General features: G+C 72.6%; 42 protein-coding genes and 2 tRNA genes (1 of these 44 running past the window's edge). 26 read left to right on the plus strand and 18 right to left on the minus strand.

Annotated features, from left to right (window positions below):
- Positions 1 to 165 precede the first annotated feature (165 nt).
- From NX801_RS20845 to pepN, 4 genes are all read right to left on the minus strand, one after another.
- A complete protein-coding gene (locus NX801_RS20845; RefSeq protein WP_258789329.1) occupies positions 166 to 1,194 on the minus strand; it encodes an aspartate-semialdehyde dehydrogenase in 1,029 nt (342 codons plus the stop codon).
- A 338-nt stretch (positions 1,195 to 1,532) separates the two neighbouring features.
- Positions 1,533 to 4,856, minus strand: a complete 3,324-nt coding sequence (locus tag NX801_RS20850) for a S8 family serine peptidase (protein ID WP_258789330.1) — start codon at positions 4,854 to 4,856, stop codon at positions 1,533 to 1,535.
- A gap of 655 nt (positions 4,857 to 5,511) precedes the next feature.
- Positions 5,512 to 6,540: a hypothetical protein gene (locus tag NX801_RS20855; protein WP_258789331.1), complete on the minus strand. Its 1,029-nt coding sequence runs from the start codon at positions 6,538 to 6,540 to the stop codon at positions 5,512 to 5,514.
- A 380-nt stretch (positions 6,541 to 6,920) separates the two neighbouring features.
- Entirely contained in the window at positions 6,921 to 9,467 is a 2,547-nt protein-coding gene (gene pepN, locus NX801_RS20860) for an aminopeptidase N (RefSeq protein WP_258789333.1), read from the minus strand.
- Positions 9,468 to 9,645: 178 nt separating this feature from the next.
- Between pepN and NX801_RS20865 the strand changes: the two genes are divergently transcribed.
- Complete coding sequence (locus NX801_RS20865; RefSeq protein WP_258789335.1) at positions 9,646 to 10,281, plus strand: DsbA family protein; 636 nt, start codon at positions 9,646 to 9,648, stop codon at positions 10,279 to 10,281.
- A gap of 357 nt (positions 10,282 to 10,638) precedes the next feature.
- On the opposite strand, the gene NX801_RS20870 is transcribed toward NX801_RS20865, so the two are convergent.
- The 3 genes from NX801_RS20870 to NX801_RS20880 all read right to left on the minus strand — a co-directional run bounded on the left by NX801_RS20870 (position 10,639) and on the right by NX801_RS20880 (position 14,750).
- On the minus strand, positions 10,639 to 11,283 hold the full coding sequence (locus NX801_RS20870) for a superoxide dismutase (protein ID WP_258789336.1): 645 nt from the start codon (positions 11,281 to 11,283) through the stop codon (positions 10,639 to 10,641).
- A 382-nt stretch (positions 11,284 to 11,665) separates the two neighbouring features.
- Positions 11,666 to 13,078 carry an amino acid permease gene (locus NX801_RS20875; RefSeq protein WP_258789337.1) on the minus strand — a complete coding sequence of 471 codons (1,413 nt, stop codon included), beginning with the start codon at positions 13,076 to 13,078 and terminating at the stop codon, positions 11,666 to 11,668.
- Positions 13,079 to 13,343: 265 nt separating this feature from the next.
- A complete protein-coding gene (locus tag NX801_RS20880; RefSeq protein ID WP_258789338.1) occupies positions 13,344 to 14,750 on the minus strand; it encodes an amino acid permease in 1,407 nt (468 codons plus the stop codon).
- A gap of 378 nt (positions 14,751 to 15,128) precedes the next feature.
- Between NX801_RS20880 and NX801_RS20885 the strand changes: the two genes are divergently transcribed.
- Positions 15,129 to 15,713: a biotin transporter BioY gene (locus NX801_RS20885; RefSeq protein ID WP_258789339.1), complete on the plus strand. Its 585-nt coding sequence runs from the start codon at positions 15,129 to 15,131 to the stop codon at positions 15,711 to 15,713.
- 277 nt (positions 15,714 to 15,990) lie between these two features.
- Here NX801_RS20885 and NX801_RS20890 read toward each other — a convergent pair whose 3' ends face one another.
- Positions 15,991 to 17,472, minus strand: coding sequence for an amino acid permease (locus NX801_RS20890; RefSeq protein WP_258789340.1), 1,482 nt, complete (start codon positions 17,470 to 17,472; stop codon positions 15,991 to 15,993).
- A gap of 324 nt (positions 17,473 to 17,796) precedes the next feature.
- Here NX801_RS20890 and NX801_RS20900 point away from each other — a divergent pair, with 324 nt between their 5' ends.
- The gene (locus NX801_RS20900) at positions 17,797 to 18,291 is read left to right on the plus strand and encodes a ribose-5-phosphate isomerase (RefSeq protein WP_258789341.1); all 495 of its coding nucleotides are present in this window, start codon (positions 17,797 to 17,799) and stop codon (positions 18,289 to 18,291) included.
- Entirely contained in the window at positions 18,291 to 19,139 is an 849-nt protein-coding gene (locus NX801_RS20905; protein WP_258789342.1) for an Fpg/Nei family DNA glycosylase, read from the plus strand. Before NX801_RS20900 ends, NX801_RS20905 begins: the two co-directional genes overlap by 1 nt.
- A gap of 350 nt (positions 19,140 to 19,489) precedes the next feature.
- Here NX801_RS20905 and NX801_RS20910 read toward each other — a convergent pair whose 3' ends face one another.
- Complete coding sequence (locus tag NX801_RS20910; protein ID WP_258789343.1) at positions 19,490 to 20,719, minus strand: GNAT family N-acetyltransferase; 1,230 nt, start codon at positions 20,717 to 20,719, stop codon at positions 19,490 to 19,492.
- A 105-nt stretch (positions 20,720 to 20,824) separates the two neighbouring features.
- Here NX801_RS20910 and NX801_RS20915 point away from each other — a divergent pair, with 105 nt between their 5' ends.
- Positions 20,825 to 21,970 carry a PP2C family protein-serine/threonine phosphatase gene (locus NX801_RS20915; RefSeq protein WP_258789344.1) on the plus strand — a complete coding sequence of 382 codons (1,146 nt, stop codon included), beginning with the start codon at positions 20,825 to 20,827 and terminating at the stop codon, positions 21,968 to 21,970.
- Between the two features lie 30 nt (positions 21,971 to 22,000).
- Here the strand turns inward: NX801_RS20915 and NX801_RS20920 are convergent, their stop codons facing one another.
- Positions 22,001 to 22,759, minus strand: coding sequence for a DUF2637 domain-containing protein (locus NX801_RS20920; protein WP_258789345.1), 759 nt, complete (start codon positions 22,757 to 22,759; stop codon positions 22,001 to 22,003).
- Positions 22,760 to 23,417: 658 nt separating this feature from the next.
- Here NX801_RS20920 and NX801_RS20930 point away from each other — a divergent pair.
- The 3 genes from NX801_RS20930 to NX801_RS20940 all read left to right on the plus strand — a co-directional run bounded on the left by NX801_RS20930 (position 23,418) and on the right by NX801_RS20940 (position 26,080).
- Complete coding sequence (locus NX801_RS20930; RefSeq protein WP_258789346.1) at positions 23,418 to 24,641, plus strand: acyltransferase family protein; 1,224 nt, start codon at positions 23,418 to 23,420, stop codon at positions 24,639 to 24,641.
- A gap of 64 nt (positions 24,642 to 24,705) precedes the next feature.
- Positions 24,706 to 25,671 (plus strand): terpene synthase family protein, encoded by a 966-nt coding sequence (locus NX801_RS20935; RefSeq protein ID WP_258789430.1) that lies wholly within the window; start codon positions 24,706 to 24,708, stop codon positions 25,669 to 25,671.
- Positions 25,672 to 25,753: 82 nt separating this feature from the next.
- A complete protein-coding gene (locus NX801_RS20940; protein WP_258789347.1) occupies positions 25,754 to 26,080 on the plus strand; it encodes a hypothetical protein in 327 nt (108 codons plus the stop codon).
- Positions 26,081 to 26,300: 220 nt separating this feature from the next.
- On the opposite strand, the gene NX801_RS20945 is transcribed toward NX801_RS20940, so the two are convergent.
- Both NX801_RS20945 and NX801_RS20950 read right to left on the minus strand, forming a co-directional pair.
- Positions 26,301 to 27,491 carry a cation:proton antiporter gene (locus NX801_RS20945; RefSeq protein WP_258789348.1) on the minus strand — a complete coding sequence of 397 codons (1,191 nt, stop codon included), beginning with the start codon at positions 27,489 to 27,491 and terminating at the stop codon, positions 26,301 to 26,303.
- Between the two features lie 152 nt (positions 27,492 to 27,643).
- The gene (locus NX801_RS20950) at positions 27,644 to 28,729 is read right to left on the minus strand and encodes an acyltransferase family protein (RefSeq protein WP_258789349.1); all 1,086 of its coding nucleotides are present in this window, start codon (positions 28,727 to 28,729) and stop codon (positions 27,644 to 27,646) included.
- Positions 28,730 to 29,114: 385 nt separating this feature from the next.
- On the opposite strand from NX801_RS20950, the gene NX801_RS20955 reads away from it, so the two are divergent.
- Complete coding sequence (locus NX801_RS20955; protein ID WP_258789350.1) at positions 29,115 to 29,309, plus strand: hypothetical protein; 195 nt, start codon at positions 29,115 to 29,117, stop codon at positions 29,307 to 29,309.
- Positions 29,310 to 29,441: 132 nt separating this feature from the next.
- Here NX801_RS20955 and NX801_RS20960 read toward each other — a convergent pair.
- Positions 29,442 to 29,512: transfer RNA gene (locus NX801_RS20960), tRNA-Gly, on the minus strand.
- A 178-nt stretch (positions 29,513 to 29,690) separates the two neighbouring features.
- Between NX801_RS20960 and NX801_RS20965 the strand changes: the two genes are divergently transcribed.
- From NX801_RS20965 to clpX, 5 genes are all read left to right on the plus strand, one after another.
- Positions 29,691 to 29,764: transfer RNA gene (locus NX801_RS20965), tRNA-Pro, on the plus strand.
- 422 nt (positions 29,765 to 30,186) lie between these two features.
- Positions 30,187 to 31,608 carry a trigger factor gene (gene tig, locus NX801_RS20970; protein WP_258789351.1) on the plus strand — a complete coding sequence of 474 codons (1,422 nt, stop codon included), beginning with the start codon at positions 30,187 to 30,189 and terminating at the stop codon, positions 31,606 to 31,608.
- A 478-nt stretch (positions 31,609 to 32,086) separates the two neighbouring features.
- Positions 32,087 to 32,704 carry an ATP-dependent Clp protease proteolytic subunit gene (locus NX801_RS20975; RefSeq protein WP_258789352.1) on the plus strand — a complete coding sequence of 206 codons (618 nt, stop codon included), beginning with the start codon at positions 32,087 to 32,089 and terminating at the stop codon, positions 32,702 to 32,704.
- 49 nt (positions 32,705 to 32,753) lie between these two features.
- The gene (locus NX801_RS20980; RefSeq protein ID WP_309505868.1) at positions 32,754 to 33,428 is read left to right on the plus strand and encodes an ATP-dependent Clp protease proteolytic subunit; all 675 of its coding nucleotides are present in this window, start codon (positions 32,754 to 32,756) and stop codon (positions 33,426 to 33,428) included.
- 167 nt (positions 33,429 to 33,595) lie between these two features.
- A complete protein-coding gene (gene clpX, locus NX801_RS20985) occupies positions 33,596 to 34,882 on the plus strand; it encodes an ATP-dependent Clp protease ATP-binding subunit ClpX (protein WP_258789353.1) in 1,287 nt (428 codons plus the stop codon).
- A gap of 116 nt (positions 34,883 to 34,998) precedes the next feature.
- Here the strand turns inward: clpX and NX801_RS20990 are convergent, their stop codons facing one another.
- On the minus strand, positions 34,999 to 36,114 hold the full coding sequence (locus NX801_RS20990) for a hypothetical protein (protein WP_258789354.1): 1,116 nt from the start codon (positions 36,112 to 36,114) through the stop codon (positions 34,999 to 35,001).
- Positions 36,115 to 36,284: 170 nt separating this feature from the next.
- Between NX801_RS20990 and NX801_RS20995 the strand changes: the two genes are divergently transcribed.
- Positions 36,285 to 38,906 (plus strand): valine--tRNA ligase, encoded by a 2,622-nt coding sequence (locus NX801_RS20995; RefSeq protein WP_258789355.1) that lies wholly within the window; start codon positions 36,285 to 36,287, stop codon positions 38,904 to 38,906.
- Positions 38,907 to 39,077: 171 nt separating this feature from the next.
- Here the strand turns inward: NX801_RS20995 and NX801_RS21000 are convergent, their stop codons facing one another.
- From NX801_RS21000 to NX801_RS21015, 4 genes are all read right to left on the minus strand, one after another.
- A complete protein-coding gene (locus NX801_RS21000) occupies positions 39,078 to 40,547 on the minus strand; it encodes an EF-hand domain-containing protein (protein ID WP_258789356.1) in 1,470 nt (489 codons plus the stop codon).
- 236 nt (positions 40,548 to 40,783) lie between these two features.
- On the minus strand, positions 40,784 to 41,191 hold the full coding sequence (locus tag NX801_RS21005) for a VOC family protein (protein WP_258789357.1): 408 nt from the start codon (positions 41,189 to 41,191) through the stop codon (positions 40,784 to 40,786).
- 172 nt (positions 41,192 to 41,363) lie between these two features.
- Positions 41,364 to 41,972 carry a TetR family transcriptional regulator gene (locus NX801_RS21010; RefSeq protein WP_258789358.1) on the minus strand — a complete coding sequence of 203 codons (609 nt, stop codon included), beginning with the start codon at positions 41,970 to 41,972 and terminating at the stop codon, positions 41,364 to 41,366.
- Positions 41,969 to 43,198, minus strand: a complete 1,230-nt coding sequence (locus NX801_RS21015; protein WP_258789359.1) for a saccharopine dehydrogenase — start codon at positions 43,196 to 43,198, stop codon at positions 41,969 to 41,971. Before NX801_RS21015 ends, NX801_RS21010 begins: the two co-directional genes overlap by 4 nt.
- Positions 43,199 to 43,724: 526 nt before the next feature.
- Between NX801_RS21015 and NX801_RS21020 the strand changes: the two genes are divergently transcribed.
- The 11 genes from NX801_RS21020 to NX801_RS21070 all read left to right on the plus strand — a co-directional run.
- Positions 43,725 to 44,315: a CAP domain-containing protein gene (locus tag NX801_RS21020; RefSeq protein ID WP_258789360.1), complete on the plus strand. Its 591-nt coding sequence runs from the start codon at positions 43,725 to 43,727 to the stop codon at positions 44,313 to 44,315.
- 433 nt (positions 44,316 to 44,748) lie between these two features.
- Positions 44,749 to 46,272 carry a bifunctional tetrahydrofolate synthase/dihydrofolate synthase gene (gene folC / locus NX801_RS21025; protein WP_258789361.1) on the plus strand — a complete coding sequence of 508 codons (1,524 nt, stop codon included), beginning with the start codon at positions 44,749 to 44,751 and terminating at the stop codon, positions 46,270 to 46,272.
- A 6-nt stretch (positions 46,273 to 46,278) separates the two neighbouring features.
- Positions 46,279 to 46,641, plus strand: a complete 363-nt coding sequence (locus tag NX801_RS21030) for a DUF4233 domain-containing protein (protein WP_258789362.1) — start codon at positions 46,279 to 46,281, stop codon at positions 46,639 to 46,641.
- Positions 46,642 to 47,391: 750 nt separating this feature from the next.
- Positions 47,392 to 47,805, plus strand: coding sequence for a nucleoside-diphosphate kinase (ndk, locus tag NX801_RS21035; protein WP_258789364.1), 414 nt, complete (start codon positions 47,392 to 47,394; stop codon positions 47,803 to 47,805).
- A gap of 279 nt (positions 47,806 to 48,084) precedes the next feature.
- Positions 48,085 to 49,104: a rod shape-determining protein gene (locus NX801_RS21040; protein ID WP_105869811.1), complete on the plus strand. Its 1,020-nt coding sequence runs from the start codon at positions 48,085 to 48,087 to the stop codon at positions 49,102 to 49,104.
- 273 nt (positions 49,105 to 49,377) lie between these two features.
- Positions 49,378 to 50,493 (plus strand): rod shape-determining protein MreC, encoded by a 1,116-nt coding sequence (gene mreC / locus NX801_RS21045; RefSeq protein ID WP_258789365.1) that lies wholly within the window; start codon positions 49,378 to 49,380, stop codon positions 50,491 to 50,493.
- 10 nt (positions 50,494 to 50,503) lie between these two features.
- Complete coding sequence (gene mreD, locus NX801_RS21050) at positions 50,504 to 51,169, plus strand: rod shape-determining protein MreD (protein ID WP_258789366.1); 666 nt, start codon at positions 50,504 to 50,506, stop codon at positions 51,167 to 51,169.
- 106 nt (positions 51,170 to 51,275) lie between these two features.
- The gene (gene mrdA / locus NX801_RS21055) at positions 51,276 to 53,462 is read left to right on the plus strand and encodes a penicillin-binding protein 2 (protein ID WP_258789367.1); all 2,187 of its coding nucleotides are present in this window, start codon (positions 51,276 to 51,278) and stop codon (positions 53,460 to 53,462) included.
- Positions 53,463 to 53,468: 6 nt separating this feature from the next.
- Complete coding sequence (gene rodA, locus NX801_RS21060; protein ID WP_258789368.1) at positions 53,469 to 54,665, plus strand: rod shape-determining protein RodA; 1,197 nt, start codon at positions 53,469 to 53,471, stop codon at positions 54,663 to 54,665.
- A gap of 99 nt (positions 54,666 to 54,764) precedes the next feature.
- Positions 54,765 to 56,459: a CYTH and CHAD domain-containing protein gene (locus NX801_RS21065; protein ID WP_258789369.1), complete on the plus strand. Its 1,695-nt coding sequence runs from the start codon at positions 54,765 to 54,767 to the stop codon at positions 56,457 to 56,459.
- 192 nt (positions 56,460 to 56,651) lie between these two features.
- On the plus strand, positions 56,652 to 57,671 hold the 5' portion of the coding sequence (locus tag NX801_RS21070) for a TIGR03960 family B12-binding radical SAM protein (protein WP_258789370.1). It continues 906 nt past the right edge of the window; only the first 1,020 of its 1,926 coding nucleotides appear in the window; it begins with the start codon at positions 56,652 to 56,654; its stop codon lies off the right edge, out of view.

Raw genomic sequence — 57,671 nt, forward strand, 5'->3', positions numbered from 1 at the left:
GGCGGGGGGGGCCGGGGGGCGCGCACGCCCCCGGGGGGGGGGGGGGGGGGCCCCCCGGGCGGGGGGGGGGGGGGGCCCCCCCCCCGGGGGCGGGGGGGGGGGGGGGCCCCCCCCCCCCCCCCCGCCCCTCCCCCCTGCCGCTCCCGCGTCCGTACGAGCGGGGGGTCAGCCCTTCAGCTCGGCCGCCACCAGCTCCGCGATCTGCACCGCGTTCAGCGCCGCGCCCTTGCGGAGGTTGTCGTTGGACAGGAACAGCGCGAGGCCGTTCTCGACCGTCTCGTCCACCCGGATCCGGCCCACGTAGGAGGCGTCCCGGCCGGCCGCCTGGAGCGGGGTCGGGATCTCGGACAGCTCGACGCCCTCGGCGTCCCGCAGCAGCTCGTGGGCGCGCTCCACCCCGATCGGGCGGTCGAAGCGGGCGTTGACCTGGAGGGAGTGGCCGGAGAACACCGGCACCCGGACACAGGTGCCGGAGACCTTCAGCTCCGGGATCTCCAGGATCTTGCGGGACTCGTGGCGGAGCTTCTGCTCCTCGTCCGTCTCGTGCGAGCCGTCGTCCACGATCGAACCGGCCAGCGGAAGCACGTTGAAGGCGATCGGGCGGCGGTAGACGCCGGGCTCCGGGAACGGCACCGCGGCGCCGTCGTGGGTCAGCTCGGCGGCGCGCTCGGCCACGGCGGTGACCTGGTCGCTCAGCTCGGCCACCCCGGCGACGCCGGAGCCGGAGACCGCCTGGTAGGTGGTGGCGACCAGCGCGGTCAGCCCCGCCTCCTCGTGGAGCGGCTTCAGCACCGGCATGGCGGCCATGGTGGTGCAGTTCGGGTTGGCGATGATCCCCTTGGGGCGGTTCCGGATCGCGTGCGGGTTCACCTCGGAGACCACCAGCGGCACCTCGGGGTCGCGCCGCCAGGCGGAGGAGTTGTCGATCACCACGGCGCCCTGCCCGGCGACCTTCCCGGCCAGCGCCCGGGAGGTGGCGCCGCCCGCCGAGAACAGCACGATGTCCAGGCCCGTGTAGTCGGCGGTGGCCGCGTCCTCCACGGTGACCTTGCCGCCGTCCCACTCCAGGGTGGTGCCCGCGGACCGGGCGGAGGCGAAGAGGCGCAGCTCGTCCACCGGGAACTTCCGCTCGGCCAGGATGGTGCGCATGACCGTGCCGACCTGACCGGTCGCTCCGACGATTCCGACCTTCACGGGACTCCTCCGTACGTGCTGTGGGCGGTGCCGCCCGGTGGGCCTGGTGGCCGCTGAGTGGGCCTGTGCCGCCCATGATGGGTCTCTCCACGGCCGGCTTGTCCAATCCATTGTCCGCGAGGTGAGAAAGACGTCACAGAACGGGGGAGCGGGGAACTCCCCTGGTCAGAGGACGATCATGGCCTGGCCCGCCGCCGGAGTACCGCCGGGCCCCGACCGGCGCCCCGGAAGCACGCCGGTACGCGAAAGGGCGGGCGCCCCGCCGGACGCCCGCCCTCACCGCCTGTGCGGAGGTGTGTGCCGTACGCGTACGCGCGGCCGCACCGTCCGCCGCACCGCTACGGAATCACCTTGCCGATCACCACGCTGCCGGAGCCCGCGGCGGTGCCGCGCGCGTTGACCAGCGCGACCTCGCCGAAGAACTGCCGGCCCTCCGGAGCCGCGCCGGCCACCAGGACCTCGGCGGACACCGGGGCGGTCGCGCCGCTCGCCAGCTTCACCGGCTTGGCCTCGTCCACCTTCACGGTGCCGAGCCCGGCGGAGTAGTACACGTCCTTGTAGTCGAACGTGGTGCTGCCGCTCGGGATCGAGTAGCCGTCCACCACGACGGTGTACGTGCCGGCGGCGGGCTTGGCCAGCGACACCGACTCCTCCGAGTCGCCGTCGGCCGAGGAACCGACCGTCTTGCCGTCCTTGAGGACGGTCAGGTCCAGGTCGGCGCCCTTGTCGGAGGTGTTGCCGATGGCGACGTCCAGCCGCTCCACGCCCTCACCGAGGGTGACCGTACGGGTCAGCTGGCCGTGGTGCGCGAGGGTGGGGTTCTCCACCTTGGCGGAGCCCAGCGAGCCGCCCCTCAGCCGCCCGTCCAGCGCGGCGAAGTCGTTCCGGACCTGCCAGGTGACCTTGGCCGGGGTGCCGACCTTGGCCTCCGGGACGGTCTGCACGGCCGGCTCGAAGGTGGTGCCGAGCACCGTCACGTCCAGCTTGTAGGGGTTGTCCAGCAGCGGCGAGGTGCGCCGCGACTCGACCTCGAACTCCCAGACGCCCGGCTGCGGGTTGGCGTACGACCGCAGGTCGGGGCGGCAGGTGGCGGCCGAGCTGTAGTTGGCGTAGCACTGGAGCGAGGAGGTGTCCTCCTGCGCCAGCCCGTACGGGTGGATGGAGATGAACCGGGTCTGGCTCTTGTCCTTCAGCCCGCCGAGCGCGACCTCCAGCGACTTGGCGCCCTGCGGCACGGTCACGAAGTACGACGTCGTCGAGTTGCGCTGCACCGAGCCCTGCGCGGAGAGCGCGTACGCCGGCTTGGCCAGCTCCTGCGCGGCGACCACGGTGGTCATGATCTGCTTGTCCACGCCCGGGGTGCGGACGTCGTCCACCTCCAGGATGGCGCTGTGCGTCCCGGCGGTGAGCGGCCGGGCGGTGACCTTGACGGTGACCGGCTTGTTCAGCGGCAGCACCACCGCGCCGGAGCCGGGCAGGTCGAAGGTGCCGTCGTCGTACTTCCAGTCCAGCTCGTGCCGGATCGGCACGTCCGGGCCGGAGGTGCGGGTGATGACGACGTCGTACGTCTTCTTCTGCCTGACCTTCAGCCCGCCCTCGCGGTCGTAGAGGCCGGTGCCGAAGCCGGGCGTCTTGAGCGCGTAGTCGATCGCGGTGTCGACCGGGGCCTTGACCGCGTACTCGTGCGCGGTGGCGCCCTCGCGGATCTGCTGCCAGGCACCCACGATGTTCATCAGACCGGCGCCCTGCTCGTGCGCGGCGACACCGGAGATCTTCTTGGCGCTGGAGATCAGCGCGGTCCGCAGGTCGGCCGGGGGCAGCGGGATCTGCTTCTGCTTGGCGGCCGAGATCAGCAGCGCGCTCGCGCCGGCGGCCTGCGGCGAGGACATCGAGGTGCCCTGGAGCATGCCGTAGCCGGCCGGGAGCCGGTAGCCCGCCTCGGCCACCGGGGCGCCGGGCAGCCAGGTCTGGATGGTGTTGATCGCGGAGCCGGGGGCGCTGATCACCGGGGCGAAGCCGCCGTCCTCACGCGGGCCGCGCGAGGAGAAGTTGAACATGGCGTACTTCTTCTCGACCTCGGAGCCGTAGTTGGCGGCCCAGGTCTCCTTGGAGATCGCCGCGCCGACCGAGATCACCTTGTCGGCCAGACCGGGGTCCCCGATGGTGTTGACGCCGGGGCCCTCGTTGCCCGCCGAGATGACCAGCTGGACGCCGTAGTCGTCGATGAGCCGGGTGTAGAGCTCGGAGCGGGCGTTGTTGCCGTCGTTGAGCGCCGGCAGACCGCCGATGGACATGTTGACGATGTCCACGCCCCGGTTGATCACCAGGTCGGCCATGCCCTCGGTGAGCGCCACGTTGGTGCAGCCGCCGCTCCAGGAGCAGGCGCGCGAGGAGACCAGCTTCGCGCCGGGCGCCGCGCCGTTCATCGTGCCGCCGAACAGGCCGTTGGCGGCGGTGATGCCGGCCACGTGGGTGCCGTGCTCGGACTCGATGATTCCGATGTTGACGAAGTCGGCCTTCTTGCCGGCCCAGCTGCCGCCCAGCGGGTCCATCGGGACGTCCTTGCGGATCTCCACGACGAACGGGATGCGCTCGGCGACCTCGGTGGCCGGGTCGTCGGTGCCGAAGTAGCCGACCTGGTAGCCGTCCTTGTACGGCTTCATCGGCGTGTCGTCGGTGAAGTCGTTGTTGCCGTTGAGGTCGACCCGGACGGTGCCGGCGGCGGCGTCGTAGAGCACGCCCCAGATGTCGCTGGTGTCACCGTCCCGGTTGAGGTCGCCCTTCATGTCGCCGTTGGCGGTGACGGACTCCGCGAACCGGCTGAAGTGGTAACTGCCCGCCGGGGCCTTCCAGGTGGCGCCGTTGGCGGTGAAGGTCGGGCCGCTGACCGGGGTGATCTGGGGGCGCCAGGTGCCGTCGTTGTCGGTGATCGGGTCGGTGGCCGTCACCCAGTCGACGATCTTGCGCTCACCGGTGGTGGTCTTCTGGAGCGCCGGGTGGCCCAGGTCCACACCGGAGTCCATGATGCCGATGGTCACACCCCGGCCGTCGAACTTCGGGTGGCTCTTGACGAAGTCCACCGCGCCGGTCTCGAAGGAGGGGTTGTACGGGTTCTTCGCCGGCGTCTTCGCGTCCGGACCCGGGTACGCCCCGGCGGTGCGCCGGGTCTCCGCGCCCTTGGCCCGGTCGGCCGAGGGGGTCGGGTCGTCCAGCGCGATCTCCTGCTTGAGGTCGATCCCGTGGACGCTGGAGAGCTTGGTGGCCGCGTCGATGGCGGCCTCGGCGCGGGCGGTCGGCAGGGTGGCGCGGACATAGCCGAGCTTGTCGAACGTCTTGCCCACCGAGGCGCCCGGCACGGCGTCGAGCTGCGCGGCGACCTGCTCGGTGGCGCCCGGTGCGGTGGCGACCATCACGGTCACCGTCTTCTCGCCGTTGGCCTGCGCCTCCGCGAGCCGGTCGGCGTCGGCCGCGCCCAGCTTGTCGGCGGCGGCGGTCTTGACGGGGGCCGGGTCGGTGGCCGGGGCCTCGACGGCGAGCACCGGGGCGGCGCCGGCGGCGACGAGCGCGGCCACCAGACCGGCCGCGGCGGCGACCCGGGCGGCACGTCTGCGCCCGGACGTCGGGTCCCCGGATATGGGGCCCTGGAACTGGGGGGTGGTCATCAGCATCCCTGTGGGTGGAAGAGCTGGTACGTGAGAGAGCCCGTCCGGCGGTGGAGCCGTGCGGCCGGGCGGCCGTGAGTACGGAACGGCCGGGCGGCCGCGGGTACGGAACGGCCGGGCGGCCGTATGCGTAAACATGCGGAAGGACGGTCCGGTATGTGGTGCCGGATGACCGCTCACCCTGTCGCAAAGGACAGGGTTTTGTGGAGGGTTGTTGAAGGCGGGATGCGGCCATGGCGTACTTCCGCCACTGTCCCGGCCGCGCCATCCTGCCGATAGCGGCACATATCCCCTCCGGACGGCGGTGTTCCGCCACCCCGGAGGTCCACCCGCCGCCAACCACCCCGCACCGGTGCCCGGTTCACCGCCCCCGGCCGCTCCTTCGCTCCTCCGGCCCTCGCCGGGCGGCCGGCCCGCCGAGCGGCCGGATCCCGCTCCATGGCCCGGACGCCCGCGACCGCCCGGGCGCCCGGATCCGGCGCCGGCCGGCGGTGGTTCCGGCCCCCGGGCCGTCCCGCCCCCGGCCGTCCCTCCGGTACCGCCCGCACCGGCGCCCCGTTCACCACCCGGCCCCGGCCCCCGCACCGGCCCCTCCGGCTTCCCGCCCCGCACCGGCGCCCCGTTCACCGCCCGGCCCCGGCCCCCGGTCTCCGGCTCAGCGCGGCAGCACGATGACATAGGCGGCCGACTCCCCGTCCCCGGCCGCCGTCAGGGCGGTGCGCACCACCACGGCCTGCTGCTCCGGCGCCTCCCGCAGCGCCCGGGGGGTGAGGTGCACCAGGGTGATGCCCAGTCGCTCCAAGTGCTCCCGCTTGCGGGTGTGTTCGGGCGCGGTCGGCTCCTCGTCCCGGCGGGGCGCCCGGGTGTCCAGCTCCACGGCGACCGCGTGGTCCGGCCAGTAGGCGTCCACGCCTCCCAGGTGCGGGCCGCCCGGCAGCCGGAGGTCCACGTTCCACAGCGGCTCGGGCAGCGCGTACCTCCCGACCATGGCGTAGAGCCGCTCCTCGGCCACCGACCGGCCCTCCGCCAGCAGCCCGTCCACCGCGTCCGCCACATGGGCGCGGCCCAGCAGCCGGGCGCGGGTCAGCTCCCGTACCAGCGCCGCGGTGTCGCAGTGGCCGTCCCGTACCGCCTCCGCCAGCAGCAGCCGCACCGTGGTGGGGTCGTCGGTCCCGGCCACCACGTCGGCCAGCGCCCGGGCGACCGGCGCGACCGGCACCCCGGTGACCTCCACCGGCTCGGGCAGCTCCGCCGTCCGCACGAACCGTACGCACCCGGCCGGGCGCAGCCGCCGCTTCCGCTCCACCAGCACCTCGATCCGCTCCAGCGAGGGCAGCGGGGCGGCCGAGGCGAACCCGTGCAGGGTCAGCGCCGCCGCCCCGGTGATCATCGCCCGGCCCGGCTCCGCCGCCGCCCCGCCCATCGGGCGCCGCCCGGCGTACAGCAGCACCGCGCGCAGCCGCTCCTCGCTGGTCGGCGGGCCGGGGTGAAGCAGGAAGACACCCGGCAGGAACTGCTGCCAGGGGCCGCCGGGCCGGGCGCGGGCGGCCGACTCGGCGGCGGGCACGCCCAGGGCGCGCAGCTGGGCGGCGGAGAGCACCCGTCGCCCGGTGCCCGTGAGCGGGGCGGGCAGCAGGGCGCCGGAGGGGAGCGGAGTGCCGGGGGAGAGCGGGGTGTTGGTCATGCCCGGGGCGTTCCCGGCCGTACCGGTGGCGCTAACCGCTGTTACACGCCCGTCGACAATCCGGGACGTTACCGTCCTAAAGTACGGACGTTCGAACGCCGAAAGGGGGCCCCGGCCGCACCGGAACCCCCTGGTCGGAGCGGTGCGGCCCCGATGGCCGGGGCCGCACCGACACACTCTGCCCGACTCCGGCCGATCCTGACCGGCTTCGGATCGGTCCTGATCAGCCCGCTCGACCCAGGCCGCCCCCGCCGCAGGAACCGGCCGGCGTCGGCCGGCTCCACCAGCCCGGCCCGGTCGCGACCGCCCCCGTCCGGCTCCACCCGCCCCCGCCCGGCGCAGGACCGGGGGAGACGGGCCGGGACCGGCGCCGGCCGCCGTCAGCCCGCCGCCGCGTCGCACTCCTGGGCGGCCAGCGCCCGGGCGAGGTCGTCCCGCTCCTCCAGCACCAGCCGGCGCAGCGCCGGGGCGGCCGACTCGTGCGCGGCCAGCCAGGCGTCGGTCGCCTCCAGCGTCCCCGGGTCGTCCCGCAGCGCCGGGAACAGCCCGCGCACCACGTCCATGCCGATCTGGATCGACCGCTCCCGCCACACCCGCTCGATCACCTCGAAGTACTTCGGCGCGTACGGGGCGACCAGCTCCCGCTGGGAGGGCTGGGCGAAGCCCGCGATGGTCGCCCCCACCAGCGCGTTGGAGAGCGCGTCCGACTCCACCACCTGCGCCCACGCCTGCGCCTTGACCGCCTCCGACGGCCGGGCGGCCAGGCAGCGCACCTGGTGGCGCTCGCCGCTCGCGGTGTCGTCCCGGGCCAGCTCGGCGGCGAGCGCGGCTTCGTCGGCCCGCCCGTGCGCGGCCAGCGTCTCCAGCAGCGCCCAGCGCAGCTCCTGGTCCACCTCCAGGCCCTCGATCTCCGCCGAGCCGGCCAGCAGCTCCGCCAGCAGCGCGAAGTCCTCCTCGGTGGTGGCCGTCGCCGCGAAGAACCGGGCCCAGGTCAGCTGGTGTTCGCTGCCCGGCGCGGCGAGCCGCAGCTCCTTGAGCGCCCCGGCCGCCAGCAGCCGGCCGCCCGCCTCGCGCCACTCCGGGGCCGCGTAGTGGACCAGCGCCGAGCGCGCCCAGGCGTGCAGCATCTGGAGCACGCCGATCTCCGACTCGACACCGGCGAACTCCAGCACCAGCGCGGCGAACTCCCGGGCCGGCAGCAGCCCGTCCCGGGTGAGGTTCCACAGTGCGGACCAGCACAGCGCCCGGGCCAGCGGATCGGTGATCCCGCCCAGGTTGCCGCGGAGCGTCTCCAGCGAACCGTCGTCGAAGCGGACCTTGCAGTACGTCAGGTCGTCGTCGTTGACCAGCACCAGGTCGGGCCGGTCCAGCCCGACCAGCTCCGGCACCTCGGTCCGCTCCCCGGTGACGTCCACCTCGGCCCGGGCGTACCGGGTGAGGTCGCCCTCGTGCAGCCGGTAGAGGCCGACCGCCACCCGGTGCGGCCGGAGCGTCCCGCCGTCCTGCGCCACCGCCAGCTCGGTGATCCGGCCCGCCGCGTCGTAGGTGAGCAGCGGCGTCAGCACGTTGACCCCGGAGGTCTGCAGCCAGGCCCGCGACCAGTCGGTCATGTCCCGGCCGGAGGTCTCCTCCAGCACCGCCAGCAGGTCCCCGAGCCGGGTGTTCCCGTACGCGTGCCGCTTGAAGTACCGCCGGGCGCCCTCCAGGAAGGCGTCCCGCCCGGCGTACGCCACCAGCTGCTTCAGCACGGCCGCGCCCTTGGCGTAGGTGATGCCGTCGAAGTTGAGCTTGGCCGCCTCCAGGTCCGGGATGTCGGCGGTGACCGGGTGGGTGGAGGGCAGCTGGTCGGCCCGGTACGCCCACGCCTTGCGGCCGTTGGCGAAGCTCACCCAGCTGTTGGTGAACCGGGTCGCCTCCGCGAGCACGAAGGAGCCCATGAAGTCCGCGAACGACTCCTTGAGCCAGAGGTCGTCCCACCAGACCATGGTGACCAGGTCACCGAACCACATGTGGGCCATCTCGTGCAGGATGACGTTGGCCCGCCGCTCGTACGACGCCTGGGTGACCTTGCCCCGGAAGATGAACTCCTCCCGGAAGGTGACCATCCCCGGGTTCTCCATGGCGCCGAGGTTGTACTCGGGCACGAACGCCTGGTCGTACTTTCCGAAGGGGTACGGGAAGTCGAAGTTGTCGTGGAAGAAGTCGAAGCCCTGCTTGGTGACGAGGAAGACGTCCTCCGCGTCGAAGTGCTTGGCCAGCCCCTTGCGGCACATCGCGCCCAGCGGGATCTCCAGCTCTCCGCGCCGGTAGGTGTCGGTGACGTAGTGGTAGGGGCCCGCCACCACACAGGTGATGTACGTCGAGATCGGCGCGGTCTCCGCGAACCGCCACACCCCGCCCTCGCGCGACTCCTCGGCGCCGTTGCTCCACACCGTCCAGCCCTCGGGCGCGGTCACCGAGAAGCGGTACGGCGCCTTGAGGTCGGGCTGCTCGAAATTGGCGAACACCCGCCGGGCGTCGGCAGGTTCGTACTGGGTGTAGAGGTAGACCTCGCCGTCCTCCGGGTCGACGAACCGGTGCATGCCCTCGCCGGTCCGGCTGTACGCGCACTGGGCGTCCACCATCAGGACGTTCTCCGCCGCCAGCCCGTCCAGCGACACCCGGCTCCCGTCGAACACCGCCGCCGGGTCCAGCTCCCGCCCGTTGAGCGTGACCGCGTTCACCGAGGGGGCGACCAGATCCACGAAGGTCGCCGCGCCCGGGGTGGCGGCGCGGAACCGGATGGTGGTGACCGACCGGAAGGTGCGGGTCTCGGACGGACTCTCCCCGACGGCCGACCGGAGGTCGAGATCGACCTCGTAACCGTCGACGGTCAGCAGCTCGGCCCGTACGCGGGCCTCGTCGCGGGACAGATTCTCACCGGGCACGGGCTACTCCTTCGTGGCTCGTTCGTTCAAAGCGCGATCCTTTCACGCCCCCCGGACGGCTCAGGCAGGGGAATGCCGGTGGTGGCCGGTGATGTTTGCCGTTGCGGCACGTCCGTGCGCGTTTCCCTGTACGCCCTACGCCTGAGGCCCGGTGCCTCACGCCTTCTGAGGAGTTCGCATGTCCGAGAAGAGGACCCCCGCCGACTTCTGGTTCGACCCGCTCTGCCCCTGGGCGTGGATGACCTCCCGGTGGATGCTGGAGGTGCAGAAGGTCCGCCCGGTGGACATCCGCTGGCACGTGATGAGCCTCGCCGTGCTCAACGAGCCGAAGATCGACGAGCTGCCGGAGCAGTACCGGGAGCTGCTCGGCCCCAAGGGCTGGCGCCCGGTCCGGGTGGTCACCGCCGCCCGGGAGCTGCACGGCGACGAGGTCGTGGGCCCGCTCTACACCGCGCTGGGCACCCGCTTCCACAACAACGGCGAGGGCCCGACCCTGGAGGCCATCACGGGCGCGCTGGCCGACGCCGGGCTGCCCGCCGAGCTGATCGAGTACGCCGACAAGGACACCTACGACGAGCAGGTGCGCGCCTCGCACCAGGAGGGCATCGACAAGGTCGGCCAGGACGTCGGCACCCCGGTCATCGCGGTGCCGGGCGCGGACGGCGAGCAGATCGCCTTCTTCGGCCCGGTCGTCACCCCCGCGCCCAAGGGCGAGGAGGCGGCCAAGCTCTGGGACGGCACCCTGCTGGTGGCCTCGGTCCCCGGCTTCTACGAGCTGAAGCGCTCCCGCACCCAGGGTCCGATCTTCGACTGAGGGCCCGCACGGGCGGCCGGAGCGATCCCGCGCCGGCCGCCCGGCACACCGCTGCCCCGGCGCGTCGGCGCAGCGATGCCCCGGTGCACCGGCCCCGGCACACAGAACGGCCCCCGCGAGTCCTGTCCTCGCGGGGGCCGTCCCTTCATCCGCCTGCCCGGTGAAGGTTGAGAAGACGATCACGAGCAGGGCGTCTGCTCCGCGCCCCGGTACGGCCGGTACGGGCGGCCGTACCGGGGCGGCGGAAAGTCGGGGTGTCCGTGGTGTCCGTGGTGTCCGGCGTGTCCGGGACGGCCGGGGCGCTCCGGGCGCTCGGCACGGCCACGGCGCTCAGGGCGCGCACGGCGCTCCGGGCACTCAGGGGGTGATGAGCGGGGTGCGGTCCTTGGCCTCGGCGAAGCGCTTGGCCACGTCCTGCCAGTTCACGACCTGCCACATGGCGTCGATGAAGTCGACCTTCTGGTTCTTGTACTGGAGGTAGAAGGCGTGCTCCCAGGCGTCGAAGACCAGGACCGGCACCGAGCCCTGGCCGACGTTGCCCTGGTGGTCGTAGACCTGCTCGACGATGAGACGGCCGCTGACCGGCTCGTACGCGAGGACGCCCCAGCCGGAGCCCTGGGTGGTGGCGGCGGCCTTGGAGAGCTGGGCCTTGAACTTGGCGAAGGAGCCGAAGGACGCGGTGATGGCGTCCGCGAGCTCACCGACACCGTCGGCCGCGAGCGGCTCGCCGCCGCCGCCGTTCTTGGTGCCGGTCATGTTGTGCCAGTAGATCGAGTGGAGGATGTGGCCGGAGAGGTGGAAGGCCAGGTTCTTCTCCAGGCCGTTGATCGAGCCCCACTGCTCCTTGTCGCGCGCCTCCTCCAGCTGCTCCAGGGTGTCGTTGGCGCCCTTGACGTAGGCGGCGTGGTGCTTGTCGTGGTGCAGCTCGATGATCTGGGGGTTGATGACCGGGTCGAGCTCCGCGTAGTCGTACGGGAGTTCAGGAAGTGTGTAGATCGCCATGTCGAGCCCTCCGAGCTTTTGCTGCCGCAGCTTCTACTGCTACTGCTTATGGCTTCTTATTGCCACTCGTATGCAGGTGCAGGCTAACAGCAGCTAAGTGGCGTACGTGATCAGCCCTTCGTCCTAGGTCCGCGCGCCGGCACGGACACCGGAAGGCGTACGACCCCGACCGGCGCCCGCCCGGCGGGCGGCGCACTCCGGCACGGCGGACGGGGAGGCGCGGCGCACGGCGCACGGCGCACGGCGGACGGGAGGCGCGGCGCACGGCGCACGGCGGACGGGGAGGCCCGGCGCACGGCGCACGGGAGGGGCCCGGCGCGTCCTCCGCGCCGGGCCCCTCCGATGTTCTTGTCTGCTTTACCGCTTCACCGTCAGGCGGGTGTCACGCCGCCGTCCGCCGCCGCTGGCGTACATAGCCGAGCGCCGCCAGCGCCAGCGTCAGTCCGCCCGTGGAGTAGAGCTGGATCCGGGTGCCCTCCTCCCGGGCCATCAGCACGAAGACCGCCGCCATGCCGGCCAGCGCCGCGTAGGTGAGGTACGGGTACGCCCACATCCGCACCACCAGCGTCCCGGGCGCCTCCCGCTCCAGCCGGCGGCGGAGCAGCAGCTGGGAGACGGCGATGAAGAACCAGACGACCAGGATGATCGCGCCGATCATGTTGAGCAGCCACATGAAGACGTCGTCCGGCCGCCAGTAGCTGAGCAGCACACAGCCGAAGCCGAAGACCGAGGAGACCAGTACCGCCACCCGGGGGACCCCGCTCGAGATCCGGCCCAGCGCCTTGGGGCCCTGGCCGCGCGCCACCAGCGAGGCGGCCATCCGGGAGGAGCCGTAGATATTGGCGTTCATCGCGGAGAGCAGGGCCACCAGCACGACCACGTTCATGATCTGACCGGCCGCCGGGATGCCGAGGGCGTCCAGGGTGGCGACGTACGGTCCCTTCTCCGCGACCGACTTGTCGGTCCAGGGCAGCAGGGTGACGACCACCGCCATCGAGCCGACGTAGAAGATCGCGATCCGCCACATGGCGGTGCGCACGGCCTTGGCGACGCCCTGCACCGGGTGCTCCGACTCGGCGGCGGCGATGGTGACCGTCTCCAGGCCGCCGTAGGCGAAGACCGAGGCGAGCAGGCCGACGATCAGGCCCTCGGAGCCGTTCGGCAGAAAGCCGCCCCGGCCGGTGAGGTTGCTGGTGCCGGGGGCGTCGGTGCCGGGCAGCACGCCCGCGATGGCCAGGACGCCGATGCCGAGGAAGAGCACGATGGCGCCGACCTTGAGCGCGGCGAACCAGAACTCGAACTCTCCGAAGTTCTTCACCGCCGCCAGGTTGGTGCCGCAGAAGACGACCATGAAGAGGGCCACCCAGGCCCACTCCGGGGTGCCGGGCAGCCAGCCGGTCATGATCTTCGCGGCGCCGATGCCCTCCAGGCCCACCGCGACGCAGAGCAGGAACCAGAACGACCAGCCGGCCGTGAAGCCCGCCCAGGGGCCGATGGCCCGCTCGGCGTGGACCGAGAAGGAGCCGGAGGCCGGATTGGCCGCGGCCATCTCGCCCAGCATCCGCATGACCAGCATCACCAGGGCGCCGGAGACGGCGTACGCGAGCACGATCGAGGGCCCGGCCGCCGCGATGGCGGTGCCGGAACCGACGAAGAGACCGGCACCGATGACGCCACCCAGGGCGATCATCGAGAGATGGCGTTGCTTGAGGCCGTGCGAGAGCGGCGCTTCGGCCGGCGTGGTGCCGGAGGTGCCGGTGGTGGCCGGCTCGGGCGCGGAGGTCGTCCGGGACATGGGCGGACCCTGTTTCGGTAGCCGGGAAGGAATCGGGGCCACAGTCTGGGCGGGCGCACCGGTCAGGGGGAATGACCGCCCGCTATACGGACACCGTGCTCACACCTTGTGCAGTTCTGTTCACGAGACTGTCACATCAGTGACATAAGTGAGCCGAGCGCCATCCGCTTGCCCCGGGCGCGCCAACGGCACGAAGCCACCGACTTGAACCCCGCAGCTGTACGACTCCGCCGTCCGCCGCGCGGGCCGCCGCCCCGCTCCCGGCTCAGCTCCCCGTCCGGCGCGTCCGCCACTCGCGCACCCCGGCCACCAGCAGCACCGCCCCGGTCGCCGCGCCCGACCAGAGGACCTGCGGCCGGCTGCCCGGGTCGGCCAGCATCAGCACCAGGACCGCCGCCATCGCCACCAGCGCGGCCCAGGTCAGCCAGGGGAAGCCCCACATCCGCAGGGTCAGCCGCTCGGGCGCCTCCCGCTCGATCCGGCGCCGCAGCCGCAGCTGGGAGACGGCGATCAGGCCCCAGACGAAGAGCAGCACCGCGCCGACCGCGTTCAGCATGTAGAGGAAGACCGAGTCCGGCCACTTCAGATTGAGCAGCACCGAGACGAAGCCGAAGGCCACCGACGCCAGCACCGCCCGGCGCGGCACCCCGCCGGATGAGATCCGCAGCAGCCCCTTCGGCGCCTCGCCGCGCTCGGCCAGCGAGAAGACCATCCGGGAGGAGCCGTACAGATTGGCGTTGAGCGCCGAGAGCAGCGCCACGAAGACCACGATGTTCATGATCTGCCCGGCCCCGGGCACCCCGATGGAGTCCAGCACCGCCACATACGGGCTCTGCCCCGGCACCATCGAGGTCCAGGGGAGCAGGGTCACGATGACCAGCATCGAGCCGACATAGAAGAGAAGGATGCGCCAGACCGCGCTGCGCACCGCCCGGGCCACGTTCCGCGCCGGGTCCTCCGACTCGGCGGCGGCGATGGTGACGACCTCCAGACCGCCGAAGGCGAAGACCACCGCCAGCACCCCGGAGACCACCCCGTCCCAGCCGTTCGGCAGGAAGCCGCCCCGCCCGGTCAGATTGGCCAGGCCGACCGGGTCGGTGTCCGGCAGCCAGCCCACGATCGCCAGTACGCCCAGCGCCAGGAAGAGCACGATGGCGCCGACCTTGAGCGCGGCGAACCAGAACTCGAACTCTCCGAAGTTCTTCACCGCCGCCAGATTGCTGACCGTGAAGACCACCATGAAGATCAGCACCCAGGCCCACTGCGGCACCCCGGGCACCCAGCCGTTGGCGATCCGCGCCGCGCCGGTCGCCTCCACCGCCAGCACCACCACCAGCAGGAACCAGTAGAGCCAGCCGACCGAGAAGCCGGCCCAGCGGCCGAGCGCCCGTTCCGCGTGCACCGAGAAGGCACCGGAGGCGGGCATGGCGGCGGACATCTCCCCGAGCATCCGCATGACCAGCATCGCCAGCGCGCCCGCGATCAGATACGAGAGCACGATCCCCGGCCCCGCGACCGCGATCCCCGCGCCCGAGCCGACGAACAGCCCGGCGCCGATCACCCCGCCGAGCCCGAGCATCGTCAGATGGCGCTGCTTCAGCCCGTGCGAGAGCGGCTCGGAAGCGCTCAGGCCGTCCGGGTCGTCCGGGCCCTTCGGTCCGTTCGGGTCCATCGGCGGGTGAGCCGTCGGCTCGGGCGGGACGGTCGGCATGGCGCACGTACTCTCGGGGGCCGGCCGGGCGAGGAGCACCCGGGAGGATCCGGGTGCCGGGCACCCGGGTTTATGAGGACTCCACAGTCTCCCCGAGAAGCGCGACCCGCCGCAAAAAGGGATCTTCCCGCGAGTCCCGCTCGTGATGAGCGTCACGCCAGGGGCGGGGCGGGAGAGGCATGAGCGCGGCCCCTTGTGCGAACCCCACCAAGGCGCCGGTCGCGCCTTTGTCGTCGGCTGACGGTGATCGGCCGTTCACCCCTGGGCTACGGTCACGGTGTTCCACCGCAACACCCCGCGTCACCCGCCCTCACCCGCCCTCACCCTTCCGGAGTACCGATGAGCACTGCCGCCGTCCCCACCCGTACCGGAGTGGTCCTCGCCGACCTCCTCCCGGCCAGCCGCACCCGGGACCTGGTCCTGGTGACCGGGGGTGCCGTGCTCACCGGGCTCGCCGCCCAGCTCTCCGTGCCGGTCCCGGGCTCGCCGGTGCCGGTCTCCGGCCAGACCTTCGCCGCGCTGCTCGTCGGCACCGCGCTGGGCGCCCGCCGGGGCTTCCTGTCGCTGGCCCTCTACACCCTGGTGGGCATGGCGGGGATGCCGTGGTTCGCCCAGGCCACGTCCGGCTGGGCGATGCCGTCCTTCGGCTATGTGCTGGGCATGCTGCTCGCCGCCACCGCCGTGGGCGCGCTGGCCCGCCGGGGCGGCGACCGCTCGGTGCCGCGGATGGCCGGCACCATGGTGGTCGGCTCGCTGATCACGTACGCCGTGGGGGTGCCGTACCTGGCCCTGGCCACCGGCATGACGCTGGGCCAGGCGGTCGCCGCCGGGCTCGTCCCCTTCCTGATCGGTGACGCCCTCAAGGCGGCGCTGGCGATGGGCGCGCTGCCCACCGCCTGGAAGCTCGCCGGCCGCAAGAGCTGACCCGGCCGGGGTTTCCCCCGGAGCCGGTGCGCGGGCGCCGGCGGCGGCCCCCGCACAGAAGACCCGTACGCCCGTACAGAAGATCCCGTACGGAAGAAAGGCCCTCCGCGCACGCCGGTGTGCGCGGAGGGCCTTTCGCTTGCGCCCGACAGGGTCGGTCATCCGTCGGGCAGGTCGGGCAGGTCGGGCAGGTCAGGCGGATTCAGGGGTGCCCCGGAGCACTCCTCAGGAGGAGAGGACCGCCCGGGGGCACCCGGGCCGCCCGGGGCCCGGGGGCTCAGCCCTCCACCGCCTCCGTGGCCACGCCCGCGCTCGCGGCCGGGACCGCGTCCGCCGCCTTGGACTTGCGCACCCGGTCGAGCACCACACCGACGGCGACCACGACCGCCGCGACCAGGATCGACAGCAGCGCGATCTCGCGGTTGCCCTCGTCGTAGACCATGTAGCCGATCACGAAGACGATGAACGCGGCGGTGAGCCAGGTCAGGTACGGGAAGAGCCACATCCGCACGGTCAGCTTCTCCGGCGCCTCGCGGAGCAGGATGCCGCGCATCCGGAGCTGAGTGAAGCAGATGACCAGCCAGACGAAGAGCGCCACCGCGCCGGACGAGTTGAGCAGGAAGTCGAAGACCGTGTCCGGCGAGGTGTAGTTGAAGAACACCGCGACGAAGCCGAAGACCACCGAGGAGAGGATCGCGACGGCCGGCACGCCCTTGCCGCTGACCTTGGCGAACACCTTGGGCGCGTCACCGCGCTCACCCAGCGAGAACGCCATCCGGGAGGCGGTGTACAGGCCGGAGTTGAGGCAGGAGAGCACGGCCGTCAGCACGATCACGTTCATGATCTGGCCGGCCGCCGGGATGCCGATGGAGTCCAGGGCGGCGACGTAGGAGCCCTTCTCCGTAATCGACTTGTCGTTCCACGGCAGCAGGGTGAGCACCACGAAGATCGAGCCCAAGTAGAAGACCGCGATCCGCCAGATCACACTGTTGGTGGCCTTGGTGACCGCGCGGCGCGGGTCCTCGGACTCACCGGCGGCCAGGGTGACGATCTCGCTGCCCATGAAGGAGAAGACGACCATCAGCACACCGGTGAGGATGGCGCCCGCCCCATGGGGCAGGAAGCCGCCCGCGTCGGTGAGGTGCGCGAAACCGGCTCCGGGGTTGTCCGAGCCCGGCAGCACCCCGAAGACGGCCAGCAGGCCGATGATCACAAAGATGCCGATGGCGACGACCTTGATCCCCGCGAACCAGAACTCGAACTCGCCGTAGGACGCCACCGACACCAGGTTGGTCGCGGTGAGCACCACCATCACGATGAGCGCCCAGCCCCACTGCGGAATGGCCGGAACCCAGCCCTCCAGGATCTTCGCGCCGGCCGTCGCCTCGACGGCGAGCACCACGACCCAGAAGAACCAGTAGAGCCAGCCGATGGAGAAGCCGGCCCAGCGGCCCAGCGCGCGGTCCGCGTAGGCGGAGAACGAGCCCGAGTTGGGGCTCGCGGCGGCCATCTCGCCGAGCATCCGCATCACGAAGACGACCAGCACGCCGACGAGCAGGTACGACAGGAGGATGGCGGGACCGGCCTTGGCGATGCCGCCGGACGAGCCGACGAACAGGCCGGCGCCGATGACGCCACCAATGGCGATCATGGAGAGGTGGCGGTTCTTGAGGCCGGCCTTGAGACCGTCGGAGGACTGCGGAATTCCGGGTTCTCCGGTGCTTCCGCCTTCCTTCGGCAGGGTCGACTGCGTGGTCATGGACGATTCCTTACGTCTGTGCGGCGCTCGGATGACGAGCCCGTGCATGCAAACACGAGACCCCGAGTGGCCGAAAGACCCCGATTCCGTATCGTGATGCGGGCCGCTCGCCGGGGTGCGCCGGCGCCGGTCCGGCCGGGTGGCGGCTGTCAGGTGGCGCACCGGCCACCCGGGGCTTACACCCCCTCTGCCCCGCCCCGCCCGCCCGGAACTCGCCCCCGCCCGTCCCCGACCCGGCGGCATCCGCCCCCCCCCCTCCCGCCGCGTGCCCCCCGCCCCGCCCCGGCGGCGCCCGGCCGGCCGCGCGCGTGCCACACTTCGACCATGCGCGTGTACCTCGGCTCGGACCATGCCGGCTACGAACTCAAGTCCCACCTCGTCGAGTGGCTGAAGGCCCATGGCCACGAGCCCGTCGACTGCGGCCCCCACGTCTACGACGCCCAGGACGACTACCCGCCGTTCTGCCTGCGGGCGGCCGAGCGGACGGCGGCCGACCCGGAGGCCCTCGGCATCGTGATCGGCGGCTCCGGCAACGGCGAGCAGATCGCCGCCAACAAGGTCAAGGGGGTCCGCGCGGCGCTCGCCTGGAGCGAGCAGACCGCCGCCCTCGGCCGGGAGCACAACAACGCCAACGTGGTCGCGATCGGCGGCCGGATGCACTCCCAGGAGGAGGCCACCACATTCGTGGAGATCTTCCTCGCCACCCCGTACTCGGGTGAGGAGCGTCACACCCGCCGGATCGAGATGCTGAGCGCCTACGAGACCACCGGCGAGCTGCCCCCGATCCCCGCCCACCACCCGCAGGAGCCGACCGCCTGATGCCCGAGGGGCACACGATCCACCGGCTGGCCGCCGACTACCGGGAACGGTTCGGCGGCCGGGCCGTGCGGGTGACCAGCCCGCAGGGCAAGTTCACCGACGCCGCCGCCCTGCTCGACGGCACGGTGCTGGAGCGCACCGAGGCGCACGGCAAGCACCTGTTCCTCGGATTCGGTGGGCTCGGCGGCTCTGGCGGCTCCGACGCCTTCGACGGCCCGGCCGAGTGGGTCCACATCCACCTCGGCCTCTTCGGCAAGGTGCGGTTCGGCCACCGGCCCGCCCCGCCGCCCACCGACACCGTGCGGCTGCGGCTGGCGAACCCGGAGGCGTACGTCGATCTGCGCGGGCCCACCACCTGCGCGCTGATCACCGACCCCGAGAAGGCGGCGATACACGACCGGCTCGGCCCCGACCCGCTGCGTCCGGACGACGACCCGGAGAAGGCGTGGCGCCGGATCTCCCGGAGCCGTACCACCGTCGCGGCGCTGCTCATGGACCAGAAGGTGGTCGCGGGCGTCGGCAATGTGTACCGGGCCGAGGTGCTCTTCCGGCACGGCATCGACCCGTACCGCGCGGGCAAGGACCTCAGCCGCGCCGAGTGGACGGCGATCTGGGACGACCTGGTGGTCCTGATGCGGGAGGGCGTACGGCTCAACCGCATCGACACGGTACGGCCCGAGCACACGCCGGAGGCGATGGGCCGCCCGCCGCGCGTGGACGACCACGGCGGCGAGGTGTACGTCTACCGCCGCGCCAACCTGCCCTGCCACATCTGCGGCAACGAGATCCGCACCGCCGACCTGGCCGCCCGCAACCTCTTCTGGTGCCCGGCCTGCCAGACCCGCTGACCCCGCCGGAGGCCGGGCGCGCCGGGGGCCGGCCCCGCCGGGCGTCCGCTCCGGGCGGCCCCGCACCCCCGCCCGGCCCCCTGCCGCCCGACGCCCGCGCCCCCGGCCCCGTACGGCCCGGTCCCGTTCAGCCCGGTCCCGTACCGCTCAGCCACTTACGGGGTCCGGCGCCCGCGCCCCGGCCCCGTACCGCCCGGCCCTCGTGCCCCCGGCCCGTACGGCGCGAAGCCCGTACGGCCCGGAGTCCGTACGGCCCGGAGTCCGCACCGCTCGGGCCGTACCGTTCAGGCCCCATCCGAGGCCCCGCCCCGTACCGTTCGGCCCCCGTCCGAGGCCCCGCCCCGCACCCCTCAGAACCCGTGCGGCAGCCAGGGTGCGACCGGCCAGCCGAAGGCGGCCGACGCCTCCGCCAGGGCGCCCGGCCGCAGCTCCCGCACCCGGCCGGCCGCCGCGAGCCCGGCCAGCGGCACCCCGCCCAGATAGGCGGCGCCCAGCTCCCGTACCGAGAGCGCCAGTCCGGCCGGGTCCTCGGTGCGGACGCACACCGCGCCCCCGGCGTCCCCGGTGAGCCGCCAGCGCCCGGCGTTCCAGGGGCAGAACGCGTCCGCCACCTCCAGCACCACGTCCACCGGCGCCTGGTACGCCCGGGCCGCCAGCGCCGCGCCCACGTCCACCAGCCGTACGTGCAGGGCGTCCCGCAGGGTCGGCAGACAGCGCCGGGCGTCGGAGACCAGGTACTGCCAGGGGTCGTCCAGCGGACGGCGGTGCAGCGCCAGGGAGGAGATCAGGTCCAGCTCCCAGAGGTACCGGAAGAGCGCCCCGTACGCCGCCGGGTCCCGATACCCCAGGTCGTACAGGATCGCCTGCCCGTCGGCGCCGGCCTGGCCCCACTCGGGCTTCACCGCGTAGAGCGCGAAGCCCACCGGCCGCCCGGCCCGCTCGGCCAGCACGCACATCAGCGGCGACGCGCCCTCCCGCTCGCCCGGCGGGTCCAGCAGCGGCAGCCGCTCCCAGCCCGGCCGCCGGGCGAGCATCCCGGGCCGGCCCGCCACCATCGCGGCGTACACCTCCTCCACGGCGGCGCCCGCCTTGGCCGGCTCCACCAGCCGCAGGGACACCTCGTCCGCGCCGTCCGGCACGGTCAGCCGCACCCGGTGCACCGGGATCCGGGCGCTCAGCTCCTGGCTGGCGATCCCGTAGCCGAAGCGGCCGTAGATGGCCTGCTCGGAGGCGGTCAGCGCGGCCACCGGCTCACCGGCGGCCCGGGCGTCCGCCAGCAGCCGGCGCATCATGGAGGTGAGGATGCCGCGCCGGCGGTGGGTCGGCGCGACACCCACCATGGTCACGCCCGCCGTGGGCACCAGATCCCCGCCGGGCACCGAGAGCCGGAGGGTGAAGGCCCCCGACGTACCGACGCAGGTATCCCCGTCCCACACCCCGATCGAGCGCTCCGGCTCGGTCAGGTGCTTCCACAGCTCCCGTTCCTCCGGCGATTCCGCCACCCCGCCGAACGCCAGTTCCAGTGTCGGATACCAGGAGTCCCATTCCTCGGGACGGAGTACACGCATTTCGGTCGTCATACCGCATGGGTATCAAGCCGCCCCCGCCCCGGCGACCCCTTTTCGAACGCATGGTCATGGGGTCGCCCTGCGAGAAACCCGGCCGGATGGATAGGGTCCAGCCCAATGGACCGAAGCGCAGGTGTGAACAGCTTTCCGGCCCGGCTGCGCAAGTCGCTGCACCGGGCCCGGGTGGCGCTGCGCAAGTCCGGGGTGGACTACTTCCGGGGCGATGCCTCCGACTGGCTCGCCCTCGCCGGGCTGCTGCTCACCGTCCCGCTTCTCACCCTGGCCACCATCGCCGCCCCGGTGTGGTGCGCTCCCGCCGCGCTGGTGCTGCCGATCGTGGCGGGCGGGCTGCTGCTCCGCCCGGCCAGCCTGCTGGGGCTGTACGCGGCCTCGGCGGCGGCGCTCATCGTGGAGTCGGCCGCGCTCGGCCCGTACACCGGCGGCGGCGCCCGGGTCACCCCCGGCACCGTCCTGGTGGTCGCCGCCTGCGGGTTCTTCGGGCTGCTGATAGCGCAGTTCCGGGCCCGGGTCGGGGTGCCCTGGCGGCGCGGCGGCACCATGCTCTTCGACCTCCGCGAACGCATCCGGGTGCAGAGCGCGCTGCCCCGGCTGCCGGCCGGCTGGCACCAGGAGATGGCCCTCCGCCCGGCCGGCGGCCAGTCGTTCTCCGGCGACTTCGTGGTGGCCGCCCGCACCCATGGCGGCCGCACCCTGGAGGTCGTCCTCACCGATGTCTCCGGCAAGGGCATGGACGCCGGCTCCCGTGCCCTGCTGCTCTCCGGCGCCTTCGGCGGGCTGCTCGGCTCGCTGCCGCCGCACGGCTTCCTCCCGGCGGCCAACGGCTATCTGCTCCGCCAGAACTGGGAGGAGGGCTTCGCCACCTCCATCCACCTCGTGCTCGACCTGGAGTCCGGCGATTACGAGCTGCTCTCGGCCGGCCACCTCCCGGCGCTCCAGCTCCACGCGGGCTCCGGCCGCTGGGAGGAGCAGGCCGCCGAGGGGCCGCTGCTCGGGGTGTACGACGGCGCCGAATTCGGCCCGGTCAAGGGCACCCTGCGCCCGGGCGACGTCCTGATGCTCTTCACCGACGGCCTGGTCGAGGCGGCCGACCGGGACATCTCCGACGGCATCGACCGGCTGACCGGCGAGGCCGACCGCTATGTCGCCACCGGCTTCGAGGGCGCCGCCTGGCACCTGATCGAAGCCTGCGCCAAGGACGTCAACGACGACCGGGCCCTGCTGCTCATCACCCGCGACGCCTGACCCCGCCGGCCCCGGGCCCCTGGGTACGTCCTACCGGCCGGACGGCCGCTGGGGGCGGTAGGGGGCGCGGTGGCCCCGGGCGTGCCGGCGGGCGCCGTTCCGCTCGACCGGCCCGGAGAGGTCGAACTGCCGCACCAGCTGCTGGAAGCAGAGCAGTACGGCGATCGGGGGCAGCGCCGCGACGGTGATCCCGGCCGGGGTGGCGGGCGCGTTCAGCACGCACAGCAGCACCGCGACGCCCGCGAAGACCACCGCGACGAACCAGGCGTACCGGGTGCGCCGGAAGAACAGCCGGGCCCGGACGATCGACAGGCTGGCCGCGATCCAGGGGCCGTACACCAGCAGCGGCCACAGGGTGGCGATGCGCGGGGTGGCCGCCTCCGCCGCGAGGGCGCGCAGCGAGGGGTACGAGGCCATCACCCCGAGGATCTCGACCGCGATGACGATCAGCGTGGTCAGGAAGACCGGCACCGCGGCCGCCAGCCAGCGCAGCGAGCGGCGCGCCGGCCGGGCGGACACCGGCTCCGGCCGGGACTCCGGCTCGGGGTCCGGCTCCACCGCGTCCTCCGGCTCCAGCGTCCACTCGGGCCCGGTCCCGGGCGGCCACTCGACGCCGCCGTCGCCAGGACCGAACGTTTCGGCATGACGCGGCGCCCGGACGGTCTCCTCGTCGGGCACCAGCCGGACGCCGGAGCCGTACTCCTCCCAGGGGTCCTCGGGCTCCTGCGGCACCAGCCGGTGACGTCCGGTCGCGGACTGCTGCGGGGGGAACTGCACAACGGTGTTCACGAACAGGTTCCTTCGGGGCGGTCGCCGGCGGCACGGCGGCGGACGGTCGTGGCACGGCGACAGAGGGAGCGGGCGAAGCGAGCGGAGGAAGCGCGGGGCACGAGGCGGCCGTGGAGATCGGGGCGTCCGGTACGGGCGCGGCGGGCATGCCCGGCCCGGGTGCGGCCGGGGTGTCCGGCTCGGGGACGGCCGGGGTGTCCGGCTCGGGGACGGCCGGGGCATCGGGCGCGGGTGCGGCGGGGACGCCCGGTCCGGGCGTGGCCGGGGTGTGCGACGCGGACCCGGCCGGGGTGCCGGCGTCGGGTACGGCCGGGGTGCCCGGGGTGCCCGGGGTGCCGGCGTCGGGTACGGCCGGGGTGCCCGGGGTGGCGGAAGGCGGCGGTGTCACCGGCCGTGCCCCCGCCGCCCGGCCACCGGGGACCCCGGTCGGTGCGGTGATCGGCGGCGTATGGGTTTCGGACACGCCGGGTCAACGATCCCCTCGTACGTCGCGCAATGCGGCATTCGGGTTAACCCGCTGGCCGAAAACCTCGCACCACCACACGCCACCCCCGCTCACCCCGCAACGCCACCCCGCCCGCCCCGAACGCCGGTCCGTACCACCCACCCCACGGGGTCGCGGAACCCCGAAGGACACCCTTCATCGGATAATCCTCCGGTGCAGCACCGAGCCCCCGCCCGCCCTTCTCTCCCCGCCTCCTCCGGGGCCCGCTCCGGCCGGGACCGGCTGCCCTCCCTCACCGGGCTCCGCTTCTGGGCAGCCCTGGCCGTCGTGGCCTACCACCTGTCCCGGCAACTGGGTCCGCTCCCCGTGATCAGCGACCTCGCCTGGTACGGCCGCAGCGGGGTGACGTTCTTCTTCGTCCTCTCCGGCTTCGTGCTCGCCTGGACCTACGACGGTGCCCGGGTGCCCGCGAAGGCCTTCCTCTGGCGCCGTTTCGCCCGGATCTGGCCGCTCCTCGCGCTGACCACCGCCGCCTCGGTGGCCGTCTGGGCGGCGCTGGGCCGGGCGGTGCCGGCCAAGGCGGTCGCCGCCTCGCTCCTCCTGGTCCACGCCTGGGTGCCCGACCCGGTCGTCCTCAAGGGCGGCAACCCGGCCGCCTGGTCGCTGAGCGACGAGGCGTGGTTCTACCTGCTCTTCCCGGCGCTCATGGCCCTGCCGCTGCTCCGCACCTCCCGGGCCCGCCGCCGTACCGCCGTCCTCGCCGCCGCGGGCGCCGTCCTGGTCTGGCTCTCCGGCGCGCTGCTCACCGACCCGGCCGTCCGGGGCTGGGCGCTCGACTACTTCCCCCTCACCCGTACCCTCCACTTCCTGCTGGGCGTCGCCACCGGGCTGGCCGTCAGGCACGGTTGGCGCCCGCGCCTCGGTGTCGGCCCCGCCGTCGCCCTGGTCGCCTGCTGGCACCTGCTGCTGATCCCCTGGCACCACGCCGTCCCCGACGGCCTCTGGTACGGGCCGTACGCCGCCTCCCAGTTGCTCGCCGCCCCGCTCTTCGCCCTGCTGGTCTCCGCCGCCGCGCACGCCGACCTCACCGGCCGCCGCACCGGCCTGGCCGGCCGCCTCTCGCTGCGCCTCGGCCACTGGTCGTTCGCCTGGTACCTGATCCACGAGATCGTCATCCGGCTCTGCCTGGCCCACTACGGCGAACCCGCCGGCCTGCCCGCCACCGCCGCCCTCTGGACCCTGGCCCTCACCGTGAGCCTCGCCCTCGCCGCCCTCGCGTACCACTGCGCCGAACACCCCCTCGAACGCCGCCTCCGCACCCTGGGCCCCCGGCCCCCCACCCGCCGCCCCCGGCCGAGCACCCGCCGCCCCGACGAGGTCGACGCCTCCGCATTGCCGGGACGACCGGGTGGCGCTACGTTGCCCGGAAAGTCGTGACTGTGCTGCCGACGGCTCAGCCACTCCGGATCCGGGCGACGGTGAGGGGCGACCCGTGGAATCCATGCAGCCCACCCACGACGACGAGCCCCCGGCCGCGATACCCGGCGCCGTACGCGAGGCGATCGCGACCCTGCGCCACGACCCCGTACGGCCTCATCCGCGGATCGACCGGGTCCAGCGGGCCGCCGAGCGGTGGGCCGCGGGCTTCGGACTCTCCGAGCGGCCCGGCGACTTCGCCCGTACGCGCAGCGGCTGGTGCGCCGCGTACACCTACCCCTACGCCGATCCCGTACTGCTGGAGATCGCGGCGGAGCTCATCGGCTGGCTGTTCCTGTACGACGACCGCTACGGCGAGGGGCTCGACGCCCGCGTCATGATGGACACCTCGGACCGGTTCCTGGGCGTGGTGCGCACCGGAACCGTGCCCGCGCCGGCGGGTCCCTTCGAACTCGCCCTGGCCGACCTGAGGCACCGGATCCGGGACCTCACCGACGACGCCTTCCTGGAGCGGTTCGCGCACAGCATGAGCAAGTACCACAACGGCTGGCTCTTCGAGCTGCCCTTCCGGCTGGCCGGCCGGCCGCCCGACCGGACCGCGTACCGCCGATTACGGCCCTGGTCGATCGGCCAGCACACGGTGTTCGACCTCATCGAGATCAGCGCCGGACCGCCGCCGGCCGCCGCGCGGGAGCGGCTGGAACCGCTGCGGGACCTCACCGGGTTCGTCTGCGCCCAGGTGAACGACCTGCACTCCTACGCGAAGGAGACGCGGGGCGGTGACCCCATCAACATCGTGACGGTCCTGGCCGCGGAACGCGGACGCGGACTGGCCGACGCCGCCCGGGCCGCCGTCCGCGAGTACCACCACCACCTCGGCCTCCTGGAGCAGGGCTGCGCCGCCCTCTGCGCGGAGCCGGACGCCACCCGCGAAGAGGTCCTCCTCACCAGGGGGTTGCGCGCCTGGGCCCACGGCAACACCGCCTGGTCCGGCACCTGCGCCCGGTACCACGCCGCTCCACCGCCCTGAGTAGGACGCGCACCCGGCCGGGCAGGCGGTCTGAGTAGGAGTACGGCTGTGCCGGACACCGCCGCCGGGGTGGAATCGGGTCATGAACACCCCTGCCCCGGCCCATCCGGCCCGTGACCACGACCGCACCCGCTTCTGGGCCGCCGCGTGCGCGGTGCTCTTCGTGCCGGCGGTCGTCCTGGCCGGCCTGCTGACCCTCTCCTCCGAACGGGCCGGACGCTGCCTCACCTACGGCGAGCAGTGCCACCAGGCGCTCCCCGGCTCGCTGTTCACCTGGGGCGCCGGCCTCGCCGCCGTGGCCTTCGCCGCCGCCCTCGCCGCCCCGACCCCCCGGCTGCGCCGCACGGCCCTCGCCGCCCAGCTCCTCTTCGAGGGACTGCCCCTCCTGGTGATCCTCAGCTACGCCTGACGCCTGACGCCGGGTGCGCGTGCGCGGACCACCGGACACCGGCGTGAAGGGGCATCACCATGGGGCGCCTGTGGGACGGGCTGACCGGTACGGCGTACCCGGACGGCGGCGCGGTGCCGCCCGCCGGCCCCGGAGCTCCGGGCCGCCCTGCCGGCGCTCAACAACCCGGACACGCCGTACCGCCCCTGCCGCCCCGGAGGGCGTTGGGGGCCCGGGGCTGTCAGCGGGTCGGGACCGACTCGCGGGCGGGGGCGGGCGGGGTGGCGGGGGTGCGGGGGCCGGGTGGGAGGAGGCGGGCCAGCAGGGGGGAGCGGCCGGCCGCGAGCGGGCCGAGGACGGCGAGCAGCAGGACGTACCCGGCGATGAACGGGGAGAGCCGCTGGTCCAGGCCGGCGCCCGCCGCCATGGTGGCGAGGATCAGTGCGAACTCGCCCCGCGCCAGCAGGGTGGTGGCGATATTGGCGGCCGGGCCCGGACCGAAGCCGTGGATCCGGGCCGCCGCCAGTCCGGCGAGGACGTTCATGACGAGGGTCAGCGCCACCGCCGCCAGCACCGGCCAGAGCACCACCGGGAGGTCGCCCGGGTCGATGGAGAGGCCGAAGGCGAAGAAGAAGATGGCCCCGAAGGCGTCCCGCAGCGGGTGGACCAGCGTGCGTATCCGGTCGCCCGAGGCGGTGCTGCCCAGCATCAGGCCGACCATGAACGCGCCGATCGCGTCCGCCACGCCGAACCACTCGGAGACCCCGGCCACGAACACCGCCGCGCCCAGGAAGGAGATGACGAGCAGCTCGTCGTCCCGGGTGGCGACGAACCGTCCGACGATCCGGGTGCCGTACCGGGCGGCGAGCGCCAGGAGCAGCAGGAAGCCGAACGCCTTGCCGCCGTCCACGACCGCGGCCGAGAGGCTGTCGGCGCCGGACAGGATGGGCTGGAGGGCGGCCAGGTAGAGGGCGAGGAAGATGTCCTCGACCACGATGATGCCGAGGATCGGCCGGGTCTCGGGGTTGCCTATCCGGCCCAGGTCGACCAGGACCTTGGTGACGATGGCGGACGAGGAGATGCCGAGGACCCCGGCGAGGACCAGCGCCTCGGAGGTGCCCCAGCCGAGGGCGAAGCCGAAGGCCAGCCCCGCGCCGACGTTCAGCGTCAGATAGGCACCGCCCGCCAGCGCCATCTTGCGGCCACCGGTTTTGAGGTCGTCCAGGTGGAATTCGAGGCCCAGATAGAAGAGGAGCAGCACCAGGCCCAGCGCCGAGAGCATCTCCAGCTCGTGCGGGTCCGACAGCAGGACGATGCCGGGGGTGTGCGGGCCGAGCAGGATCCCGGCCAGGATGAAGAGGGGGATGGTCGGCAGACCGATACGGCCGCCGAGCCGGGCGAGCAGGGCCGCGGCGAGAAAGGCGCCGCCCATGGCGATGAGGGTGTCCGCGTGTCCGATGGGCCCGTCCTCCAGTCAAGGTCAAGGGAGCGTCAAGGAATCGTCAGTAATTAGTTTACCAAATGATTGCTTGAGGCTCCCTGACCCCTCCCGGCCGCCGGCCCCGGCCTGGTCGTGGGCGAGGGCTACCGCCGGGGCTGCTGCGGCTTGAACGCCCAGGTCATCCGGGGTTCCGTCGCCCAGCGCAGGGCCCGGTGGACCGGGGGCGTACAGAGGAGCGTCACGGCGGTGGCCGCCCCGGCCGTCAGCAGCACCCGTCCGCCCGGGCTCGCCAGCCAGTCGTGGTGCTCCACCACACGCAGATACACCAGTGTCTTCACCAGGAGGCCGTGGAGCAGATAGCCGCAGATGGTCCCGGTGCCCAGCACGGTGAACCAGGTCCGCCGGCCCGGCACCCAGGCCAGGAAGGCGGCCGTCAGCAGCAGCCCGCCGCCGACCATCACCAGCATCACCAGCGGCCCGGTCCAGGCCGGCTGGTCCACCGACTGGGCGGCGGAGGAGCGGTAGAACCAGTCGAGCCGTACGCGGTCCGCCGCCAGCCAGGCGACCACCAGCGAGCCCAGCAGGACGGGCACCGCCGCGATCCGGGCGGCGCGACGGCGGACCAGGGCGAAGTGCTCCGGCCGGAGCGAGAGGCCCAGCACGAAGAAGGGCAGGAACTGGAAGACCCGCTGGAGGTTGAGGTCCGGTCCGATGCGGTCGTCGGTGGTCGCCAGCGCGGCGACGACCAGGGACAGGAGGATCGGCAGCGGCCCGCGCAGCAACTGCCAGAGCGGAGTGGAGAGCCGCCAGATGAAGAGCGCGCAGAGGAACCAGGTCAGATACACCGGGTCGGTGAGACTGATGGGCTGGTGCGGATCGTTGGCGTAGCGCTCATAGAGGGAGTACACCACCTCGAAGACCACATACGGCACGAGCACCGAGGTCAGCAGCCGCTTCAGCTGGTCGGGCCGGCCGGTGAAGCTCCGCGAGAAGTAGCCGGAGATGAGCACGAAGGCCGGCATGTGGAACATGTAGACGAACATGTACAGCGCCCGGGTGGCGTGACTGCCGTCCATCACCAGTTCCCAGGTGTGCGCCACGGCGACGAGCACGATCGCCAGATACTTCGCATTGTCGAAGAACGGGTCCCGGGGCGACGGTCTGCCGGCGGGACGGGAGGCGGTCGGGGAGGGCAGGGTCCGCTTTTTCTCGTGCGTGGCCTGAAGCATTTCAGGGACCCTAGGGCGCCCGACTGCAATCGTAAACTCGCTGGGGCGTTATGCCCTCTTCCGTCCGTTTAGGAGTGGAGGAAATGACGCACTGTGGGGGATTTATCCGCCGGTCGCCGTGGAGTGGTGAGAGGTGTGTGCAATTCCGGTCGCGACGATGTGCAGGGGCGGCGATGGGGCGGAATTTTTAAACGTTCTTGAGTTTCGGGCGGGTGGAAGCGGTTTCCGTGGCGGCGGTCACTGCCCGGGTGGTGGGACGCGCGGCCGGTCGAGGTGTCATGGGCCCGTGCGAGCGGGGAAGTTGATGGCACGATGGACGAGGCGGGGGCGCCGGGCCGTGCGCCTCCCCGGAGGCAAGGCCGAGCGACCGAGGGTGGGATCAGTTGTGGCCATTTCACTGTCCGTGGTGCTGCTGTTGGCGATCATCATCGTGGTGATGATGCGCAGCGGGTCCCTGAAGGCGGGACCGATGATCGTGGCCGTGCTCTTCGGCTTCTTCCTCGCGTCTTCGGGCATGGCCCCGGCGATCAAGCGCTTCCTCGACTCGATAGCGGCCACCCTCAACCAGATCAGTTTCTGATCCTGGCCGCGGCCGTTCTGACCGGTCTGGCCCGCCTGACCGGTCAGACCGTGCGCGCTGAGGGCCGGCCCCCTGGAATGCCTCAGGGCCGGTCCGGAGGATCCTCCTCCGGACCGGCCCTGAGCCGTGCGGAGCGGGCGACGGGAATCGAACCCGCGTAGCTAGTTTGGAAGACTAGGGCTCTACCATTGAGCTACGCCCGCGTATGACGCGCCGCCGGTCGCCGGACCGGGGCACGAAGAGCATCGTAGCGGGTCGCGGCGACCGGTCGCACATCCCTTCCGCGCCGTCCGCCCGCCGGGCCCTCCCGGCGGCCCGGGGGGCGGGCCGTAAAGGTGCCGTGGCGGCGCCCGGCGGCATGTACCCTACGTCTCGCACCGACGGGGTGTGGCGCAGCTTGGTAGCGCGTCCGCTTTGGGAGCGGAAGGCCGTGGGTTCAAATCCCGCCACCCCGATTTTTCAAGGCTCGGTTCGCCTCCGCGGCGCTTTTCGCGTGTGCCGGCGGCCGACCGCGCTCGCCCCTTCCCCCCGGGACTTCGTCCGGGGGCCCACTCCCTTCCGGCACCCGCGAGCCCCTTCGGCTCGCGCGCCGGCCGGGCCGGGCGGGCGCCGTCGCGGGCACGCCGCCGGGATCGGGCGGCTCGGATGCCGTGGCGGGCCGCCGGGGCGGGGCGTACCGGCCGGGAGTCGGGGAGGGGCGGAAGCCCCGTTCGCCGGGGCGGGTGCGGCCGGGGAAGATCACGTTGTGGGTGGCATCCCCCTTGCGGTTACTATGCAAGCTGCGTGCCCGTGTGTTCTCTGACCGGGCCGAATCCGCCGGAACCGCCCTCGCGCGGACCGACGGCGTCCAAGAATCAGCCATCAAGGAGACCGAACCGTGAAGAGCGCCGTGGAGACCCTGAACCCGACCCGGGTTCGGCTCACTGTCGAGGTGCCCTTCGAGGAGCTCAAGGCCAGCCTCGACGCGGCGTACAAGAAGATCAACCAGCAGGTCACGGTCAAGGGCTTCCGCAAGGGCAAGATCCCCGCTCGTGTCATCGACCAGCGGTTCGGCCGTGGCGCGGTGCTGGAGGAGGCCGTCAACGACGCGCTGCCGAAGTTCTACACCGAGGCGGTCAACGAGGCCGAGGTCAACCCGCTGGGCCAGCCCGAGGTCGACATCACCGAGCTGAAGGACGGCGAGCTGCTGGCCTTCACCGCCGAGGTCGACATCCGCCCGACCGTCGAGATCCCGGACTACTCCGGCATCGAGGTCACCGTGGACGCGGTCGAGGTCACCGACGAGGACGTCGAGAAGTCGGTGGAGCAGCTCCGTGAGCGCTTCGCCTCCACCTCCCCGGTCGAGCGCGCCGCCGCCGAGGGTGACGTCGTCACCGTCGACCTGGAGGCCAAGGTCGACGGCGAGGTGCTGCCCGACGGTGTCGCCAGCGGTGTGCAGTACACCATCGGCTCCGGCGAGCTGCTCGACGGCATCGACGACGCCGTGACCGGCCTGGAGGCCGGCGGCGAGGCCACCTTCACCTCCACCCTCAAGGGCGGCTCCGGTGAGGGCAAGGAGGCCGAGGTCAGCGTGAAGGTCTCCGCCGTGGCCGCGCGCGAGCTGCCCGAGCTGGACGACGAGTTCGCGCAGATGGCGTCCGAGTTCGACACCCTGGACGAGCTCAAGGCGGACAGCCGCAAGCGCCTCGAGAACATGAAGCAGTACGACCAGGCCACCCAGGCCCAGGAGCGCGTCCTCGACGAGCTGCTGAAGCTGGCCGAGGTGCCGATCCCCGAGAAGCTGCTCGAGGACGAGGTCAACACCCGCAAGCACAACCTCGAGCACCACCAGCTCGGCCAGATGGGCCTGGACCTCCCGAAGTACCTGGAGCTCCAGGGCAAGACCGAGGAAGAGTTCGACGCCGAGACCCGCGAGCAGGCGGTCAAGGGCATCAAGACCCAGTTCATCCTGGACGAGCTGGTCAACAAGGAGAAGCTCAACGTCAACCAGGAGGAGCTCACCGAGCACCTCATGCGGCGTGCCGCTTCCTCCGGCATGAGCCCGGACCAGTTCGCGCAGGCCGTCGTCGAGGGCGGCCAGGTGCCGATGCTCGTCGGCGAGGTCGCCCGCGGCAAGGCCCTCGCGGTCGTGGTCGAGGCCGCCAAGGTGGTCGACACCAACGGCGAGCCGGTCGACCTGGAGGACGCCGAGGAGGAGTCGGAGGAGTCCGCCGAGGCCGCCGCCGAGGAGACCCCGGCCGCCGACGAGGCTGCCGACAAGGCCGAAAAGGCCGACGACAAGGCCGACGACAAGAGCTGACCCAGGTCTTCTCGGTCCGGATCGCCGCTGGGCCCGTCAGGGCCCCGGCGGGTCGGCCCCGGACGCCTGACCGGGCGCGGTGACCGCCGTGCGGATCCCCACAGATCTGTACGGCGGCACCGCGCCCGGCCCTTTTGCGGCCCGGTCCTCGTGCCTCTTCCCGGAATACGGGACCGCTCATCCCTCTTCTCCACCTCATCGCCCTTTTCCGGGCGGTGAGGTGGAGGAGAAGCACTCTCCTCCCGTCCCCCGTGTGCCTTTGCCCCGGTCGGGGCCCGGACCGGGCCCGGGGGCGGACAGCGCCCCGAAATGCGCCGCCGCCCGACCACCTTGCGCTGCCAGCGAACAGTTCGGGAACCGGGATGGCGCCCGCCTACCAGCGCGTTAGGGTCCATGGATACGAGGGCAGGGGAGTACCCGCCCCCAGTAAGCACGACGCTGAGACGGCCGGAGCCGTCAGAGACGAGCAGGTGGATACGTGACGAATCTGAAGCCTGAAGCCGCGGGTGAGCCGTCCATCGGTGGCGGCCTCGGTGACCATGTCTACAACCGTCTGCTCGGCGAGCGGATCATTTTCCTCGGCCAGCAGGTCGACGACGAGATCGCCAACAAGATCACCGCGCAGATGCTGCTCCTTGCCGCCGACCCGGACAAGGACATCTACCTGTACATCAACAGCCCCGGCGGCTCGGTGACGGCGGGCATGGCGATCTACGACACCATGCAGTACATCCCCAACGACATCGTCACCATCGGTATGGGCATGGCGGCCTCCATGGGCCAGTTCCTGCTCACCGGCGGCGCCGCCGGCAAGCGCTTCGCCCTGCCGAACACCGACATCCTGATGCACCAGGGCTCCGCCGGCATCGGCGGTACCGCCTCGGACATCAAGATCCAGGCCGAGTACCTTCTCCGTACGAAGAAGCGCATGGCCGAGATCACCGCGCGCCACTCCGGTCAGACCGTGGAGACCATCATCCGCGACGGCGACCGCGACCGCTGGTTCACCGCGGAGGAGGCCAAGGACTACGGCCTCATCGACGAGATCATCTCCGCCGCCTCGGGCGTTCCGGGCGGTGGCGGCACCGGCGCCTGAGCCGCGTACCGCACCCATCCGCACCCCCAGCCCGTCGAACGCCACCAGGATGGTGAACACCCATATGAGCAACTACTCCGCGAGCGGCCTGTACCAGGGCCCGCAGGTGGACAACCGGTACGTCGTCCCGCGCTTCGTCGAGCGCACCTCGCAGGGCGTCCGTGAGTACGACCCGTACGCCAAGCTCTTCGAAGAGCGCGTGATCTTCCTCGGCGTGCAGATCGACGACGCCTCCGCCAACGACGTCATGGCGCAGCTGCTGTGCCTGGAGTCGATGGACCCGGACCGCGACATCTCCATCTACATCAACAGCCCCGGTGGCTCCTTCACCGCCCTCACGGCCATCTACGACACGATGCAGTTCGTGAAGCCGGACATCCAGACGGTCTGCATGGGCCAGGCCGCCTCGGCCGCCGCGGTGCTGCTCGCCGCCGGCACGCCCGGCAAGCGCATGGCGCTCCCCAACGCCCGGGTGCTGATCCACCAGCCGTCCGGCGGCACCGGCCGGGAGCAGCTCTCCGACCTGGAGATCGCGGCCAACGAGATCCTCCGGATGCGGACCCAGCTGGAGGAGATGCTGGCCAAGCACTCCTCCACGCCGATCGAGAAGATCCGCGACGACATCGAGCGTGACAAGATCCTGACGGCCGAGGACGCGCTCTCCTACGGCCTGGTGGACCAGATCGTGTCCACCCGCAAGAGCGCCGCGGCCGCGGCCGCCTGACGCGCGACCTGCCCTTGGCACGGACCCGCTGACCGGACCCGTTCCACGCGAGTCCATGTGAACCGTGCCAAGGGGGGCCCGAACGAGGGCCCCGGCAAGGTACCGTCGGATATGAGGCACCAGGAGCGACTGCACCAAGCCGCTCCCAGGCGAAGGGGAAGCACCTCGTGGCACGCATCGGTGATGGCGGCGACCTGCTCAAGTGCTCGTTCTGCGGCAAGAGCCAGAAGCAGGTGAAGAAGCTCATCGCGGGCCCCGGTGTGTACATCTGCGACGAGTGCATCGACCTCTGTAACGAGATCATCGAGGAGGAGCTCGCGGAGACGAGCGAGGTGCGGTGGGAAGAGCTTCCCAAGCCCCGCGAGATCTACGAGTTCCTGGAGGGGTACGTCGTCGGCCAGGAGCCGGCCAAGAAGGCCCTCTCCGTCGCGGTGTACAACCACTACAAGCGCGTCCAGGCCGGTGAGACCGGCGGCGGGCAGGGCCGAGACGAGGCCATCGAACTGGGCAAGTCCAACATCCTGCTGCTGGGCCCCACCGGCTCCGGCAAGACGCTGCTGGCCCAGACACTCGCCCGGATGCTGAACGTGCCGTTCGCCATCGCGGACGCCACGGCGCTGACCGAGGCGGGTTACGTCGGCGAGGACGTCGAGAACATCCTGCTGAAGCTCATCCAGGCCGCCGACTACGACGTCAAGAAGGCCGAGACGGGCATCATCTACATCGACGAGATCGACAAGGTCGCCCGCAAGAGCGAGAACCCGTCGATCACCCGCGATGTGAGCGGCGAGGGCGTCCAGCAGGCGCTGCTGAAGATCCTGGAGGGCACCACCGCCTCCGTCCCGCCGCAGGGCGGCCGGAAGCACCCGCACCAGGAGTTCATCCAGATCGACACGACGAACGTGCTGTTCATCGTGGGCGGTGCCTTCGCGGGCCTGGAGAAGATCATCGAGTCGCGGGCGGGCGCCAAGGGCATCGGCTTCGGCGCCACCATCCGCTCCAAGCGCGAGATCGAGGCGACCGACCAGTTCCAGGAGGTCATGCCCGAGGACCTGGTGAAGTTCGGGATGATCCCCGAGTTCATCGGCCGGCTCCCGGTCATCACCTCGGTGCACAACCTGGACCGCGAGGCGCTGCTGAAGATCCTGGTCGAGCCGCGCAACGCGCTGGTGAAGCAGTACCAGCGGCTCTTCGAACTCGACGGCGTGGAGCTGGACTTCGACCTCCCGGCGCTGGAGGCCATCGCGGACCAGGCCATTCTGCGCGGCACCGGCGCGCGCGGACTACGGGCCATCATGGAAGAGGTCCTCATGCCGGTGATGTACGAGGTCCCGTCCCGCAAGGACGTGGCCCGGGTGGTCATCACCGAGGACGTGGTCCACAACAACGTCAACCCGACCCTGGTCCCGCGCATCGTCAAGGACGACGGCGGGCGCCACGAGAAGTCGGCGTAGCGCGCCAGGTACGGCAGGCACGACAGGCATGAACGAGGCGGCCGCCCGGTTCACCGAACCGGGCGGCCGCCTCGTGTCGTTCACGTCCCCGGGCCGTGATTCCGGGGCCGCCGTGCTCACTTCTTGACGCGGACGTCCTTGCGGAGCTTGGCGGCGTTCTCGGCGCCCTCGGTGAGGGAGGCGGACCGGCCGGCCATCACCGACGCCACATCGATGTGGATGGTGTAGGCCAGAGTGCTGTGATCGGCCCAGACACAGAGCGGCATGCTCGCCCCGGAGGGCGCTCCCGCCCCGGTGCCCGAGGACGTGAACCGCATCTCCTGACACTTCAGGACGGCGGCGTCGCCCAGCCCGGCGGGCTTGAACGACTGCGGGCTGCCGACGAGTTCGGCCTCCTTGTCGCCCGCGGACTCCTTCTTCATGGAGGCGAACATCGTGTCGACCACCTTCTCGGGGTCGTCGATGGTGCCGTACACCCCGCTGAAGGACACCTGCTTGACGGCGAGCGGGTTGCTCTTGTCGCCCGACTCGTAGCCGCCGGAGACCTGCACGGCGTTCTTCACGCCCCAGGACTCGGTCTGCTTCATGTCCTCGTCGCTGAAGGCGGACGACTGCTTGCCGGCCGACTTCTTGTACGCACCGCCGAGCACCGTCTCCGGTGTGACCAGCTTGTGCGGGCCGTCGTCCGCCGCGGCGCTGCCGCCGCCGGCCTTGCCGCCGCTCAGCAGGAAGAAGGCGCCCGCGCCGACCGCCGCCACCGCGACCACGGCGATCGTCACGATCAGGCCGGTCTTCTTGTTCTTGCCGCCGGCCGGCGGGAGCGGGGGGAAGCCCCCGGGCGCACCGTAGGGCCCCTGCGGGGGCTGCCCCCAGCCGCCGGGCTGTCCGGGCTGCGGCTGGCCCTGCGGAGGCTGGCCGGGCTGGCCGGGTTGCGGCTGGCCGTACGCGTCCGGCTGCTGGCCGTAGGGGCCGGGCTGGGGCTGACCGGGCTGGGGCTGACCGTAGGGGCCGGGCTGCTGACCGTACGGGCCCGGCTGCTGCTGGGGGTAGCCGTAGCCCGGCGCCGGCGGGGTCTGCTGGGGGTAGCCGTAGCCGGGTGCGGGAGCCTGCGGGGCCTGGCCGTACCCGGGCGCCGGGGCCGCCCCCGGCTGCTGGCCGTAAGGGCCCGGCTGACCGTACGGATTCGGCTGCTGCGGCTGGCCGCCGTACGGACCCGGCTGCTGGTGACTCATGAAAGGCGTCCCCCATCTGGCGTCTGAAAGCATCGCGACGCTCATGTGCTTTCCGTATGAGCGCTCGCACATCCTGTCCGAAGCGCCGTGCGCGCGGGACGCCGGGGGCCGTACCGTTACCGAACTATCCCGTTTCAGTGCGCCGCCGCGGCACCCCTAAACTGTCCCCCGTGACCGACAACACTCAGCAGCCGCCAGCATCCGCCCCCGACCTGCCGACCCAGTACGCGCCGGCCGACGTAGAGGGGCAGCTGTACGAGCGCTGGGTGGAGCGGGGCTACTTCGACGCGGACGCGGCGAGCGACAAGCCCCCGTACACCGTCGTCATCCCGCCGCCGAACGTCACCGGCAGCCTCCACCTGGGCCACGCCTTCGAGCACACGCTGATCGACGCCCTCACCCGCCGCAAGCGGATGCAGGGGTACGAGACGCTGTGGCAGCCCGGCATGGACCACGCCGGCATCGCCACGCAGAACGTGGTCGAGCGCGAGCTCGCCAAGGAGGGCAAGTCCCGCCACGACCTGGGCCGTGAGGCGTTCACCGAGCGGGTCTGGCAGTGGAAGGCCGAGTCCGGCGGCCAGATCTCCGGCCAGATGCGCCGCCTCGGTGACGGCGTCGCCTGGTCCCGGGAGCGCTTCACCATGGACGAGGGCCTCTCCAAGGCCGTCGGCACCATCTTCAAGAAGCTCTACGACGACGAGCTGATCTACCGCGCCGAGCGGATCATCAACTGGTGCCCGCGCTGTCTCACCGCCATCTCGGACATCGAGGTGGAGTACCAGGACGACGACGGCGAGCTGGTCTCCATCCGGTACGGCGACGGGGACGCCGCCATCGTCGTCGCCACCACCCGCGCCGAGACGATGCTCGGTGACACCGCCGTCGCCGTCCACCCGGACGACGAGCGCTACCGGCACCTGGTCGGCACCGAGATCGAGCTGCCGCTGACCGGCCGCCGGATCCCGGTCGTCGCGGACGAGCACGTGGACCCGGAGTTCGGCACCGGCGCCGTCAAGGTGACGCCCGCCCACGACCCGAACGACTTCGAGATCGGCCGCCGCCACGACCTGCCCAACCTGGCGGTCATGGACGAGCACGCCATCATCACCGCGCACGGCCCGTTCCAGGGACTGGACCGGCTGGAGGCGCGCGGCGCCATCGTCGCCGCCCTGCGCGCCGAGGGCCGGATCGTGGCCGAGAAGCGCCCGTACACCCACTCGGTGGGGCACTGCTCGCGCTGCAAGACCACCATCGAGCCCCGGCTGTCGATGCAGTGGTGGGTCAAGGTCGGCCCGCTCGCCCAGGCCGCCGGCGACGCGGTCCGGGACGGCCGCGTCACCATCCACCCGCAGGACATGGCCAAGCGGTACTTCGACTGGGTCGACAACCTCCACGACTGGTGCATCTCGCGCCAGCTCTGGTGGGGTCACCGCATCCCCGTCTGGTACGGCCCGGAGGGCGAGGTCGTCTGCGTCGGCCCCGACGAGGAGCCGCCCACCGGCGAGGGCTGGCACCAGGAGACCGACGTCCTGGACACCTGGTTCTCCTCCGGCCTCTGGCCGTTCTCCACCCTCGGCTGGCCGGAGCGGACCCCGAGCCTGGAGAAGTTCTATCCGAACTCCGTCCTGGTCACCGGCTACGACATCCTCTTCTTCTGGGTCGCCCGGATGATGATGTTCGGTCTGTACGCGATGGACGGCACCCCGCCGTTCCACACCATCGCCCTGCACGGCATGGTGCGCGACCAGAACGGCAAGAAGATGTCCAAGTCCTTCGGGAACGTGGTCAATCCGCTGGACTGGATGGACAAGTACGGCTCCGACGCGCTCCGTTTCACACTGGCGCGCGGCGCCAACCCGGGCATCGACGTGCCGATCGGCGAGGACTGGGTCCAGGCGTCCCGGAACTTCGCCAACAAGCTGTGGAACGCCACCCGGTTCGCGCTGATGAACGGCGCCACCGTGGAGGGGCCGCTGCCGTCGCCCGAGCGGATGACCGCCACCGACCGCTGGATCCTGTCGCGGCTCAACACCACGGTCGCGGAGGTGGACGCGTACTACGAGGACTACCAGTTCTCCAAGCTGTCGGAGGGCCTCTACCACTTCGCCTGGGACGAGGTCTTCGACTGGTACGTCGAACTCTCCAAGACCACCTTCTTCGAGGGCGGCGAGCAGGCGAAGGTCTCCGCCCGGGTCCTCGGTGAGGTCCTGGACGTGATGCTCCGGCTGCTGCACCCGGTGGTCCCGTTCGTCACCGAGACCCTCTGGACCTCGCTCACCGGCGGTGAGTCGCTGGTGATCGCGGACTGGCCGGCCGACAGCGGCTTCCGGGACGAGGCCGCCGAGCGGGAGATCGAGCTGGTCCAGCGGGTCGTCACCGAGGTCCGCCGGTTCCGCTCGGACCAGGGGCTCCAGCCCGGCCAGAAGGTCCCGGCCCGGCTCGACCTGACGGGCACGGCGCTGGCGCCGCACGAGGCGGCCATCCGCCAGCTGCTGCGCCTCCAGCCGGAGGGCGAGGGCTTCCACGCCACCGCCTCGCTGCCGGTGGCGGGCGCCACCGTCGCGCTCGACCTGTCCGGCACCATCGACGTGGCGGCCGAGCGCAAGCGGCTCGCCAAGGACCTGGCCGCCGCCGAGAAGGAGAAGCAGCAGGCCACCGCCAAGCTGGGCAACGAGGCGTTCCTCGCCAAGGCGCCGGACCAGGTGGTGGAGAAGATCCGCACCCGGCTGGCCAAGGCGGACGAGGACATCGCCCGCATCGAGAACCAGCTCGCCGGGCTGCCCCAGGGCTGACGCCCCGGGCGGCGCCGTACGAGTCCGCACCGCGCCCGCGTCCCTGGGTTCCGCGTCCCGCCCGTGCCCCCGGTTTCCGCCGGGGCACGGGCGTCGCGCTGTCCGCCGGTCCCGGCCGGGTGGTTCGCCTCCGGGCGCAGGCGCGGACGCCGGGTGCCGGGCCCCGTGGGGTCAGGGCCGGCCGAGGAGCTGGGCGCCGGCGGCGGAGCGGGAGCGGGCGGTGAAGTACTCGGTGAAGCCCCGGACGAACTCCTCCTCGGTGAGCCGCCCGTCGCCGTCCGCGTCCAACTGCCGGAAGCCGTGGTTCACTTCGGCGGGATGTACCCGGGAGCCGCCGAACACGGCCCGGTACTCGTCCAGACAGAGATGACCGCTGCCGTCGGTGTCGGCGGCGCGGAACATGGCCCGTACGGCGACGCCGAGGCCGCCGTCCAGATAGCGCGGGTCGCGGTCGCAGCCGGCCAGGGTGGCCCGGGTGAACTCGGCCCGGCTGACCCGTCCGTCGCCGTCGGTGTCCATGGCCGACCGGATCTGCTCCCACCAGGTGTCGAAAGCGGCCCGCACCCCGGCCTCCCGCTCCTCGGTCAACTCCAGCTGCCAGCAGACGTTGTGGGCCATCGCCGCCAGGTCGCGGGCGTCGATCCAGCCGTCCCCGGTCTGGTCCAGCACCTGGTCGAAGAAGGCGTCCAGCCGGGGCGGCCGGGCATCCCGGCGCAGCAGCCGACGGGCCGATGGACCGCGCCCGGAACGCTGGGCCGGCAGGCGGACCGCGCCGCCCGGCAGGGTACTGTCCGGCCGGGGGCCGTCCGGCGGAGTGCGGTAGCGCACCCGGTCGGGCATCCGGACCATCACCCGGCGCAGCCCGTGGTGGAGGACGCGGGAGAGCAGCCGGGCGCCCGGACCGCACCGGAGCCCGAACCGCTTCCGGAAGGCGGGCGGCAGGTCCGCCACGGTCAGCGCGGTCACCGTCCGGGCGATCAGCGCCCGCACCGCCGGCCATGCCGGGCCCAGGAACCGGAGCCGCCGGGGCCGGGGCGCCTCCCGGAGGATGCCGAAGAGCAGATACGTCACGGCCTCCCCGTACTCCAGCTCCTCCCGCACCATCCGGTCGATGTACCCGGGTACGGCTCCGGCGTCGGGCGGGAACACCTCGGGCGGCAGCCCGAACTCCGCGCAGACGGCCCGGAACTCCCGGTACATCAGGTCCAGTTCGGCGGGTGGCAGCGGGTCGCCCGACAACTCCCGCATGGCGACGATCGATTCGTACAGGGTGACCAGCACCCAGGCCCGCACCGTCGGGTCCCCGGCGGTGAACGGACGGCCGCCGGGGCCGGTGCCGTGGATGCGCCGGTGGGTCCGGTCCAGCCGGGCGATCTCGCGGCGCAGGCTCTCCCGGTCGGCGAAGAACAGCCGTCTGCCGCTGTCCATGGTGTGCTGCATCCGCCGCCACGGATGGGCCCGGTAGGTGGAGCGGTGCTCCATCCCGGCGCCGACGGCGGGGTGCGCCGCCTGGAGCACCAGCAGCCGCCAGGCCACCAATGCGATGCGCCACTCCGCGAGGTTCCGCCGCAGCGGTGAGCCGGGCCCGGGCAGGCCGGCGCCGGCGGGACTGGGCTGCCGGGGTTCTTCGGTGGAGGACATGGGCCGCTCCCTCGGTTCGCACGGACCGGGCCGCCCGCCGGTCACCGGGCGGCCGGGTGGTGGCCCGACCGTAGGCGGCGGGACGGTGCCGAGGGGCGGGAGCGGCGTACATGTCATCCGATGAGGTGACGGCCGGGGCCGGGACGGCCGGCGGTACGGCCCCGGCCCGTGCCCCGCGAGGGGGACACGGACCGGGGCCGGCCGGAGCGGGCGGGGCGCCCGAGCGGATCGTCCGCTCAGCCCTGGACGGCCGCCGGGTCCATCCACATGATCTCCCAGGTGTGGCCGTCCGGGTCGTCGAAGGCCCGGCCGTACATGAAGCCCATGTCCTGGGTCTTGCCGGTGGCCGTACCGCCGGCCGCGATCGCCCGGTCCACCAGTTCGTCCACCTTCTCGCGGCTCTCGGCGCTCAGACAGAGCAGCACCTCGCTGGTGGTGGTCGCGTCCGCGATCGTCTTCTCGGTGAAGTCGGCGTACCGCGTCCTGGCGAGCAGCATCACCACGATGGTGTCGCTGACCACCACGGCGGCACAGTCGTCCGTGGTGAACTGCGGGTTGATGGTGTAGCCGAGCTCCGTGAAGAACTTCTTCGACACCTCGACGTCGTTCACCGGAAGGTTCGGGAAGATCATCTGCTGGTACATGGGGCACCCGTCGCTTTCGTTCGCCGGAGCGGCCCGGCCGCCCCGTTGTCCACACTGCACCCCTTCAGACCGGGGCACCGCCCGGAACTCATCGCTCCCGGAGCGACCGGACAGAGAATTCTCGGACGCCTGTTTGTGAAGCCCCCGGGACGAGCGGCGGCCGGGTGGGTCGTCAGGGGGTGGCGGGGGCGGTGAGCAGGGTGCGGAGGGTGTGGCGGAGTGCGGCGTCGGTCGCCGGGGTGCGGCGGCCGGTGATCCCGGAGCGGAAGAGGGCGGCCCCTTCCGCGACCATCACGAACACCTCGGCACGGGCCCGGGCGCCCGCCTCGTCCAGCGCCGGGACCTGGCGGCGGACGACCTGGGCGACATGGCCGGCGTACTGGGCGTAGAAGGCGCGGACGGCCTCGGCGGCGGCCTCGTCGTGGGCCGCCATCGACCACACCTCGGTGAACAGCCGTACCAGCGGCGGGTCGTCGTGGTCGCTCAGCACACTGCTCAGCACCGCCCCCGGATCGGCGCCGTCGGCGGACGGACCGGTGCGCTCGGCCATCCGGGCGAGCGAGGTGGTGAGCACCCGGTCCAGCAGGGCGGCCAGCAGGTCGGCGCGGGCCGGGAAGTAGTGCTGGAGGTGGCCGAGGCGCACCCCGGCCTCGTCCGCGACGGCGCGCAGGGTGAGCTGGGCGCCCCCGGAGGCGGAGAGCAGCCGTTCGGCGGCGTCCAGCAGATCGGCCCGGCGGCGCAGGCCCTTGGCGGTCGGCCCGCCGGCGGGAGCGGCGCTCATGCGACGGCCTCCGTCCCGGGCGTCCCGGAGGGCCCGGGGGTTCTTGGCGTGTCGGGTGTTCCCGAGGCCCCCGGCGGGACGGGCCTTCCGGGTGCCCCGGGCGGTCCGGAGGCCTTCGGTGGTCCGGACGGCCCCGGTGTCCCCGGCGTCTCGGGGGCGCCGGTGCGTTCGATGTCGACCCGGGCGCCCAGACCGGCCAGCAGCCGCAGCGCGGCGGCCGGGTCGGGGTGCTGCTCGGGGAAGACCACGCCCCGCGGGGCGGGCGAGCCGTCGGCGCCCAGCACCCGGAGCAGCCCCAGGTAGCCGCCCGCGGCGGTGAGACGGGCCTGGCCGGCGGGATCGGTGACCAGGGCGGTACGGGCTTCGCCGCGGTGGGTCACATCGATCCGGAGCCGGGCGGTGCCGCCGTCGCCGGGGGAGTGCAGCACCGCCCGGCGGACCGGGGCCCAGCGCTCACCGCCCGCCCAGCGGAAGAAGCCCGCCCCGCGCAGGGCGAGGAGCATCCGGGTGACGGCGGGGGAGCCGAAGCCGATCCGGGTCGCCGCGGTGGCGGTGCCCAGGGTGAGCGGGAAGGTGTACTGCTCGGGCGTGTCGATGCGCGCGACGCGTACGGGATCGGCGCCGATCCGCACCGTACGGGCGCCGCTCAGCGGGGCGGCGAGCCGGCGCCGGCCGTCCTCCACCACCTCGAAGTCGATGCCGAGCCGGTCCATGAACTCCACCGAGTCCGCGCCCGCCCGGTCGGCCAGGTCCCAGCGGACGGCGGTCTCCACCCGCTCGGCACCGCCCAGCTCCCGGGCGAGCGCGGCGGCGACCAGGCCGGTCACCCCGCCCATCCAGGCGGAGGAGAGCAGCACCGGCGCGGCCGACCGGGCCAGCGCGGCGACGGTCACCGCCCGCTGGAGCCGGGCCGTCCACCGGGTGACGTCCACCTGCGGCACCCCGGCGGTCAGGGCGGCCCGCAGTACCCGGTCGTCCGGGTCGTTGACCGCGCTCACCACCGCCCGGACGGCGGCCCGGAACGGCCGGGGGGACGCCAGGTCCCAGGCGCGGACCTCGCCGCCCAGCTCCCGGGCCAGCGCCCGGCCCCGCTCGGGGGTGCGGCCGGTCAGCAGGACGGGGAGGCCCCCGGCGGCGGCCATCCGGGCGAGTTCGGTGCCCACCGTTCCATAGCCACCGGTGATGAGGACGGGACCGGACGGATCGAGCGACAGTTCGTCAGTCATGCCGGAAGTATAGGTCGGGTGACCTAGTTTTTGAGGGCGGGTGACCTGGGGCGAGCGCCGCCCGTCACTCCGGGGATCTCCCTTAAGGGCGCCTCAAGGAGGGATCAAGGGCGGCTGAAGGGTGCCGCCGGGCCGGTGCGGGGGAGACGTCCGCCACAGGGGGGCGGCCTTTCTGGGTGCTATTCAGCTGTTTGTCCGTCTGATGGTGAGATCCGGGGCGGTCGGCATATCGGATTCGCCCCGTTCTGGCGGGCGCCTCTGTCCCGAGTGGTGCCGATTTGGGAGTACCGCCGGATCCCGGGGGATTTCGCGGGTTCCGTCGCCGCCGAATGCGCCCATAACGATCAGATAAATCGGATCATTACGGCCGGTCAGGTCTTTCTCCGTGGGATGAGAGTTCCCCCGGGTGCCCTAATATCCATTTCCTCATCGCCCCCGCCGGGTCCCCGCGTCTTTCCGACGCGGAAAGACGCGGAGATGAACGCAGCGCGACGGGGCGTGTACGGAACTTTGAATGAGGTCTCGGATGAGCAAGCACCGCAACAAGTCGGGCTACCGGAAGATAACCATCGCCGCCCTGGTGGTGACGGCCGTGGCCGTGCCCTCCGTGGCGATGGCCGGGTACGGGCCGGTCGGCGGCAAGGACGGCCGGGCCCACGCCCACCGGGCCGCCGTCGCCGCGCAGCGAGTGGCGGCCAAGAAGCCCGCGACCGGCGCCGCGGCCAGGCCGGCGGCCGGCTCGACCAGCGCCGCGCGGGTGGTGGAACTCGTCAACGCCGAGCGCGCCAAGGTGGGTTGCTCGCCGGTGAAGGTCAACGCGAAGCTGACCAGCGCCGCCCAGGCGCACAGCCAGGACCAGGCGTCCCACAAGAACATGTCGCACACCGGATCCGACGGCTCGAACCCCGGCGACCGCATCACCCGCGCCGGTTACCGCTGGCAGACCTACGGCGAGAACGTCGCCTACGGCTACCAGACCCCCGAGAGCGTCATGACCGGCTGGATGAACAGCCCGGGCCACAAGCGCAATATCCTCAACTGCGCCTTCAAGGAGATCGGCGTCGGTCTCGCCCAGCCCGGCAACTACTGGACCCAGAACTTCGCCGCGGGGTTCTGATCGCTGAGCCGGGGAATTCGGACGGGATTCGCCATGCGGTGACCGGCATTCTCTGAGGGTCCGTCGGAATGCCGGTGAAGGGCCCTGGCCGGATCGCGGCCGGACCGGCGGCCGGATCGTGGCCGGACCGGTGAATGGTCCTGGCCGATGCGGTGGGCGGATCGTGGCCGGACCGGTGAATGGTCCTGGCCGGCGCGGTGGACGGATCGTGGCCGGTGCGGTGAACGGGGTGCGGTGGACGGGTCCTGGCCGGACTCGCTCCGGCCGTTCCGTCGGCGCCCGCCCCGCCCGGGGATGCCCCCACAATTCCCGGGCGGGGCGGGCGCCGTCCGGCTGTCCGCCCACCGGCCCGCGCCCTGCCCGCCGGTCCGGCCCGTCCGATGGTCCGGGCGGGCCGGAGGCCGCGGGGGAGTCACTCCGTAGACTGAGGGGCGTGAGTGAGCAGCCCCCCCGCGAGTCCAGCGACAGCAGCTACGACGGCGACGGCTTCGACGAGATCGTGGCCGCGGAGACCGACCGAGACCCCGACCTGGCGGTGATCGAGGCCGGCAGCCGTACCCTGCGCGCCCAGGCCGGACCGCCGCAGGGCGACCCGGTGCCCGCCCGGCCCGCCGACCCGGAGGCCGACCGGGCACTGCGCGAGGTGGAGGCGGACCTCGCCACCCGGTGGGGCGAGACCAAGCTGGAGCCCTCGGTGGCCCGGATCGCGGCGCTCATGGACGTCCTGGGCGAGCCCCAGCGGGCGTACCCGTCGATCCACATCACCGGCACCAACGGCAAGACCTCCACCGCCCGGATGATCGAGGCGCTGCTCGGCGCCTTCGAGCTGCGCACCGGCCGGTACACCTCGCCCCATGTGCAGTCGGTCACCGAGCGGATCAGTCTGGACGGCGCCCCGGTGCCCGCCGAGCGGTTCGTCGAGGCGTACCAGGACATCAAGCCGTACGTCGAGATGGTCGACGCCTCCCAGGAGTACCGGCTCTCCTTCTTCGAGGTGCTCACCGGCATGGCGTACGCCGCCTTCGCCGACGCCCCGGTCGACGTGGCCGTGGTCGAGGTCGGCATGGGCGGCAGCTGGGACGCCACCAATGTGATCGACGGCTCGGTGGCCGTGGTCACCCCCATCGACCTGGACCACACCGACCGGCTCGGCACCACCCACGCGGAGATCGCCGGCGAGAAGGCCGGGATCATCAAGGAGGGCGCCACCGTCGTCCTCGCCCAGCAGCCGGTCGAGGCGGCCCAGGTGCTGCTGAAGAAGGCGGTCGAGGCGGACGCCACGGTCGCCCGCGAGGGCATGGAGTTCGGGGTCACCGCCCGCGAGATGGCGGTCGGCGGCCAGCTGCTGACCCTGCGCGGCCTGGGCGGCGAGTACGAGGAGATCTTCCTCCCCCTCTACGGCGCCCACCAGGCGCACAACGCCGCGGTGGCGCTGGCGGCGGTCGAGGCGTTCTTCGGGATCGGCGCCCAGGAGGCCCGCACCCTGGACCTGGAGACGGTCCGCCGGGCCTTCGCCTCGGTGGCCTCGCCCGGCCGGCTGGAGGTCGTACGGCGCAGCCCCACCGTCATCCTGGACGCCGCGCACAACCCGGCCGGGGCCCGCGCGGCGGCGGCCGGGGTCACCGAGGCGTTCGGCTTCTCCCGCCTGATCGGCGTGGTCGGGGCCAGCGACGACAAGGACGTACGGGGCCTGCTGGAGGCGTTCGAGCCGATCTGCGCGGAGCTGGTCGTCACCCGGAACTCCAGCCACCGCGCGATGGACCCGGACGCGCTGGCCGCCGTCGCCGTGGAGGTCTTCGGCGACGAGCGGGTGGTGGTGGAACCGCGCCTGGACGACGCCCTGGAGGCGGCGATCACCCTCGCCGAGGAGGAGGCCGAGTACGCGGGCGCGGGCGTGCTGGTCACGGGTTCGGTGATCACGGTCGGCGAGGCCCGGCTGCTGCTGGGAAGGGGCTGAGACCGGGTGCGTACGCTCTGCGCTTCGACGCTGATCGGTGAGTTCTTCGTGCTGGGCTTCGCCGGGCTCGTCGCCATGAAGGACGACAGCCTGTCGATGGGCACGGTGTGGACGGTCTGCGGGGTGCTGATGGCGCTGAGCGTGCTGCTCTGCGGCATGCTCGGCCGGCCGGGCGGGCTGGCGCTGGGCTGGGCTCTCCAGCTCGTGCTGATCGCCAGCGGCTTCGTGGTGCCGATCATGTTCTTCCTGGGCCTGGTCTTCGGCGGGCTGTGGTGGGCCTCGGTCCACTTCGGCGGGAAGATCGACGCGGCCAAGGCCCGCTGGGCGGCGCAGGCGGCGGCCGAGGCCGCCGAGTCCCCGGCGCCCTGACGCCCGGAGCCGCCCGGAGCCCCACGGGGTGGAGCCTCCTGGGGCGCCGGAGGGCCCAACCCGCCGGCCCTCTGCGCCCCGAGTCTCCCGGCGCCCCCGGGGCACCTCCGGCGGTCCGACGGCTGCGCTGCCCCGGGCGCCCTGACCTCCCTGGTTCCCTGAGGCTCCCGAAGCCCTGGGGCCGCGCCCCGGACGCCCGGCCCTGGCACGTCCCGGCGGGGCCGTGCTGCCCCTGACGCCCCGGGGCCGCAGGGACCCGGACCGCCGGTACGCCGCCGGAGCGGTCCGGCCGGGGCCCGGGTACGCCCCTGCCCGGGGAGCCGCCCCGTACACGGCGGGAGCCGGTACGCCCTCCACCCCGCACGTCCCGGGAGCCGGTACGTGCTCCGCCCCGCAGGCCCCGGCAGCCGGTCTCGCCGCCGCCCGCCGGGCCCGGGTGCACAGGCCCGGCCCCGCACGTCCCGTGAGCCGGTACGTGCCCCGCCCGGCAGGTCCCGGGAGCCGGCACATCCCCCGCCCCGTACACGGCGGGAGCCGGTACGCCCTCCGCCCCGCAGGGGCCGAAGAGCTCGGTGCGCGGTCCGGCGCGGGTGGTCGCGCGCCTCCGCCGCCGGGGCCGCCGGTACGCCACGGGCGAAGACGGCCGCGCCCGGGGCCCCGGTGCCCGGGGGCGCCCGCGTGCCGGGGCGATCGTCACACCCGGTAACCTCTGGGCCAACCGCACCCTCTGGCCGCAAGGAGCCGCACACCATGACGCAGCGCACCCTCGTCCTGCTCAAGCCGGACACCGTCCGTCGCGGACTCGTGGGCGAGGTCATCGGCCGCGTCGAACGGAAGGCCGGCTGGGCCATCACCGCCCTGGAGCTGCGCACCCTGGACCGCGAGACCCTGGAGCGCCACTACGGCGAGCACGTGGGCAAGCCGTTCTACGAGCCGCTGGTCGCGTTCATGTCCTCCGGCCCGGTCGTGGCGCTGGTGGTCGAGGGCGAGCGGGTGATCGAGGGCGTCCGGCAGCTCGCCGGGCCTACCGACCCGATCGCGGCCGCGCCCGGCTCCGTCCGCGGTGACTTCGGCACCATCGTGCGGGAGAATCTGATCCACGCCTCGGACTCCCCGGAGTCCGCGGAACGGGAACTCAAGATCTTTTTTCCCGGTATCGCCTGAGCCGCCCGGGTCGTCTGACCGGGCGTCAGCCATACAGCGCTCATGACCTGGGGCGACCGATGGAATTTCGGTCGCCCTCCGGTATAGGCCGCAGAGCGCTCGGGAACGCATCCGTCCTGTGTCTCGTCACCTGTACAGAGGCGCACCGCAGCGCAGTCTCCGCACGGGCGGCACTACGATGGGAATCTCCGCCACACCTCCCGTCCAGCCGACCTGAGAAGCCGTCAAGCTCTAATGGGGAAGGCCCGACGCATCCTCATGGGAAACAAGGGGAACTCAATGTCGTTCATCGGCCGTGACATGGCTGTCGACCTCGGGACCGCCAACACGCTGGTGTACGTCAGAGGTCGCGGCATCGTCCTCAATGAGCCCTCCGTCGTCGCCATCAACACCAATACCGGTGGAATCCTGGCGGTCGGCGCCGAGGCCAAGAAGATGATCGGCCGGACCCCTGGCAACATCGTGGCTGTCCGGCCGCTCAAGGACGGGGTGATCGCGGACTTCGAGATCACCGAGCGGATGCTCCGCTACTTCATTCTCAAGATCCACAAGCGCCGTTATCTCGCCCGCCCCCGGGTCGTGGTCTGCGTGCCCTCCGGCATCACCGGGGTCGAGCGCCGCGCGGTGATCGAGGCGTCCACCCAGGCGGGCGCCCGGCAGGTGCACATCATCGAGGAGCCGATGGCCGCCGCCATCGGTTCGGGTCTGCCGGTCCACGAGGCCACCGGCAACATGGTGGTGGACATCGGCGGCGGCACCACCGAGGTGGCGGTGATCTCGCTCGGCGGAATCGTCACGGCACAGTCGATCCGGGTGGCCGGCGACGAGCTGGACAACGCGATCATCCAGCACATCAAGAAGGAGTACAGCCTCCTCCTCGGTGAGCGCACCGCCGAGCAGATCAAGATCACCATCGGTTCGGCGTACGACCTGGAGACCGACGAGCACACCGAGATCCGCGGCCGGGACCTGGTCTCCGGCCTGCCCAAGACGGTCGTCATCTCGGCCGCCGAGGTCCGCAAGGCCATCGAGGAGCCGGTCAACGCCATCGTGGACGCGGTGAAGACCACCCTCGACAAGTGCCCGCCGGAGCTCTCCGGCGATGTGATGGACCGGGGCATCGTGCTCACCGGCGGCGGCGCGCTGCTGCGCGGTCTGGACGAGCGGCTGCGCCGGGAGACCGGGATGCCGATCCACATCGCGGAGGACCCGCTGGACTCGGTGGCGCTCGGCTCCGGCAAGTGCGTGGAGGAGTTCGAGGCGCTCCAGCAGGTGCTGGACGCCCAGCCCCGCAGGTAGCCCCCCAGGAGCCCCCGGTGGTCCCCGACGGCCTCCGTGGTCCCCGTCGGTCCGCGTGGTCCCTGTCGGTCCACGGTGATTCACGGAAGTCCCCGGTGGTTCCCGGCAGTCGCCGGCATGTACGCCCGCCCGGCATTTCACCCGGGCGGGCGTACGGGACTCCCACGGACGGCGGAACGGTGACCTCGGCCGTACGGACGCCACCAGGCCCGTACGGCTGATCGTTGGTATAACGGCACAAACATTCCTATCGAGGAAGGCACGGCCGCCCCCGTGAGGGACACACGAGAGAGCCGGTTGCTCCTGATCCTGCTGGTCGCCGTCGCGTTCGCCCTGATCACGGTGGACATCAGGGGCGGCCAGGAGTCACCCGTGGACGGCGCCCGGCGCGCCGCCGCCACCGTCTTCGGCCCCGTCGAGAACAGCGTCGCCTCCGTCGTCGATCCGGTCGGCAACGCCATCGCGGCCGTCCGGGACTCCGGCGAACGGCACGGCCGGATCGCGGAGCTGGAGCGGGAGAACGCGGCCCTCAAGGCGCGCCTCGGCAGCGACGACCGCAACCGCAGCCGGGTCCGGGAGCTGGACAACCTGCTGAAGCGGGCCGGCGCCGGGCAGTACGGCGTCAAGGCGGCCGAGGTCATCGCCATAGGAGCGGCCCAGGGCTTCTCCTGGACCGTCACCATCGACGTGGGCGCCGACGACGGCATCAAGCGCGACATGACCGTCATCAACGGCGACGGGCTGGTCGGCCGGGTCACCACCGTCGGCCCCGGCACCGCCACCGTGCTCCTCGCGAGCGACCCCAAGTTCACCGTCGGCACCCGGATGGAGAGGTCCGACGAACTCGGCTTCGCCACCGGCCAGGGCGACCGCCCGCTCTCGGTGCAGCTCCTCAACGGCAAGGCCAAGGTCAAGCCCGGCGACCGGCTGGTCACCTTCGGCTCGCAGGCCGGCAAGCCGTTCGTGCCGGGTGTGCCGGTCGGCGAGGTGATCCGGGTCGACCCGGCGGCCGGCGGGCTCACCAAGAATCTGTACGTCCGCCCCTACGCGGGCTTCAGCCGGCTGGACATCGTCGGCGTCGTCGTCCAGGCGCCCCGCACCGACCCGCGCGATCTGGTGCTCCCGGCCCGCCCGCGCCCCGAGCCCACCGTCACGGTCACCGTCACCCCGTCGGCCCAGGCCGGGCTGGACCAGCAGGGCGGCGTCCAGCCGCAGGGGCAGGCCCAGCCCTCGCCGCGGCCCACCGGCAACGCCCCGGCCCAGCCCGACCCGGCGGCCGGGCGCGACCCCGGCGACCCGGACGCCCAGGCCGATCCGGCGGCCGATCCGGCCGATCCGGCCGATCCGGCCGTCCAGAACAACGGCGACGCCGGCGACGATCAGGAGTAGAGGTAAGGCCATGCGTTTCAACCGTGTGCTGCTCTCCGGCACCCTCCTCGTCGTCGCCCTGGTCCTCCAGGTCTCGGTGCTCGCCCGGCTCCAGCTGCCCGGCGCCGTCCCGGACCTGATGCTCCTGGTGGTCCTCGGCCTCGCCTTCGTCTACGGCCATGTCGCCGGGGCCCTGATCGGCTTCGCCGCCGGGCTGCTCGCGGACTTCGCCCCGCCCGCCGACCACGCCGCCGGGCGGTACGCCCTGGTGCTCTGCGTCATCGGCTATCTGGCCGGGCTCGCCAAGCCCGAGAAGGGCCGGCTGAAGTCCGCCACCGGGCCGATGGCCATGGTGGTGGTCGCCGCCGTGCTCTCCACCCTGCTGTACGCGGGGGTCGGCGCCCTGGTCGGTGACACCGCCGCCCGGCACGTCGGCCTGATCCCGCTGCTGGCCACCGCCGTCCTGTACGACCTGCTGCTGGCGCCCTTCACGGTCCCCGGCATCATGTGGCTGGCCCGGCGCGCCGAGAACGACCCGCTCGCGGACGACCCCGGCACCGGCACCGACGTGGCCTCCGGCTGGCTCGCCTCCGGCACCGGCCTGCGGATCGGTGAACAGCGCAGCGGACTGCGGCTGAAGGCGGCCCGCAACCGGGCGGCCCGGGCCGGCCGCATCAAGGGTGTGAAGCGGCTGTGAGGACCGCCGGTGTGAGCACCACCAGGCGCGGGACCGGGCCCAGGACCGGGCCGCGCGGGACGACCCGGGAACGGGGGACGGCTGTGAACGAGGGGGCGACCGCGCCATGAGCAATATCCCGGAGACCGGCCGGACGCCCAGGGTCCAGATCCGGCTGATCGTCATCCAGGTCCTGGTCTTCTCCCTGCTGCTCACCCTCGGCGGCCGGCTCTGGTACCTCCAGATCCGGCAGGGCAAGGAGTACACCGACGAGGCCCGCAGCAACCACGTCCAGCAGGTCGTCCAGCCCGCCGTCCGGGGCTCCATCCTCGACGCCCGGGGCGTACCGCTGGCCGACAACGAGACCCGGCTGGTGGTCTCCGCCTCCCGCACCGAGCTGCTGAAGATGAAGGACGACGGCAAGGCCGTCCTCACCCGGCTCGCCGGCGTCCTCGGGATGAAGCCCAAGGAGGTGCGCGACAAGGTCCGGCTCTGCGACGCCAAGACCCCCCAGCCCTGCTGGAACGGCTCGCCCTTCCAGCCGATCCCGGTCACCAACAAGGCCACCACCCAGCAGGCGCTGACCATCCGGGAGCGCGCCGAGGACTTCCCCGGCATCACCGCCGAGCCCGCCGCCGTCCGCCGCTACGCCGCCCCCGGGAAGTCCCGTACCGCCCAGGTGCTCGGCTATCTCTCGCCCGTCACCGACCAGGAGATCCAGGAGGCGAAGAACACCGACTCGCCGTTCCTCCGCTCCGACCAGGTCGGCCGCTCCGGTCTGGAGCGCACCTACGACAAGGCGCTGCGCGGCAAGGCCGGGGTCACCCGCTACGAGGTGGACAACCTCGGCCGGGTCCTCGGCGAGGCGGAGAGCGACCCGGGCCGCCCCGGCTCCAACGTGGTCACCTCCATCGACGCCCGGGTGCAGGCGGTCGCGGAGTACGAGCTGGACGCGGCGATGAAGGCGGCCCGCAAGGAGCCCGACCGCAACACCGGCACCAACTACAAGGCCGACTCCGGCGCCGTCGTCGTCATGGAGAGCAAGACCGGCCGGATCGTCGCCATGGCCTCCATGCCGGACTACGACCCCAACGCCTGGGTCGGCGGCATCTCCGCCAAGGACTACGCCCGGATGACCGGCAAGGAGTCCAACCTGCCGCTGCTCAACCGGGCCATCCAGGGCCAGGCGGCGCCCGGCTCGATCTTCAAGGTCGTCCCGACCACCGCCGCCGTCAACGCCGGCTATCCGTTCAACGGCACCTACCCCTGCCCCAGCTCGTACTCCATCGGCAGCCAGGTCTTCAAGAACTTCGAGTCCCAGGGCCACGGCTCCATCACCCTCGGCCGCGCCCTCGAGGTCTCCTGCGACACCGTCTACTACGGCCTCTCCCACAAGGAGTGGCAGAAGGACGGCGGGATGAAGCCCAAGAAGGACGCCAAGGACTGGTTCTACAAGACCGCCCACCAGTTCGGCCTCGGCGCCGAGACCGGCATCGACCTCCCCAACGAGGTCAAGGGCCGGGTCCCGGACCGCCGGTGGAAGCAGTCCTTCTGGGAGACCAACAAGGCCTGGTGGTGCAAGAACGGCAAGAAGGGCGGCGACTACGTCCAGCAGCTGAGCTACGAGAACTGCCTCGAAGGCAATCTCATGCGCGCCGGTGACTCGGTGAACTACTCGATCGGACAGGGCGACACCCTGGTCACCCCGATCCAGATGGCCGTCATCTACGGGGCCATCTCCAACGGCGGCACCCTGTGGAACCCCACCGTGGGCAAGGCGATCGTCAGCCCGGACGGCAAGCAGGTCGAGGAGATCAAGCCCACCGCGCACGGCCGGCTCCCGATGGACGCCAAGACCCGCGACCTGATGGACGGGGCGCTGGCCGGCGTCGCCGAGCGCGGCACCGCCGCCTGGCGGTTCGGCCAGGTCGGCTGGCCGCAGAAGAAGATCCCGATGCACGCCAAGACCGGTACCGCCGAGGTCTACGGCAAGCAGACCACCTCGTGGTTCGCCACCTACACCAAGGACTACACGGTCGTCATGACCATCGCCCAGGGCGGCACCGGCTCCGGCGCCTCCGGGCCCGCCGTGCGCAACATCTACGACGCCCTCTACGGTCTGGACGACGCCGGCAACCAGGACCTCAGGCGCGCCCTGCTGCCCACCCCGCAGCGGACCCTGCCGAAGATCCTGGCGGACGGCACCATCGAGGCGCCCGAGATCAAGCCGTACGACCCCGATTCCCAGAAGGTCCCGGACGGCACCTCGCCGCCGGCGCTCGCGGGGCCGCCGGCCACCGGACGGAGGGACTGACCGACCATGGCCGGAGCCAACAGCTTCTCCGTCCCCCGCTACACGCCCGAGAAGGGCGCCTGGTCCCGGCTGACCGCCCGCGACTCGATGGTGCGCCGGCTCGACTGGCCGCTGCTCTTCTCCGCGCTCGCCCTCTCGCTGCTCGGCTGTCTGCTGGTCTGGTCCGCCACCCGCAACCGCACCGAGCTCAACCAGGGCGACCCGTACTCCTTCCTCTTCCGGCACGCCCTCAACACCGGCATCGGCCTCGTCCTGATGACCGGCACCGTCTGGCTCGGCCACCGCACCCTGCGCGGCGCGGTGCCGGTGCTCTACGGCCTGTCGGTGGTGCTGGTCCTGCTGGTCCTCACCCCGCTCGGTGCCACCATCAACGGCGCCCACGCCTGGATCAAGCTCGGCGGACTCTCTCTCCAGCCCTCGGAGTTCGTGAAGGTCACGATCATCCTGGGGATGGCGATGCTGCTCGCCGCCAAGGTGGACGCGGGCGACCAGCTCCACCCCGACCACCGGACGGTCGCCAAGTCGCTCGGCATCGCCGTGCTGCCGATGGCCATCGTCATGCTCATGCCCGACCTGGGCTCGGTGATGGTCATGGTGGTCATCGTGCTCGGGGTGCTGCTCGCCTCCGGCGCCTCCAACCGCTGGATCTTCGGGCTGCTCGGCGCCGGGGTGGCGGGCGCCGTCGCGGTCGCCGCGCTGGGGGTGCTGGACGAGTACCAGATCAACCGGTTCGCCGCCTTCGCCAACCCGGACCTCGACCCGGCCGGCGTCGGCTACAACACCAACCAGGCCCGGATCGCCATCGGTTCCGGCGGCCTCTACGGCGAGGGGCTCTTCAACGGCCACCAGACCACCGGCCAGTTCGTCCCGGAGCAGCAGACCGACTTCATCTTCACCGTCGCGGGGGAGGAGCTGGGCTTCATCGGCGCCGGCGCCATTCTCGCGCTGCTCGGGGTGATCCTCTGGCGCGCCTGCCGGATCGCCCGGGAGACCACCGAGCTGTACGGCACGGTCGTGGCCGCCGGGATCATCGCCTGGTTCGCCTTCCAGGCGTTCGAGAACGTCGGCATGACCCTCGGCATCATGCCGGTGGCCGGCCTCCCGCTGCCCTTCGTCTCGTACGGCGGCTCCTCGATGTTCGCCGTCTGGGTGGCCGTCGGGCTGCTCCAGTCGATCCGGGTGCAGCGGCCCCTGTCGGCCTGAGCCGGCCCTGTCCGCCGGAGGCCCCGGCCCCCGGGCTCCCGTGATCGGTGGGGGCCCGGCGCCGCATGGGGGCGGGCGGGACGGGGAACCCGTGTTCCCATGACGGCGGACACCAGGAACGGACAGCGCCCGGCGAAGAGTACGCACGGCTCCGGGGACTCCGGCGACAGGCGGGCCCCGGCCGCCGGGCACGAGGTCGAGCGGAAGTACGCGGCCGGTCCCGGCACTCGGCTCCCCGACCTCACGGAGGTGAAGGGCGTCGCCCGGTCGGAGAGCCGGGGCGTCACCGAGCTGGACGCCGTCTACTACGACACCGCCGATCTGCGCCTGGCCGCCGCCGGGATCACCCTGCGCCGCCGCACCGGGGGCGCGGACGCCGGCTGGCACCTCAAACTGCCGGTCGCCCCGGACACCCGTGAGGAGCTGACCGTCCCGCTGGACGCGGCCCCCGGACCTGCGGAGGCGCCCGGGGCCGCCGGGGCCACGGGGCCGGCCGGGTCGCCGGAGGCCTCCGGTGCCGCCGGGCCCCCGGAGCTCTCCGCCGAGGTCCCCGGCGCGCTCGCCGCCCTGGTCCGGGCCCGCACCAGGGGCGCCCCGCTCGTCCCCGTCGTACGGCTCCTCTCCTCCCGCGACCTCCGGCGGCTGTCCGGCCGGAAGGGCGGGCCGCGCGCCGAGCTGAGCACCGACACCGTGGTCGCGGAACGGCTGACGGGCGGGCGGCGGACGGGGAAGGGCCGTCCCACCGCCGAGTGGACCGAGATCGAGGTCGAGCTGGCCCGGGACGCCGACCCGGCGCTTCTCGGCGCCCTGGACAAGCGGCTCCGCGAGGCCGGGCTCCGCCCCGCCGCCGCCCCCTCCAAGCTGGCCCGGGCCCTCACCGAGACCGGCGGCGGACCCGCCGCCCGGCCGGAACCCGCCGACCCGGACACCGCCGGCGAAGAGTTGCTCCGCTATCTCCGCGCCCAGGCCGACGCCCTGCTGGCGCTGGACGTCGCCGTCCGCCGCGAGCTGCCCGACGCCGTGCACAAGATGCGCGTCGCCACCCGGCGGCTCCGCAGCGCCCTGCGCTCGTACCGGAAACTGATCGGCGGGGGCGACCGGGACGCCGTCGTCCGGCTGCGCGGGGAGCTCAAGTGGCTCGCCGGGGAGCTGGGCGTCGACCGGGACCAGGAGGTGCTGGCGGAACGGCTGACCGCCGGGCTCGACGCGGTCCCGGTGGAGCTGCTGCTCGGCCCGGTCCGCGCCCGGCTGCGGATCTGGGACTCCGGCCACCGCGCCGAGGCCCGGGCGCGTACCGAGGCCGCGCTGGACAGCGACCGCTATCTCGCCCTGCTGGACGCCGTCGAGGCGCTGCTCGCCCGGCCGCCGCTCCGGCCGGCCGCCGCCCGCGCCCCCGGGGACGTACTGCCCCGGGTGCTGCGCAAGGAGCACGCCCGGCTGACCGCCCGGGTGGAGCGGGCCCTCGCCCTGGCGCCGGGCCCCGACCGGGACGTCGCCATGCACGAGGCCCGCAAGGCCGCCAAGCGCGCCCGGTACACCGCCGAGGCCGCCCGCCCGGCGCTGGGCAAGCCCGCCAAGAAGTACGCGAAACGAGTGAAGCTGCTCCAGCGCGAGCTGGGCGACCACCAGGACAGCGTGGTGGCCCGGGAGACCCTCCGCGAGCTGGCCGTCCGGGCCCACGCGGCCGGTGAGACCGCGTTCGTCTGGGGACTGCTGTACGGCCACGAGGAGGCGGCCGCCGCCGAGCGCGAGCACCGGCTGCCCGAGGTCTGGGCCGCCACCGGGGCGCCCTGAGCCCGGGGCGGGAGCGCGTACCGGGCACCTCCGGCGAACGCGTACCGAGGCTCTCCGGCGGGAGCGCGTACCGCGTACCGAGTTGCCCCGGGCGGGAGCGCGTACCGCCCGCCGGGCACCAACGGCGGGCGGGCGCAAGGGCCGACCGGGGTACGCTGGTAAGTCGCCCCTGCCAGTCCACGAAGGTTCCAGATGTCTGCCGAGTCGGTCTTCCCACAGCTCGAAGCTCTGCTCCCGCATGTGCAGAAGCCCATCCAGTACGTCGGCGGTGAGCTGAACAGCACCGTCAAGCCCTGGGACGAATGCGACGTCCGCTGGGCGCTCATGTACCCGGACGCGTACGAGGTCGGCCTGCCCAACCAGGGCGTCATGATCCTCTACGAGGTGCTCAACGAGCGGCCGGGGGTCCTCGCGGAGCGCACCTACAGCGTCTGGCCGGACCTCGAGGCGCTGATGCGCGAGCACGGCGTCCCGCAGTTCACCGTGGACAGCCACCGGCCGGTCAAGGCCTTCGACGTGCTCGGACTCAGCTTCTCCACCGAGCTGGGCTACACCAATATGCTCACCGCGCTGGACCTGGCGGGCATCCCGCTGGAGTCCAGGGACCGCACGGTGGACGACCCGATCGTGCTCGCGGGCGGCCACGCGGCCTTCAACCCGGAGCCGATCGCGGACTTCATCGACGCGGCCGTCATCGGCGACGGCGAGCAGGCCGTGCTGGACATGACCGAGATCGTCCGGGCCTGGAAGGCCGAGGGCCGTCCGGGCGGCCGGGAGGAAGTGCTCTTCCGGCTGGCCCGTACCGGCGGGGTGTACGTGCCCGCCTTCTACGACGTCGAGTACCTCCCGGACGGCCGGATCGGCCGGGTCGTGCCCAACAGGTCCGGGGTGCCGTGGCGGGTCTCCAAGCACACCGTCATGGACCTGGACGAGTGGCCCTACCCCAAGCAGCCGCTGGTCCCGCTCGCGGAGACGGTCCATGAGCGGATGTCCGTCGAGATCTTCCGCGGCTGCACCCGGGGCTGCCGCTTCTGCCAGGCCGGCATGATCACGCGCCCCGTGCGGGAGCGAAGCATCACCGGCATCGGGGAGATGGTCGACAAGGGCCTCAAGGCGACCGGCTTCGAGGAGGTCGGCCTGCTCTCGCTCTCCTCCGCCGACCACACCGAGATCGGGGAGATCGCCAAGGGCCTGGCCGACCGCTACACCGAG

Source organism: Streptomyces pyxinae (assembly GCF_024756275.1).
GTDB lineage: Bacteria > Actinomycetota > Actinomycetes > Streptomycetales > Streptomycetaceae > Streptomyces > Streptomyces pyxinae.

Excerpts from the sequence above, each read along its gene's own strand:
- NX801_RS20880 (WP_258789338.1), bottom strand. The coding sequence starts at position 14,750 with ATGGACCCGAACGGACCGAAGGGCCCGGACGACCCGGACGGCCTGAGC.
- NX801_RS20900 (WP_258789341.1), top strand. The coding sequence starts at position 17,797 with ATGCGCGTGTACCTCGGCTCGGACCATGCCGGCTACGAACTCAAGTCC.
- NX801_RS21000 (WP_258789356.1), bottom strand. The coding sequence starts at position 40,547 with ATGTCCTCCACCGAAGAACCCCGGCAGCCCAGTCCCGCCGGCGCCGGC.
- NX801_RS20855 (WP_258789331.1), bottom strand. The coding sequence starts at position 6,540 with ATGACCAACACCCCGCTCTCCCCCGGCACTCCGCTCCCCTCCGGCGCC.
- NX801_RS20865 (WP_258789335.1), top strand. The coding sequence starts at position 9,646 with ATGTCCGAGAAGAGGACCCCCGCCGACTTCTGGTTCGACCCGCTCTGC.
- NX801_RS20890 (WP_258789340.1), bottom strand. The coding sequence starts at position 17,472 with ATGACCACGCAGTCGACCCTGCCGAAGGAAGGCGGAAGCACCGGAGAA.
- NX801_RS20870 (WP_258789336.1), bottom strand. The coding sequence starts at position 11,283 with ATGGCGATCTACACACTTCCTGAACTCCCGTACGACTACGCGGAGCTC.
- NX801_RS20945 (WP_258789348.1), bottom strand. The coding sequence starts at position 27,491 with ATGGGCGGCGCCTTTCTCGCCGCGGCCCTGCTCGCCCGGCTCGGCGGC.
- mrdA (WP_258789367.1), top strand. The coding sequence starts at position 51,276 with ATGAGCAATATCCCGGAGACCGGCCGGACGCCCAGGGTCCAGATCCGG.
- NX801_RS20935 (WP_258789430.1), top strand. The coding sequence starts at position 24,706 with ATGCAGCCCACCCACGACGACGAGCCCCCGGCCGCGATACCCGGCGCC.
- NX801_RS21005 (WP_258789357.1), bottom strand. The coding sequence starts at position 41,191 with ATGTACCAGCAGATGATCTTCCCGAACCTTCCGGTGAACGACGTCGAG.
- NX801_RS20910 (WP_258789343.1), bottom strand. The coding sequence starts at position 20,719 with ATGACGACCGAAATGCGTGTACTCCGTCCCGAGGAATGGGACTCCTGG.
- NX801_RS20885 (WP_258789339.1), top strand. The coding sequence starts at position 15,129 with ATGAGCACTGCCGCCGTCCCCACCCGTACCGGAGTGGTCCTCGCCGAC.
- NX801_RS21015 (WP_258789359.1), bottom strand. The coding sequence starts at position 43,198 with ATGACTGACGAACTGTCGCTCGATCCGTCCGGTCCCGTCCTCATCACC.
- NX801_RS20980 (WP_309505868.1), top strand. The coding sequence starts at position 32,754 with ATGGTGAACACCCATATGAGCAACTACTCCGCGAGCGGCCTGTACCAG.
- rodA (WP_258789368.1), top strand. The coding sequence starts at position 53,469 with ATGGCCGGAGCCAACAGCTTCTCCGTCCCCCGCTACACGCCCGAGAAG.
- NX801_RS20850 (WP_258789330.1), bottom strand. The coding sequence starts at position 4,856 with ATGACCACCCCCCAGTTCCAGGGCCCCATATCCGGGGACCCGACGTCC.
- NX801_RS20940 (WP_258789347.1), top strand. The coding sequence starts at position 25,754 with ATGAACACCCCTGCCCCGGCCCATCCGGCCCGTGACCACGACCGCACC.
- NX801_RS21065 (WP_258789369.1), top strand. The coding sequence starts at position 54,765 with ATGACGGCGGACACCAGGAACGGACAGCGCCCGGCGAAGAGTACGCAC.
- NX801_RS20905 (WP_258789342.1), top strand. The coding sequence starts at position 18,291 with ATGCCCGAGGGGCACACGATCCACCGGCTGGCCGCCGACTACCGGGAA.
- mreD (WP_258789366.1), top strand. The coding sequence starts at position 50,504 with ATGCGTTTCAACCGTGTGCTGCTCTCCGGCACCCTCCTCGTCGTCGCC.
- NX801_RS20990 (WP_258789354.1), bottom strand. The coding sequence starts at position 36,114 with ATGAGTCACCAGCAGCCGGGTCCGTACGGCGGCCAGCCGCAGCAGCCG.
- NX801_RS21010 (WP_258789358.1), bottom strand. The coding sequence starts at position 41,972 with ATGAGCGCCGCTCCCGCCGGCGGGCCGACCGCCAAGGGCCTGCGCCGC.
- NX801_RS20915 (WP_258789344.1), top strand. The coding sequence starts at position 20,825 with ATGGACCGAAGCGCAGGTGTGAACAGCTTTCCGGCCCGGCTGCGCAAG.
- NX801_RS21040 (WP_105869811.1), top strand. The coding sequence starts at position 48,085 with ATGTCGTTCATCGGCCGTGACATGGCTGTCGACCTCGGGACCGCCAAC.
- NX801_RS21020 (WP_258789360.1), top strand. The coding sequence starts at position 43,725 with ATGAGCAAGCACCGCAACAAGTCGGGCTACCGGAAGATAACCATCGCC.
- NX801_RS20875 (WP_258789337.1), bottom strand. The coding sequence starts at position 13,078 with ATGTCCCGGACGACCTCCGCGCCCGAGCCGGCCACCACCGGCACCTCC.
- ndk (WP_258789364.1), top strand. The coding sequence starts at position 47,392 with ATGACGCAGCGCACCCTCGTCCTGCTCAAGCCGGACACCGTCCGTCGC.
- NX801_RS20950 (WP_258789349.1), bottom strand. The coding sequence starts at position 28,729 with ATGCTTCAGGCCACGCACGAGAAAAAGCGGACCCTGCCCTCCCCGACC.